Source organism: Stackebrandtia soli (genome assembly GCF_965137155.1).
Taxonomy (GTDB): domain Bacteria; phylum Actinomycetota; class Actinomycetes; order Mycobacteriales; family Micromonosporaceae; genus Stackebrandtia; species Stackebrandtia soli.
Window position 1 is genome coordinate 56,807 of the sequence record NZ_CBCRZX010000008.1, and the last position, 57,056, is coordinate 113,862.

Annotated in this window: 53 protein-coding genes (1 of these 53 cut by a window edge); 33 read left to right on the plus strand and 20 right to left on the minus strand. The window is 67.7% G+C overall.

What is annotated here, in order from left to right:
- Positions 1-54: 54 nt before the first annotated feature.
- The 5 genes from ACM9NP_RS07310 to ACM9NP_RS07330 all read left to right on the plus strand — a co-directional run bounded on the left by ACM9NP_RS07310 (position 55) and on the right by ACM9NP_RS07330 (position 7,556).
- Positions 55-2,688 carry a putative bifunctional diguanylate cyclase/phosphodiesterase gene (locus ACM9NP_RS07310; protein WP_415645842.1) on the plus strand — a complete coding sequence of 878 codons (2,634 nt, stop codon included), beginning with the start codon at positions 55-57 and terminating at the stop codon, positions 2,686-2,688.
- A gap of 309 nt (positions 2,689-2,997) precedes the next feature.
- Positions 2,998-4,788, plus strand: a complete 1,791-nt coding sequence (locus tag ACM9NP_RS07315) for an acetolactate synthase large subunit (protein ID WP_415645843.1) — start codon at positions 2,998-3,000, stop codon at positions 4,786-4,788.
- Positions 4,789-4,793: 5 nt separating this feature from the next.
- On the plus strand, positions 4,794-5,312 hold the full coding sequence (gene ilvN, locus ACM9NP_RS07320) for an acetolactate synthase small subunit (RefSeq protein WP_415645925.1): 519 nt from the start codon (positions 4,794-4,796) through the stop codon (positions 5,310-5,312).
- A gap of 8 nt (positions 5,313-5,320) precedes the next feature.
- Positions 5,321-6,343: a ketol-acid reductoisomerase gene (gene ilvC / locus ACM9NP_RS07325; RefSeq protein ID WP_415645844.1), complete on the plus strand. Its 1,023-nt coding sequence runs from the start codon at positions 5,321-5,323 to the stop codon at positions 6,341-6,343.
- Positions 6,344-6,806: 463 nt separating this feature from the next.
- Positions 6,807-7,556: a hypothetical protein gene (locus ACM9NP_RS07330; protein WP_415645845.1), complete on the plus strand. Its 750-nt coding sequence runs from the start codon at positions 6,807-6,809 to the stop codon at positions 7,554-7,556.
- Positions 7,557-7,569: 13 nt separating this feature from the next.
- On the opposite strand, the gene ACM9NP_RS07335 is transcribed toward ACM9NP_RS07330, so the two are convergent.
- Positions 7,570-8,223: a hypothetical protein gene (locus ACM9NP_RS07335; protein ID WP_415645846.1), complete on the minus strand. Its 654-nt coding sequence runs from the start codon at positions 8,221-8,223 to the stop codon at positions 7,570-7,572.
- 603 nt (positions 8,224-8,826) lie between these two features.
- On the opposite strand from ACM9NP_RS07335, the gene ACM9NP_RS07340 reads away from it, so the two are divergent.
- Positions 8,827-9,198, plus strand: a complete 372-nt coding sequence (locus ACM9NP_RS07340) for a DoxX family protein (RefSeq protein ID WP_415645847.1) — start codon at positions 8,827-8,829, stop codon at positions 9,196-9,198.
- A gap of 40 nt (positions 9,199-9,238) precedes the next feature.
- On the opposite strand, the gene ACM9NP_RS07345 is transcribed toward ACM9NP_RS07340, so the two are convergent.
- From ACM9NP_RS07345 to ACM9NP_RS07355, 3 genes are all read right to left on the minus strand, one after another.
- Positions 9,239-10,144, minus strand: coding sequence for a trypsin-like serine peptidase (locus ACM9NP_RS07345; protein ID WP_415645848.1), 906 nt, complete (start codon positions 10,142-10,144; stop codon positions 9,239-9,241).
- A gap of 314 nt (positions 10,145-10,458) precedes the next feature.
- On the minus strand, positions 10,459-11,022 hold the full coding sequence (locus ACM9NP_RS07350; RefSeq protein WP_415645849.1) for a hypothetical protein: 564 nt from the start codon (positions 11,020-11,022) through the stop codon (positions 10,459-10,461).
- Between the two features lie 16 nt (positions 11,023-11,038).
- Positions 11,039-12,178, minus strand: coding sequence for a hypothetical protein (locus ACM9NP_RS07355; protein WP_415645850.1), 1,140 nt, complete (start codon positions 12,176-12,178; stop codon positions 11,039-11,041).
- A 209-nt stretch (positions 12,179-12,387) separates the two neighbouring features.
- Between ACM9NP_RS07355 and ACM9NP_RS07360 the strand changes: the two genes are divergently transcribed.
- The 5 genes from ACM9NP_RS07360 (at position 12,388) to ACM9NP_RS07380 (ending at position 18,887) form a co-directional block, all read left to right on the plus strand.
- Entirely contained in the window at positions 12,388-13,131 is a 744-nt protein-coding gene (locus ACM9NP_RS07360; protein WP_415645851.1) for a TetR/AcrR family transcriptional regulator, read from the plus strand.
- Between the two features lie 52 nt (positions 13,132-13,183).
- The gene (locus ACM9NP_RS07365) at positions 13,184-14,734 is read left to right on the plus strand and encodes an MFS transporter (protein WP_415645852.1); all 1,551 of its coding nucleotides are present in this window, start codon (positions 13,184-13,186) and stop codon (positions 14,732-14,734) included.
- Positions 14,735-15,068: 334 nt separating this feature from the next.
- Positions 15,069-16,670 carry a phosphoglycerate dehydrogenase gene (gene serA / locus ACM9NP_RS07370; RefSeq protein WP_415645853.1) on the plus strand — a complete coding sequence of 534 codons (1,602 nt, stop codon included), beginning with the start codon at positions 15,069-15,071 and terminating at the stop codon, positions 16,668-16,670.
- Between the two features lie 368 nt (positions 16,671-17,038).
- Complete coding sequence (locus ACM9NP_RS07375) at positions 17,039-17,755, plus strand: hypothetical protein (RefSeq protein WP_415645854.1); 717 nt, start codon at positions 17,039-17,041, stop codon at positions 17,753-17,755.
- A 154-nt stretch (positions 17,756-17,909) separates the two neighbouring features.
- Positions 17,910-18,887, plus strand: a complete 978-nt coding sequence (locus tag ACM9NP_RS07380; RefSeq protein WP_415645855.1) for a glutathione S-transferase family protein — start codon at positions 17,910-17,912, stop codon at positions 18,885-18,887.
- An 8-nt stretch (positions 18,888-18,895) separates the two neighbouring features.
- Here the strand turns inward: ACM9NP_RS07380 and ACM9NP_RS07385 are convergent, their stop codons facing one another.
- On the minus strand, positions 18,896-19,900 hold the full coding sequence (locus ACM9NP_RS07385) for a hypothetical protein (protein ID WP_415645856.1): 1,005 nt from the start codon (positions 19,898-19,900) through the stop codon (positions 18,896-18,898).
- A 147-nt stretch (positions 19,901-20,047) separates the two neighbouring features.
- Between ACM9NP_RS07385 and ACM9NP_RS07390 the strand changes: the two genes are divergently transcribed.
- Positions 20,048-21,088 (plus strand): 3-isopropylmalate dehydrogenase, encoded by a 1,041-nt coding sequence (locus ACM9NP_RS07390; protein WP_415645857.1) that lies wholly within the window; start codon positions 20,048-20,050, stop codon positions 21,086-21,088.
- A 166-nt stretch (positions 21,089-21,254) separates the two neighbouring features.
- Complete coding sequence (locus tag ACM9NP_RS07395) at positions 21,255-22,355, plus strand: branched-chain amino acid aminotransferase (RefSeq protein WP_415645858.1); 1,101 nt, start codon at positions 21,255-21,257, stop codon at positions 22,353-22,355.
- A gap of 58 nt (positions 22,356-22,413) precedes the next feature.
- On the opposite strand, the gene ACM9NP_RS07400 is transcribed toward ACM9NP_RS07395, so the two are convergent.
- Entirely contained in the window at positions 22,414-23,667 is a 1,254-nt protein-coding gene (locus tag ACM9NP_RS07400) for an MFS transporter (RefSeq protein ID WP_415645859.1), read from the minus strand.
- Positions 23,664-24,998, minus strand: coding sequence for a GH1 family beta-glucosidase (locus ACM9NP_RS07405; protein ID WP_415645860.1), 1,335 nt, complete (start codon positions 24,996-24,998; stop codon positions 23,664-23,666). Before ACM9NP_RS07405 ends, ACM9NP_RS07400 begins: the two co-directional genes overlap by 4 nt.
- Positions 24,999-25,229: 231 nt before the next feature.
- Here ACM9NP_RS07405 and ACM9NP_RS07410 point away from each other — a divergent pair, with 231 nt between their 5' ends.
- The 6 genes from ACM9NP_RS07410 (at position 25,230) to ACM9NP_RS07435 (ending at position 29,636) form a co-directional block, all read left to right on the plus strand.
- On the plus strand, positions 25,230-25,826 hold the full coding sequence (locus ACM9NP_RS07410; RefSeq protein ID WP_415645861.1) for a hypothetical protein: 597 nt from the start codon (positions 25,230-25,232) through the stop codon (positions 25,824-25,826).
- The gene (locus ACM9NP_RS07415; RefSeq protein ID WP_415645862.1) at positions 25,827-27,023 is read left to right on the plus strand and encodes a PrsW family intramembrane metalloprotease; all 1,197 of its coding nucleotides are present in this window, start codon (positions 25,827-25,829) and stop codon (positions 27,021-27,023) included. It begins immediately after the preceding gene.
- Positions 27,020-27,331 (plus strand): MGMT family protein, encoded by a 312-nt coding sequence (locus ACM9NP_RS07420; protein WP_415645863.1) that lies wholly within the window; start codon positions 27,020-27,022, stop codon positions 27,329-27,331. Before ACM9NP_RS07415 ends, ACM9NP_RS07420 begins: the two co-directional genes overlap by 4 nt.
- A 40-nt stretch (positions 27,332-27,371) precedes the next feature.
- Positions 27,372-28,121 (plus strand): class I SAM-dependent methyltransferase, encoded by a 750-nt coding sequence (locus tag ACM9NP_RS07425; RefSeq protein ID WP_415645864.1) that lies wholly within the window; start codon positions 27,372-27,374, stop codon positions 28,119-28,121.
- A gap of 76 nt (positions 28,122-28,197) precedes the next feature.
- Positions 28,198-28,845, plus strand: coding sequence for an NADPH-dependent FMN reductase (locus ACM9NP_RS07430; RefSeq protein ID WP_415645865.1), 648 nt, complete (start codon positions 28,198-28,200; stop codon positions 28,843-28,845).
- 173 nt (positions 28,846-29,018) lie between these two features.
- The gene (locus tag ACM9NP_RS07435; RefSeq protein ID WP_415645866.1) at positions 29,019-29,636 is read left to right on the plus strand and encodes a protein kinase domain-containing protein; all 618 of its coding nucleotides are present in this window, start codon (positions 29,019-29,021) and stop codon (positions 29,634-29,636) included.
- A gap of 58 nt (positions 29,637-29,694) precedes the next feature.
- On the opposite strand, the gene ACM9NP_RS07440 is transcribed toward ACM9NP_RS07435, so the two are convergent.
- Positions 29,695-30,354, minus strand: coding sequence for an MgtC/SapB family protein (locus tag ACM9NP_RS07440; RefSeq protein ID WP_415645867.1), 660 nt, complete (start codon positions 30,352-30,354; stop codon positions 29,695-29,697).
- A gap of 19 nt (positions 30,355-30,373) precedes the next feature.
- Positions 30,374-31,162 (minus strand): tyrosine-protein phosphatase, encoded by a 789-nt coding sequence (locus tag ACM9NP_RS07445; RefSeq protein ID WP_415645868.1) that lies wholly within the window; start codon positions 31,160-31,162, stop codon positions 30,374-30,376.
- 132 nt (positions 31,163-31,294) lie between these two features.
- Between ACM9NP_RS07445 and ACM9NP_RS07450 the strand changes: the two genes are divergently transcribed.
- A complete protein-coding gene (locus ACM9NP_RS07450) occupies positions 31,295-31,813 on the plus strand; it encodes a mycothiol transferase (RefSeq protein ID WP_415645869.1) in 519 nt (172 codons plus the stop codon).
- Positions 31,814-31,926: 113 nt separating this feature from the next.
- Here the strand turns inward: ACM9NP_RS07450 and ACM9NP_RS07455 are convergent, their stop codons facing one another.
- The 3 genes from ACM9NP_RS07455 to ACM9NP_RS07465 all read right to left on the minus strand — a co-directional run bounded on the left by ACM9NP_RS07455 (position 31,927) and on the right by ACM9NP_RS07465 (position 35,819).
- Positions 31,927-32,145, minus strand: coding sequence for a hypothetical protein (locus tag ACM9NP_RS07455; protein ID WP_415645870.1), 219 nt, complete (start codon positions 32,143-32,145; stop codon positions 31,927-31,929).
- A 99-nt stretch (positions 32,146-32,244) separates the two neighbouring features.
- Positions 32,245-33,174, minus strand: a complete 930-nt coding sequence (locus ACM9NP_RS07460; RefSeq protein WP_415645871.1) for an aminoglycoside phosphotransferase family protein — start codon at positions 33,172-33,174, stop codon at positions 32,245-32,247.
- A gap of 587 nt (positions 33,175-33,761) precedes the next feature.
- Entirely contained in the window at positions 33,762-35,819 is a 2,058-nt protein-coding gene (locus ACM9NP_RS07465) for a M3 family metallopeptidase (protein WP_415645872.1), read from the minus strand.
- A gap of 227 nt (positions 35,820-36,046) precedes the next feature.
- On the opposite strand from ACM9NP_RS07465, the gene ACM9NP_RS07470 reads away from it, so the two are divergent.
- The 10 genes from ACM9NP_RS07470 (at position 36,047) to ACM9NP_RS07515 (ending at position 46,154) form a co-directional block, all read left to right on the plus strand.
- Positions 36,047-38,110, plus strand: coding sequence for a hypothetical protein (locus ACM9NP_RS07470; RefSeq protein ID WP_415645873.1), 2,064 nt, complete (start codon positions 36,047-36,049; stop codon positions 38,108-38,110).
- Between the two features lie 65 nt (positions 38,111-38,175).
- Positions 38,176-38,862, plus strand: coding sequence for a glycosyltransferase family 2 protein (locus ACM9NP_RS07475; protein WP_415645874.1), 687 nt, complete (start codon positions 38,176-38,178; stop codon positions 38,860-38,862).
- A 29-nt stretch (positions 38,863-38,891) separates the two neighbouring features.
- Positions 38,892-39,713: an ABC transporter ATP-binding protein gene (locus ACM9NP_RS07480; protein ID WP_415645926.1), complete on the plus strand. Its 822-nt coding sequence runs from the start codon at positions 38,892-38,894 to the stop codon at positions 39,711-39,713.
- 167 nt (positions 39,714-39,880) lie between these two features.
- Positions 39,881-41,284 (plus strand): alpha/beta hydrolase, encoded by a 1,404-nt coding sequence (locus ACM9NP_RS07485; RefSeq protein ID WP_415645875.1) that lies wholly within the window; start codon positions 39,881-39,883, stop codon positions 41,282-41,284.
- Positions 41,285-41,425: 141 nt separating this feature from the next.
- On the plus strand, positions 41,426-42,202 hold the full coding sequence (locus tag ACM9NP_RS07490; RefSeq protein WP_415645876.1) for an SGNH/GDSL hydrolase family protein: 777 nt from the start codon (positions 41,426-41,428) through the stop codon (positions 42,200-42,202).
- 57 nt (positions 42,203-42,259) lie between these two features.
- Positions 42,260-43,033 carry an enoyl-CoA hydratase/isomerase family protein gene (locus ACM9NP_RS07495; protein ID WP_415645877.1) on the plus strand — a complete coding sequence of 258 codons (774 nt, stop codon included), beginning with the start codon at positions 42,260-42,262 and terminating at the stop codon, positions 43,031-43,033.
- Positions 43,030-43,959, plus strand: coding sequence for a class I SAM-dependent methyltransferase (locus ACM9NP_RS07500; RefSeq protein WP_415645878.1), 930 nt, complete (start codon positions 43,030-43,032; stop codon positions 43,957-43,959). Before ACM9NP_RS07495 ends, ACM9NP_RS07500 begins: the two co-directional genes overlap by 4 nt.
- Positions 43,956-44,504, plus strand: a complete 549-nt coding sequence (locus ACM9NP_RS07505; protein WP_415645879.1) for an acyltransferase — start codon at positions 43,956-43,958, stop codon at positions 44,502-44,504. Before ACM9NP_RS07500 ends, ACM9NP_RS07505 begins: the two co-directional genes overlap by 4 nt.
- A 94-nt stretch (positions 44,505-44,598) precedes the next feature.
- Positions 44,599-45,267, plus strand: a complete 669-nt coding sequence (locus tag ACM9NP_RS07510) for a GAP family protein (RefSeq protein WP_415645880.1) — start codon at positions 44,599-44,601, stop codon at positions 45,265-45,267.
- A 155-nt stretch (positions 45,268-45,422) separates the two neighbouring features.
- Positions 45,423-46,154, plus strand: a complete 732-nt coding sequence (locus ACM9NP_RS07515) for a phosphotransferase (RefSeq protein WP_415645881.1) — start codon at positions 45,423-45,425, stop codon at positions 46,152-46,154.
- Between the two features lie 122 nt (positions 46,155-46,276).
- Here ACM9NP_RS07515 and ACM9NP_RS07520 read toward each other — a convergent pair whose 3' ends face one another.
- Positions 46,277-47,491 carry a sensor histidine kinase gene (locus ACM9NP_RS07520; RefSeq protein ID WP_415645882.1) on the minus strand — a complete coding sequence of 405 codons (1,215 nt, stop codon included), beginning with the start codon at positions 47,489-47,491 and terminating at the stop codon, positions 46,277-46,279.
- Entirely contained in the window at positions 47,488-48,162 is a 675-nt protein-coding gene (locus tag ACM9NP_RS07525) for a response regulator transcription factor (protein ID WP_415645883.1), read from the minus strand. The genes ACM9NP_RS07520 and ACM9NP_RS07525 overlap by 4 nt, the downstream gene beginning before the upstream one ends.
- A 116-nt stretch (positions 48,163-48,278) precedes the next feature.
- Here ACM9NP_RS07525 and ACM9NP_RS07530 point away from each other — a divergent pair, with 116 nt between their 5' ends.
- A complete protein-coding gene (locus ACM9NP_RS07530) occupies positions 48,279-49,280 on the plus strand; it encodes a LolA family protein (protein WP_415645884.1) in 1,002 nt (333 codons plus the stop codon).
- 45 nt (positions 49,281-49,325) lie between these two features.
- On the opposite strand, the gene ACM9NP_RS07535 is transcribed toward ACM9NP_RS07530, so the two are convergent.
- The 3 genes from ACM9NP_RS07535 to ACM9NP_RS07545 all read right to left on the minus strand — a co-directional run bounded on the left by ACM9NP_RS07535 (position 49,326) and on the right by ACM9NP_RS07545 (position 52,539).
- Entirely contained in the window at positions 49,326-50,417 is a 1,092-nt protein-coding gene (locus tag ACM9NP_RS07535; RefSeq protein ID WP_415645885.1) for an acyltransferase family protein, read from the minus strand.
- Between the two features lie 320 nt (positions 50,418-50,737).
- On the minus strand, positions 50,738-51,364 hold the full coding sequence (locus ACM9NP_RS07540) for a response regulator (RefSeq protein WP_415645886.1): 627 nt from the start codon (positions 51,362-51,364) through the stop codon (positions 50,738-50,740).
- The gene (locus tag ACM9NP_RS07545; protein WP_415645887.1) at positions 51,361-52,539 is read right to left on the minus strand and encodes a sensor histidine kinase; all 1,179 of its coding nucleotides are present in this window, start codon (positions 52,537-52,539) and stop codon (positions 51,361-51,363) included. Before ACM9NP_RS07545 ends, ACM9NP_RS07540 begins: the two co-directional genes overlap by 4 nt.
- 159 nt (positions 52,540-52,698) lie before the next feature.
- Between ACM9NP_RS07545 and ACM9NP_RS07550 the strand changes: the two genes are divergently transcribed.
- Both ACM9NP_RS07550 and ACM9NP_RS07555 read left to right on the plus strand, forming a co-directional pair.
- Positions 52,699-53,295: a hypothetical protein gene (locus ACM9NP_RS07550; RefSeq protein WP_415645888.1), complete on the plus strand. Its 597-nt coding sequence runs from the start codon at positions 52,699-52,701 to the stop codon at positions 53,293-53,295.
- Positions 53,296-53,307: 12 nt separating this feature from the next.
- On the plus strand, positions 53,308-54,141 hold the full coding sequence (locus tag ACM9NP_RS07555; RefSeq protein ID WP_415645889.1) for a phosphoribosylaminoimidazolesuccinocarboxamide synthase: 834 nt from the start codon (positions 53,308-53,310) through the stop codon (positions 54,139-54,141).
- 7 nt (positions 54,142-54,148) lie between these two features.
- Here ACM9NP_RS07555 and ACM9NP_RS07560 read toward each other — a convergent pair whose 3' ends face one another.
- The 3 genes from ACM9NP_RS07560 to ACM9NP_RS07570 all read right to left on the minus strand — a co-directional run.
- Entirely contained in the window at positions 54,149-55,402 is a 1,254-nt protein-coding gene (locus ACM9NP_RS07560; protein WP_415645890.1) for a Gfo/Idh/MocA family protein, read from the minus strand.
- Between the two features lie 467 nt (positions 55,403-55,869).
- Positions 55,870-56,910 carry a glucose 1-dehydrogenase gene (locus ACM9NP_RS07565; protein ID WP_415645891.1) on the minus strand — a complete coding sequence of 347 codons (1,041 nt, stop codon included), beginning with the start codon at positions 56,908-56,910 and terminating at the stop codon, positions 55,870-55,872.
- Positions 56,911-56,999: 89 nt separating this feature from the next.
- On the minus strand, positions 57,000-57,056 hold the 3' portion of the coding sequence (locus ACM9NP_RS07570; protein ID WP_415645892.1) for a hypothetical protein. It continues 216 nt past the right edge of the window; only the last 57 of its 273 coding nucleotides appear in the window; its start codon lies off the right edge, out of view; the stop codon is at positions 57,000-57,002.

Consider the following 57,056-nt stretch of genomic DNA (forward strand, 5'->3'; position numbering starts at 1 on the left):
CGGAAACCCCTGGGACCCTTACGGTCACAGATTCGTCAATGGCACTCTTGAGTCGTGATACCCCTCATCCGGTTGCCCCGGCGGCTCGTCACTTTACTGCCGGTGGTGCTGCTTTCGACGCTTCTGGCGTCGGCTTTGACGGTCTCGGTTTGGCCGGGACCGCCGGACGCGACCGGTATAGCCACAGCGGTCGCGGCGTGCGTCGCGAGCGTCTCCAGCGTGCTCGTTTGGCGGATCAGCACCCCGTTGCCGTCCGCGGCCGAACGGGCACCTTATCGCCGTCTGTCGATCGCCTTGGGCGTGGGGTCGGTCGGTGTCGCGGTGTCCCTGCTCGTGGGTGAGGGTGCTCGCGTCGGCGTCATCACGGGGACCGGGGTGGTCATGGTCGCCCTGTTCGCCGTCGCGATGATGCGGCTGCCGCATGACGTGGTGACCCCGGCGGCGCGACTTCGGCGCACCCTTGACGGTCTGTTCATCGCCGGGTGTGTCCTGTTCAGCGTGTGGGTCGCCGTCGCGACGAGCGCCCCGGTCGGCTTCGTGACGGGCAACGTCCCGGTGACGGCCATGATCTCCTGCGCGGCGGGCATGTGCGGGGTGGGCATCGTCGCGATGATCCGGGCCGCGGCGCATCGCCGCCGGTATCTGTTGCTGGTCACGAGCCTGACGATCATGGCGATGGCGCATGTCGGTGTCGTCGTGGCGGTGGCCTCGCCGCAACCTGAGCGCGCGCGTCTGGTCATGATCGTGGTGTGGGCGGTCGGCTGTCTCATCGCGGCGGGTGTCGCGTGTCTGGCGCAGCGGCATCCGGGACCCGCGGCGGCTGTGCCGATGCCCCGCGTCGATTCGGCGATGTCGATCGTTCCGGCGGTGACGGCTTCGGTCGCGACGGTCTATCACGGTTTCGTCAACGGTTCGCTGGGTGTCGACGCCGTCGTGTTGGCGATGATCGTGGTGTGGGTCTTGTCGGCCCGACAGGTGTTGGCGCGCAAGGATGTCCGCAGGTCCGTCGAGAAGCTGGCGGAACGCGAGTCGTACTTCCGGTCGATCATCACGGGTTCGTCGGACATCACGACCGTGCTCGACGGCAACCGCCGGGTGCGTTGGCAGGCGGCGTCGACGACGTGGCGCCTGCGTCCTGAATCGACGATGGGCATGCCGTTCACGGAGCTCGTTCATCCCGATGACGCGGCCGCCGTCGATCGCAAGTTGATCGAGTTGCTGAAGAGCGAACCGGGCAGTCGGATCCGCGTCGACGCTCGCATCCGGCACCGCGACGGCAAGTGGCGCGACACGGAATCGGCGGTCACGGATCAGCGCAACGTCAAGCACGTGCGCGGTCTCGTCGTGCACACTCGGGACGTCACGGACCGGCGCGGGCTCGAACGGGAACTGGCGAAACTCGCCTACACGGACACGCTCACGTCGTTGTCGAACCGTAGGGCGCTGCTGCGGACCTTGCATTCCGACGTGGCCGGCGGTTCGATGCCGTGCTCGCTGTTGGCGATCGACCTCGACGGCTTCAAGAACGTCAACGACACGCAGGGCCACGACATCGGGGACGCGGTGTTGGTCGAGGTCGCACGTCGACTCGCCGAGAGTCTGCGCCCGACGGACGTGGCGGCTCGGCTCGGCGGTGACGAGTTCGCGATCCTGTTGTGGTGCTCTCCGCATCAGAGCTACGAGATCGCCGAGCGCCTGTTGGAGACCCTGTCCCACCCGTATCCGATCGGGCCGGCGACGGTGTACCTGTCGGCGAGCATCGGCGTCGCGGCCTGCGGTACCGCGACCGATGTGGAGACGCTGCTTCGCAACGCGGACTTGGCGTTGCGCTCGGCCAAGCAGTCCGGGAAGAACCGGATCGAGACCTTCGACGCGAGATTCGAACGTCGGGTCCGACGTAAGACCACGTTGGAGCAGGAGCTGCGCGGGGCGATCGATCGCGGCGAGCTGAGTCTGGTGTATCAGCCGGTGTTCTCGTTGCCGGAGCGGCGCATCGTCGGCGCGGAGGCGCTGATGCGCTGGCAGCACCACACGCTCGGCGCGGTGTCTCCGGCGGAGTTCATCCCGATCATGGAGGAGGCCGCGCTCTCCACGAGTGTCACGTCGTGGACGTTGCGCATGGTGGCGGAGCGGCTGGCGACGTGGCGTGATCTCGGTTTGTCGACGTGGGTGTCGATCAACCTGTCGGTGCGGCAGTTGCATTCGCCGTTGTTCGCGACGAATCTCGCTCAGGCGCTCATCGAGCGCGGTGTCCCACCGGCCCGGCTCGTCGTCGAGGTGACGGAGCACGACGTCGCCCAGGACATGGACGTGCTCGTCGCGCAGCTCGGTGCGTTGCGCGGCGCGGGCGTGCGGATCGCGTTGGACGACTTCGGGGCGGGTTACTCATCGCTCGGTCAGCTCCATCGGTTGCCAGTGGACATCCTCAAGTTGGATCGGGATCTCGTCGCGGGAAGTGATCACGGGGCGGCGCCGCTCGCCGACGTCGTGGCCCGGTTGGGGGAGCGGCTCGGTCTCGCGGTCATCGCCGAGGGCGTGGAGACGCAGGCGCAGCTCGACGTCGTGGAGCAGTCGGGCTGTGGGATGGTCCAGGGCTACTATTTCGCGCGTCCGATGAGCGTCGATCAGATCGACGCGGCGCTGCGGAGGCAGGCCGCTCCGGTGTCTCCGCTGGCCATCGAGTCCTAGTACCATCCACAGTGCTCGAACGGAATGTGCGTCACGTCACGTGGTCGATGCGACACGCCCAGTGTCCCGATATGCGGGAATAGTTGACAATCTGCGGGACGGTAGGGCACTCTTGCTCACGTGCCGCAGCGAATTCTCATCCCGACCGCGAACATCGTTCGCGTGCTCGGGGCTGTAGTACTTATCTAGCGCACCGTCGCCACACCCGGCGGTGCGCTCGCCCCGTGCGTCTTTGCACGCGGGCTTTCTTTTTGCCCAAAAGGCATTCAAACCCACCAATGACCACCACGAGCGAACCGGATGAATGGGATGACTAGCTCAGGCAAGTTCGCAATACCCCGGCCGCCAGGCAGGCCGCACACGACACCGACCATGACGGGCGCGCAGGCGCTCATTCGCTCGCTCGAAGAGCTCGACGTCGACGTGGTATTCGGGATTCCGGGTGGTGCGATCCTGCCCGCCTACGACCCCATGATGGATTCCAAGCGGGTCAGGCACATCCTCGTCCGGCACGAGCAGGGCGCCGGGCACGCCGCGACGGGCTACGCGCAGGCCACCGGCAAGGTTGGCGTCTGCATGGCGACCTCGGGGCCGGGGGCGACGAACCTCGTCACCCCGCTGGCCGACGCCTACATGGACTCCGTTCCCATCGTGGCGATCACCGGCCAGGTCGGTCGTCCGCTGATCGGCACCGACGCGTTCCAGGAAGCCGACATCCACGGCGTGACCATGCCGGTCACCAAGCACGGCTACCTCGTCCAGGAGGCCGAGGACATTCCCCGCGTCCTCGCCGAGGCGTTCCACATCGCTCAGACCGGTCGTCCCGGTCCCGTCCTGGTGGACATTCCCAAGGACCTCCTGCAGGCCACGATGGAATTCGTGTGGCCACCGAAGCTGCGCCTGCCGGGCTACCGCCCGACCACCCAGCCGCACAACAAGCAGATTCGGCAGGCCGCCGAGCTGCTCGCCACCGCCGTCCGACCCGCGCTGTACGTCGGCGGCGGCGTCCTCAAGGCCAACGCCTGCGGCGAACTGTACGAACTCGCCGAGGCCTGCGGCGCCCCCGTCGTCACGACGCTGATGGCACGCGGCGCGTTCCCCGACTCGCACCGACAGCACGTCGGAATGCCCGGCATGCACGGCGCCGTCTCCGCCGTCTACGCGCTGCAACGCTCCGACCTGATCATCGCGCTGGGGGCGCGGTTCGACGACCGGGTGACGGGCAAGATCGACACCTTCGCGCCCGACGCGAAGATCGTCCACGTCGACATCGACCCCGCCGAGATCGGCAAGAACCGCCACGCCGACGTTCCGATCGTCGGGGACGCGAAGGCGGCCATCCGGCAGCTCGTCGACGCCTACGGCGCCGCCGATCCCTCCCGTATGGACAAGTGGTGGTCCGATCTGGACGACATCCGTCGGCGCTACCCGCTCGGCTACGACAAACACGCCGACGGCACCATCGCGCCGCAGCAGGTCATCGAACGCATCGGCGCGCTCGCCGACGCCGACACGATCTTCACCACCGGCGTCGGCCAGCACCAGATGTGGGCCTCGCAGTTCATCGGCTTCGAACGCCCCAACACCTTCCTCAACTCGGGCGGCCTCGGCACGATGGGTTACGCGGTGCCCGCCGCGATGGGCGCCAAACACGGCCGACCCGACACGATGGTGTGGGCCATCGACGGTGACGGCTGCTTCCAGATGACCAATCAGGAACTGGCGACCTGCGCGCTGGAGGGCATCCCCATCAAGGTCGCCGTCATCAACAACGGCAACCTGGGCATGGTCCGTCAGTGGCAGACCCTGTTCTACGACAAGCGTTACTCCAACACGAATCTCGGCACGCACGGGCCGCGTGTCCCCGACTTCGTGAAGCTCGCCGAGGCCCTCGGCTGCGTCGGCCTGCGGTGCGAGTCCACCGACGAGATCGACGCGACGATCCGCAAGGCCAACGAGATCAACGACCGTCCCGTCGTCGTCGACTTCATCGTCGGGCAGGACGCGATGGTCTGGCCGATGGTGCCGGCCGGAGTCGGCAACGACGAGATCCTGGCCGCCCGCGACGTCCGTCCGATGTTCGATGAGGATGACTGCTGATGACACTGCGACGCAAACACACGCTGTCGGTGTTGGTGGAGAACAAACCCGGCGTCTTGAGCCGCGTCACGGCCCTGTTCTCCCGGCGCGGCTTTAACATCGACTCGCTGGCGGTCGGGGAGACCGAGCAACCCGACATCTCACGTATCACCATTGTGGTCGACGCCGCGGAGCATCCGCTGGAACAGGTCACGAAGCAGTTGAACAAGCTGATCAACGTTCTCAAGATCGTTGAGCTGGAACAGGAGACGTCGGTTCGCCGACAGTTGCTGTTGGCGAAGGTCCGCGCCGACTCGGTGACCCGGAGCCAGGTCGTCGAGGCCGCGCGACTGTTCCGGGCGAAGGTCGTCGACGTCACGCCGGACACGGTGATGATCGAGGCGACCGGTTCCAGCGGGAAGATCGAGGCGCTCCTCCAGGTGATCGAGCCGTTCGGGATCGTGGAGTTGGCGCAGTCGGGCCTGGTCGGGCTCGGCAGGGGAGCGAAATCGATGACGTCCATGGCACGGCAACGCGCCAACTGACAAGGAGAGTGGACAAGACAATGACCGCCGAGGTTTTTTACGACGACGACGCCGACCTGTCGATCATCGCCGATCGCAAGGTCGCCGTGCTCGGGTACGGCAGCCAGGGCCACGCGCACGCGCTCAGTCTTCGCGATTCCGGTGTGGATGTTCGCGTCGGACTGCAGGAGGGCTCGAAGTCGCGCCCCAAGGCCGAGGAGGAGGGCCTGACCGTCGCGACGCCCGCCGAGGCCGCCGCCTGGGCCGACGTCATCATGGTGCTCGTTCCGGACACCGTCCAAGCGGAACTGTACAAGAAGGACATCGAGCCGAACTTGAACCCGGGTGACGTGCTGATGTTCGGCCACGGTTTCAACATCCGGTACGGACTGATCACCCCTCCGGCCGGCGTCGACGTCGCGATGGTCGCCCCGAAGGGCCCCGGCCACGTGGTTCGCCGTCAGTTCGTCGACGGCAAGGGCGTGCCCTGTCTCATCGCGGTCGAGCAGGACGCCACCGGCACCGCCCAGCGGGTCGCCCTGTCGTACGCGCGCGCCATCGGCGGCACCCGCGCGGGCGTCCTGAAGACGACGTTCACCGAGGAGACCGAGACCGACCTCTTCGGGGAACAGGCCGTGCTGTGCGGAGGCGTCGCGGAGCTGATTCGCGCCGGCTTCGACACCCTCGTGGAGGCCGGCTACTCGCCCGAGGCGGCCTACTTCGAATGCCTGCACGAATTGAAGCTGATCGTCGACATGGTCAATGAGGGCGGTCTCTCCAATATGTGGTACTCGGTGTCGGACACCGCCGAGTACGGCGGAGTCACGCGAGGACCCCGGATCGTCAACGACGGCACCCGCGCCGAGATGCGCCGCATCCTCGACGAGATCCAAAGTGGTGCCTTCGCCAAGGAGTGGGTCGCCGAATCGAAGACCTACGACAACTTCGACAAGCTCCGCGCCGAGCAGCGCGAGCACAAGATCGAGGAAGTCGGTTCGAAGCTTCGCGACATGATGCCCTGGGTCAAGCGCACCATCACCGAAACCGCGTAATGGTTCCGCACCATCGCATTGCGGTTCCGGTCGTTTGACACGGCTCGATCGGAAAGGGGTCTCGCCGTCGCGGCGGGACCCCTTTCCGACGTCGGTGGCGCCGTTACACCGATCCGACATGGATTCCGGTTTGGGGGCGAGGCGCCGCGCGAATCTCGCCGTCGTCGAGACCGAGGTTCCCCGCGTACCGGCGTCCTCGGATCCCCGGACCCCGGGCGGTCCGGTGTCATCGAAACGCGTCAGCGGTGGCCGCTCCCGGCGCTCGCGACGCGACCTCGGTCGATCGTGACGGTCGTCGGCTCGCTCAGCGCGTCCGACGAGCCGTCGACGACACGGACATCAGTGAACGTCGACGCGGCCGACCGGCGACGGATCCGAACGGCGCCAACACGATCGTGGCGACGCCCCATTCGCAGGGCGAAACGACGATGCGCATTGCCTCGTGACCGTCGTAGATTTACGTGTGCTCGTACTGGGAATCGACGTCGACGACGAACTGATCGACCGCTGGCGCGGCTGGCTGATGCCGAAGCGGCAGCCCTACCTGATCGGTCCCGGCCTCGCCGGTGAACTCGGCCTGACCGACCGGATCGGACCGCTGACACCGGAGACCCGCGACAGCTTCGAGCTGTACGACCTCGGTGCGGACGTCGTGGTCTGGTTGACCGGAACCGAGGCGCGGGCCCTGCCCGCCGAGGTCCGTGCCGCGCAGCCCGGCGCACACCGTCGAGCCTCCCGCGATCCGGCCCAGACCAGGCGGCGGGTCGTGCGCTACGTGGAGGACGGGCGCAGACCGAGCCGCCACACGGAGGTCGACGTCAAGACCTGGAGCGAGCTCGCGGAACTGCTCCCAAAAGCGGCGTCCCTCGCGGGGACCTTCCCCGACGGCAGCGGACCGAACTGCTTCGGAACGGTGATGGCCGCGTCGGGCGTCGGAGGAGCGGAGCGGACGTGGATGCAACGTGAACCCTTCGAGGAATGGCTCGCCGAGCGCACCGTTCCCGGAGGTCGTGACGACGAAGCCGGGACCGTCCTCGTCTGGCGCGGCGCGGACGGCCTGGTCCAACACGCCGCGGTGACGCTGGGCGGCGGCTGGGCGCTGCACAAACCCTCGCAAGGCTGGATGTCGCCGACGAAGGTGCTGCGGGTCGGCGACGTCAAGTTGAGCTCACGGACGCCCGGACGATATCTACATCGGAATCGCATGCGGTGACCGCCGCCGAGTCTTACGCGCGATCCGGCCCATTCGGACGGCCACTCGGCAGCAGGATCACCGACGCCGCGAAGAAGCACACCGACCCGACGAAGGTGGCGATGTTCGACAGTGGAGCGTACTGGAACGCCCCGCCCGGCGACGCGATCGACGCGGCGGACGAGCCGACGAACGCCATCGAACCGGCCAAGTTCAACCAGATGCTCCACCAGGTCCGATCGGACGGCGCCCACCCCCGCCGTCCCCTCACCATCGCGAGGACCGCCAGCCCGGCGCTGATCAGGAACGCCACCGAACCGTCCGCGCTCGGGCCCCACACGAACTCGCCCTCTCCAGACGGTGTGCGCAGGCGGAGCGCCTCGCCGGTGCTCACGTTGAACAGGATCGCGCCGAGCAGTTGCACGGCCGCCGCCAGCCACGCCGTTCGGACGGCCACGGATCCCCGCGCCGGCGTCGCCGGTCCGCTCAGCGCCAGCTGCACGAACGCGCCGGCCGTGAAGAACCACGATCCGGCGAAGAACGACACGTTCGCCACGGTTCGGTCGAGTACGTCCGTCAGGCTCGGCGCCGACCCGATGGCGAACAGCACGGACCCCACGACGAAACCCCACGCCTGCGTTCTCGCGCTGGGCCGGAGCACCGTCGTGTCGCCGTACGACTCGGTCATCGCGTCAACTTCCCGTGCGGGAGTGGGCGGATCGGGGCGCCCCTTCGGGTCGTGGTCCGGTCATGGCGGATTCCCTCCGGTCGCGCTCGCCGGGTGGACGCTCGGTCCCTTGACGGCCCTCCTCGATGGACCACTTGAGCGGGGACGACGGGCCTCCGACGTCCTGGACCGTCGTGAGTCCGCGCGGAAGCGTCTGGTCTGCGGCGCGCGGAGTGGCGTAGCGCGGATCGGACGGCGCCGAGTCCACCATGGAGATCGAGGCGTGTCCCGAATGCCGGTGCGCGTCGATCGGTCCCGGGGTGATGGTGTGACCGGACGCGTCCACGCCGCCCGCATTCGGCCGGAGACCTTCCGGTGCTCGCTATGTGACCCCGGTCGATCGTGACGGCCGTCGGTTCGTTCAGCGCGTCCGGCGTGCCGACGACGCGGACATCCGTGGATGTCGTCCTCATTCCACCAAGCTAGGGCCTCCGGGCGCTCGGCGGACACGGTTGCCGAAGCGGCGTGGCGGTTCACGGCGTGGCGGTTCTCGAATCGTTCGAACGATCGGCTTGACGGGCGGTACGGTCGAGCCGCGCCGTCCAGATAGAACGGGGACCTTCGATGAACGTGGCGTTGTGGATAGTTCAGGTCGTCTTGGCAGTCGTGTTCCTCGGGGCGGGGACGCTGAAGACCGTGAGACCCAAGGACCAGTTGCGTGACCAGATGGCGTGGGTCGAGGACTTCTCACAGGGCACGATCCGATTCATCGGAGTGACCCAGATTCTCGGCGCGATCGGTCTGGTCCTGCCCGGGTTGACGGGCATCGCGACCGTCCTGACGCCGCTGGCCGCCCTCGGTCTGGCCGTCACCATGGTTCTGGCGGCGATTGTCCATATTCGTCGATCGGAGTGGCGCGAGATCATCGTGAACGTGGTGCTGCTCGTCGCGGCGGCCTTCGTCGTCTGGGGCAGGTTCGGTCCGTACGCGTTCTGAGCCGGCGCCTCCGGTCGACCCCCGGAGGCGCCGAGCCTTGTCAGCTGTTCTGGGCGCCGTTCCAGACGCCGTGGGCGGCGTCGCCGAAGTAACTGCCGGCCGCCGCCGAGCCGTAGCTGCCGAAGTAGGTTCCGACCTGGTATCCGCCGTTGTTGCCGTTCCAGTTGATCAGCCAGGATCCGCCGCTGGCTCCGCCGGACAGTCCGTTGCAGTTGTTCAAGAGGTACTGATTGGATGGTCCAGTGTGGGCTTGGCCCTCGCAGGACGTGACGTTGTTCGTCGATGCCGGGATGCCGACGACCCGCATGTAGTGCCCGTGGCCGGCGTTGAACGCCAGGCCCCCGGAGCCGACGACGTCGGTGACGTACCGGCCGTTCTGGGTGTTGAGGACGACGAACGCGAAGTCGTACTCGATGCCGTCACCGCCGTTGACCCAGCCCGCTGATCGCCAGTCCCACCAGCCGTGTGGCGCGTTGTTGTTGTTGAAACTCGGCGCGAAGCGGTAGTTCGTTCCGCCGGAGCCGAAACCGCAGTGCCTGGCGGTGGCCAGCATGGACTTGTTGTTTCCGGCGATGACGGTGGCGGTGCAGACGTAGGTTCCGCCGTTCGAGGAGAAGAACAGGCGCCCGGTCGTCTCGACGATGCCCGTCGTGCCGACGTCGCCGGTCGGCGCGCTGCCGGGAACGAGGATCTCGTCGGCATCCGCTGTGGATGGAGGCGCGGGGGAGCCGAGTCGAGGTCCGGCGGGCGGCGCGTCGAGGGGCACCGCGTCTCGGATGCGTTCGGGCGTCCAGAACGCGTCGAGTTCGGCGGTGGTGGCGGTGTTGTGGGCCGTCTCGACGGATGGCTCGGTGTCGGTGGTCGGGGCCGCCGACGCCGGTGACGTGAGGAGCGCGGTCGTGATGAGTGAACCGGCGAGCAGGCTCGCCATGAGGGAGCGGCGCATGGCGCCTCCATTCACATTGATGAACGTGGATGGCTAGCTTACTGACTGCTCAGTAAGTAAGGCAAGGGAAATCGTCAACCTTCCTGACGGAAAGCGTTCGGGTGAAACGGAAGTCGAGGTCGCGTCGCGGTTCGACTGAGGCATGTCGATCGTGTGGTCAGTGTGGAGGTCCGACGCGCGGACCGACGGTTCCATCATGGAGCTGTTGGTGGTCCAACCTCCGGTGGTGTGGAGCCCGCGTGGCGCGACGGAATCGCATGACGTCCCTTGTGTACCGACTGTGATCGTGTCGGCGTTCCCGGTGCCGGGCGCGGTCAATCCTCGGCGACGGCCCGGAATGCCTCGATGATGTGTGCCAGTTCCTCCTCGACGCCGTGCCTGGCGAGGATCGGCGCGGTGAGTTCGGGCCAGATCGTGGCGAGGTCGTCGGCGACGAGCATCATCGTCAGCCGGACGGCGCGTTCGGGATGCGCGACCAGCGTGGTCGTCAGCTCGAGATAACGCGGGTCGAGAGGGGCGGGATCGTCGCGGTCGTGATGATGGGCGAGTTGGAGCCGGCGCAGCGCTCGGATCAGCTCGACCGGCTCGGTCTCGGGCGCCGTGAGCGTCGTGAGCAGGTCCTCGACGTCGATCGTGTCGACGGCGGATCTGATGTGGTCGGTCAGCGTGTCGAGCTCGGATCCCGCGTGGACGGTGATCAGCGGGACTCCGCCGGTGTGGTGGTCGACGCGGCGGACGATCGCGCCCGTCGGTGTCTCCCAGGCGGTCTGGGCGTAGTCGACGTGTCCGGCGGTCGTGACGTCGACGAGTCGCCAGCGTCCGTCCGTCGCGAGAGCGGTGAGGTCGGCGTCGCCGGTCAGGATGATGGTCCGGGGCATCGGGTTCTCCTGTTGCTCAGGTGGTGGCGGGGGCGGTGAGGTCGTCGTCGAACGGGTCGTGCCGGTCGGGGCGGGTGCCCTCGATGATGAGCGCCTCGAGCTCGATCCGCAGCTGGGGATCGGGTTCGTGGTGGGCGAGTTCGTCGAGGAGGAAGCGGTATCCGTACCAGGCGGCGGTTCCGGCGAGCGCCAGCCGGACACCGGGCTCCGGGTGGTCAACGTAGTCGCGGAGGCGGGTGGCCGAGGCGAGGTCGCCGCTGGCGAGCGCGGCGAGGATGCGCACGACGGTGGCGGTCTCCTCGGGGGTCGAGGTCTCGGCGTGTTCGAGGCCGCGTTTGGTGGTCAGGTCGAAGCCGGTGAGGGCTCCGACGACGTCGAGCGGGAGGTCGTGCGGGTGATCGCTGCCGGTGGCCTCGTTGAAGGCCGCGACGATCGGGTGCTGGTGGACGGGTGTGGGCCGGTATCTGACGGCGGCGCACACGATCTGTCTGTTGTGGATCTCGATGGACACGTAGGAGCGGGATTGCGCCGTGCGCCAGGTTCTGGAGGGGATGCGTCCGGGGCGGCCGGTGCGGTGGGCGGGGGTCGCGGTGGTGTGCGGGCCGTCGGGGTAGGGGTCGTCGAGGTGCGCGCTGCCCCAGGTGCCGAGGTCGACGTAGCCGACGCCGGCGAAGTACGCGATCAGCGCGATCTCGCTGAGCGGGACGAAGGTTCCGGACGTCGTGTCGGGCACGAGGACGTCGGGACGAAGTCCGATGAATCCACGGTGGATCGACGGCAGGTCGACCAGCGTCGGCAGTCGTGCGGGGATCGCGTCGAGCGCGGTGGTGATTCCGGTGGCGGTCGGTTCGACGTCGATCCACAGCCAGCCGTCGTAACGGGGGCCGAGGGCGCAGCGGAGGGTCCCATCCTGGAGGTACCACTCGACGTGGCTGCCGTCGGGTCTGCGGACCGGGGTGGCGGGGCCGGTGCCGACGCGCAGCGCGGTGCTTCTGTCGAGTTCGTCGCGTTCCCTGAGTCTCGGGGTGGACATGCAGCCGGACCAGGATTGCGGGACGGCGGGTTTCCAGTCGGACGGGTCATGCCAGTCGATGCCGTAGTGCCTGGTGATCGGGTCGGCGACCAATGCGTTCCACCATTGTGGGGGTTGAGTCATGGCGTCCTCGTGTCCGTCGGCGGCGCGGTGGGCGACTCGCTGGAATTGGGGCGGAAAATCGTACCATTCGCGACGGTCCGGTGGTCCGGTGTCATAACGGTCGTAAAACGACATCGCGACGGAGGTGGTGTGTTCCGTCACGGAGCCTCCGTGAGGCTGATACAAAGCTGTATCGTCTGAGACAGTTATGTCTCAATCGGGGGTTTCACATGCGGCGCGACAGCATCGCCCAGGCCGCCTTGCGGCTGCTCAACGTCGATCCTTCCGCGCCGATGGCGCGCATCGCGGCTTCGGCGGGAGTCAGTCGGGCGACCCTGCACAGGCACTTCGCCACCCGCGATGACCTGATAATCCATCTCGGACGAATGTCCATCGAGTCCTGGCGGGACGCCCTCGACGCGGCCGCCATCGACGAGGCGACCGAATCGGGCGACGTCGACCGTATCCGCACCGCCGTCGACGACCTCTTCGGGCACCTCCTGCGCGACGCGGAGGAATACGGATTTACCTGGCTCGAATACTCCCTGCTGTCCGACGAGGAGGTCGTCGCCGGCTCGGAAGTCCTGCGCGCCCGCGAACACGCCTTCTACGCCGCGGCGCAACGGACCGGTGTACTGCGCGCGGACCTGCCGGTCGCGTGGATCGGCCACACGATCTTCGGGGCACTCGTCGGCCTGCGTGAGGCGATTCGCTGCGGCGACATCCCCGTCCGCGACGCCGCCCGCCTGCTGCGCCAGACCGTACTGCACGGCATCACCGCCTCGGAGGCCGTCTCGTTACCCAGCAGTTCGGTTCCGGCGGCGTCGCGGTGTTCATGGTCGAACCGCGTCAGTGGTTCGACGGCCATCGGCCGCGTTCCAGCGCGCCAGACGACATGGCCGAAATCGGTGTGCGGGCGGTCCTCCGCCTCGCCGAGTGACGCCCCGCCGCTCGCCTCGCACGACCTGAGATGACGAGACAACCTCCAATCCCATTTCCCCATACCCGACAGCCTCAGGAAGCTCCATGTCTACAGTCGATTCCGTGCCCGACAGCGCCAGATCCGCCGTCCCCGCCGACCCCCGCCGCTGGGTCGGTCTGGCCGTCCTCTGCGCCAGCCTCCTGATCGTGGTCATGGACATGACCATCCTCAATGTCGCGATTCCCGCCATCGACGCGGACCTGCACCCGTCGTCCGTGGAACTGCTCTGGATCGTCGACGTCTACTCGCTCGTCGTCGCCGGTTTCCTCGTCGTCGCGGGCGGTCTCGCCGACCGCTTCGGTCGCCGCCGCATGCTCATCATCGGTTACGTCGCCTTCGGCGCGATTCCGCTCCTCGTCATCGTCGCCGACTCCCCGGTCGCGCTGATCGCGCTGCGCGCCCTCCTCGGGCTCGGCGGTGCGCTCATCATGCCGTCCACAATGTCGATGATCCGCAACCTCTTCACCGACGCCCGCGAACGCGCCGTCGCGCTGGGCATCTGGGGCGCGATGGCCGCCGTCGGCGCGGGCGTCGGGCCGATCGTCGGCGGCGCCCTGCTCGAGGTGTTCACCTGGCACGCGGCCTTCCTGTTCAACACACCCGTCATGATCGTCGCGATCGTCGCCAGCCTGCTGTTCCTGCCCGAGTCGTACGGCGCCAAGGTCCGCTGGGACGCACTCGGAGTCGTCCTGTCCATCGTCGGCATGGCCGGGGTCGTATACGCCATCAAGGCCTTCGGCAAGTACGGCATCGCCGACCCGACGGCGCTCACCGCGACCGTCATCGGCGTCGGCTGCCTCGTCTGGTTCGCGCGGCGGTGCCTCAACCGACCGGAACCCCTGCTCGACATTCGGCTCCTGCGCAGCCGCGAACTCACCGCTGGACTCCTGTGCGCGCTCGTCACGAGCGTCGCCATCGCCGCGATGATGTTGCTCATCGCGCAATGGATGCAACTCGTCGAGGGCTACACCCCGCTGGAGGCGGGGCTGCACCTGCTCCCGTCGGCGATCGTCTCCGGGATCCTCTCGCCCCTGGCGCCACGCATCGCCGACTGGATCGGCGCCCGCACCGTCATGGCCGGGGGCCTCTTCGTCGGCGGGCTCGGCTTCGCCCTGCTCTACGTCATCCCTCGGCCGTGGACGTACCCGCCCGTCGCGATCGCCCTCGTCCTCGTCGGTGCCGGAATGGCCTCCCTCGCGATCGGATCCGCCGTGATCATGTCGTCCGCGCCCGCCGAACGCGCGGGCAACGCCGCCGTCATGGAGGAGACCTCCTTCGAGGTCGGAAACACCCTCGGTGTCGCCGTCCTCGGTAGCATCGCCGCCGTCATGTTCGCGCGACTCGTCGCCCCGATCGACCTCGACGCCCTCGGCGTCAGCCGAGCCGACGCCGAGGCCGCCCGCGAATCCATCGGCGGCGCGATCACCGTCGCCGACGACCTCGGCCCCGCCGGAGCCGAACTCGCCGACGCGGCCCGAGCCGCGTTCACCGACGCGCTCGCCACGGTCGGTCTCGTCGGCGCCGCCCTCATGATCGCCACGGCCGTGATCGTGTGGTGGATGACCCCGCGCGGCATGTCCGTCGAAGGCCACTGAGCGCCCGCCCGGTCCTTCCCCGAGGCAACTTCGGGAAGGACTCCGCGAAGCCGAGCGATTCGCCCGAACGAGGTCCGCCGTTCCGCTGTCCCTCGATCGGGCGAATCGCTCGGCACGGCCCCGTCCCATCAAGCGGAACGATCAGCCGGCCAAGGGAAACGACGAGGAACCACGCCACAAACCGCCCACCCCGAGTGGAAACGGACGCGCGCCCGACATACGATGTGCGACGGCATTATCGCTGCTCACCCCTTGCGCAGCGCCACCGTCGAATGATGGCAGCGTGGCCATCCCCGCCGTATCGCACACACCGACGCGAGGAGCGTTCACCACCATGACCACGCCCGATCGACCCGTCATCGTCATCGGAGACAAACTCGCCGACTCCGCCCTCGCGGTCTTGTCCAACGACTTCGACGTCCGCACCATCGACGGCACCGACGTCCCCACCCTGCACGACGCGCTCACCGAGGCCGACGCGGTCATCGTCCGGAGCGCCACCCGCATCGACGCCGACGCGCTCGCCGCCGCACCCCGCCTGAAGGTCGTCGCCCGCGCCGGCGTCGGACTGGACAATGTGGATGTCTCGGCCGCGACGTCGCGCGGCGTCATGGTCGTCAACGCGCCCACGTCCAACATCGTCTCCGCCGCCGAACAGGCCGTCGCCCTGCTACTCGCGAGCGCCCGGCACACCGCGGTCGCCGACGCCTCGCTCAAACGCGGCGAGTGGAAGCGATCCCAGTTCACCGGCGTCGAGATTGCCGGGAAGACCGTCGGCGTCGTCGGGCTCGGACGCATCGGCCAGCTGTTCGCCGCCCGCATGGCCGCGTTCGACACGACGATCATCGCCTACGACCCGTACGTCCAGCCGGCGCGCGCCGCGCAACTCGGCATCACCCTCACCAGCCTCGACGACCTGCTGCTGAAGGCCGACTTCATCTCGATCCACCTGCCGAAGACGCCCGAGACGGTCGGTCTCATCGGCAAGGACGAACTCGACAAGGTCAAGCCCGGCGTTCGCATCGTCAACGCCGCGCGCGGCGGCCTCATCGACGAACAGGCGCTCGCCGACGCGCTCGCCGACGGTCGAGTGGCGGGGGCCGGCATCGACGTGTTCTCCAGCGAGCCGTGCACCGACTCGCCCCTGTTCGAGCTCTCGAACGTCGTCGTCACCCCGCACCTCGGGGCGTCCACACGGGAGGCACAGGACAACGCCGGTCTCGCCGTCGCGCGCAGCGTCAAACTCGCGCTCTCCGGCGAGTTCGTCCCCGACGCCGTGAACGTCCAAACCGGAGGGATCGTCGCGGAGGACGTTCGCCCGCTGCTGCCCTTGGCGGAGCGCCTCGGTCGTGTCTTCACGGCCGTCTCCGGCGGTGCGGCCCAGTCGATCACGGTCGAGGTCCGGGGCGAGATAGTCGACAACGACGTCACCGTCCTCCAGCTCGCCGCCACGAAGGGCCTGTTCGTGGACGTCGCCGAGAACGTCACCTACGTCAACGCGCCGCTGTTGGCGGCGGAGCGCGGGGTCGACGTCGGTCTGTTCACGTCCACCGAGAGCCGCGACTTCCACAACAAGATCACCGTGCGCGGTGCCCTCGTCGACGGTCGCGCCCTGACGGTCTCGGGCACGGTCACCCAGGGGCTCAAGGAGATCCGCAAACTCACCGAGATCGACGGATTCGACATCGAGATCGACGCCGAGGGTCCGCTGCTGATCCTGCGGTACGACGACCGCCCCGGTGTCGTCGGCGTCGTCGGTGGCGCGCTCGGCGACGCCGGTATCAACATCGCCGCGATGCAGGTCGCCCGTAAGGAAGCCGGCGGCGAGGCGCTGATGGTCGTCGGAGTGGACGCCATGGTCTCGTCGGATCTGTTGGCGCGCCTGAGTTCCGCCGTCGGGGCCTCGGCCGCGAGCACCGTCGTCCTGACGGACTAGAACGCCCGGCGGCTCGGTCGTGACGGTGACGCCGTCGCGGTCGAGCCGTCGTCATTCTCCCCGCCCGGGTCCGGACCCGCTGAACGCCAACGATATTCGGCTCGGTCTGCTGACGGTCCATGGTGGTGCGACGCGGGTTCGCAGGGATGGCCGGGCGAACGCGGTCGACGACGTTCGTGACATGGCCCGGATTCGTTGGGGCGGAGGCGATGCCGTTCGGAGGCGGGCACGACCACCGGCGCTCGTCGACGCGCGACGCACCGCAATGGAGGAATACTTCGGCGCGCGGCCGAGAGGCCGTCGGTGCCGATCGCTACAGTCGGCGTCGATGGCGACCGCCGGTCGCCCACGCCGGCGAGGTATCCACTGTGTCTGACCTGTATATCGTGTCCGTCGATGTCGTTGACCGCCAGACCCTACGCGGCCGAGTACACCTCGTGCACCCCGACGCTCCCTATGTGCCCCACGAGAAGCCGTTCGCGTTGGCGCTGTTGATGGACGCGTGGGGCCGACTGGAGCGCGGTTTCGCCTACACCGAGGACGAGGCGGACGACGGCCGTGGCGATCGGTGGCCGTTCTCCGCCGAGCGCGGGATCGAGATCGAACGCGCCATGCGTCTACGTGGAGACTTCGCGGCGCTCAGCGACCTCTACTTCGGGCGAAGAGTCCGCGTCACCGAGGACGGATATCTGCTCACCGACGACGGCGACATTGACGAACCTCGACGCCAGGCCTCCGAGGTGTACGCGCTCAGCGGTAATCACGGACGACGCGGCACCGACCATCATGTGTGGACGGTCAGTGACCTCGACGCCTTCGAACGTCGGGCCGAGGCGATCATCGAGCTCGTCGAGGTCGGCCCGCTACTCAACCTCCCCACACAGGGCGAGGTCGCCGCGTTGGACGGTGGGGAGTGCGACACGCCCGACGCCCCCGCCGACCTGACCGATGAGACGGTGTGGACACTGCTCGCCGACCTTCCCTTCTCGCGCGCCCCCTACGTCGACATGACCATTGTGGTGCGCGACGAGGGACACCTGGAACATCTCGCCGCCGGCGCGCGCTGGTCCACCGCCCACGGTTGAGGCGCCGAACGGAAGTTCCTCGCCCGGCTCCCGGCCGCGCCTCGCGTGATGGGTGACCATGAAAGGTCGCTCGTCACCCGGCTCGCTCGCGCCGCGCACGACCAGGCGCGTCTAGGCTTCAAGGACCGGACATCGCGATGAAAGGTCAATCGGCATGGTGGAGAACAATCACAGCACCGATGAGAGCGGCGAGTTCAAGCGGTCGCTCAGTCACTTCGACGATCGGATCACCTCCGACGGTTCCTCGGCGTGGCCCGTCGAGCCCGGCCGGTATCGACTCGTCGTGTCGAAGGCCTGCCCGTGGGCGAGCCGGATGCTCGTCGTCCGTCGCCTGCTCGGCCTGGAGGACGCGCTCTCCGTCGGAGTCACCGACCCGATCCAGGACGAGAAGAGCTGGCGGTTCACTCTGGACCCCGGTGACATCGATCCAGTGCTGGGGATTCACTACATCGCCGAGGCGTATCACAAGCGCGAGCCCGACTACGACGGCGGCATCAGCGTTCCCGCCATCGTGGACATTCCGTCGGGTGAGCTCGTCACCAACGACTACCTCCAGATGACGCTCGACCTGTCGACACAGTGGAAGCGGTACCACCGCAAGGGCGCCCCCGACCTGTATCCCGAGGACCTGCGTCCCGAGATGGACGCGGTGATCGACCGGATCTTCCGCCAATTCAACAACGGCGTCTACCGCGCCGGTTTCGCCACCTCCCAAGTCAAGTACGACCGCGCCTACACCGACGTCTTCGAATGCCTCGACTGGCTGGAGGAGCGACTGACCGGCCAGCGCTTCCTCATGGGGGACACGATCACCGAGGCCGACATCCGTTTGTTCGCGACACTCGTCCGTTTCGACCCGGTCTATCACGGTCACTTCAAGTGCAACCGCAACAAGATCACCGAGATGCCGGCGCTGTGGGGTTACACCCGCGACCTGTACCAGACCCCCGGTTTCACCGACACCGTGGACTTCGACCACATCAAGCGGCACTACTACGTCGTGCACTCCGACATCAACCCGACGGGAATCGTGCCCGACGGCCCCGACCTGTCGGTCTTCGCCACGGCGCACGGCCGGGAACGCCTCGGCGGCCGACCCTTCGGGGACGGCACGCCCCCGAGCGCTCGCTGACGTCTCGTTCAGCCCGCGCCGAGCAGCTCGACGCGGGCCCGCCACGACAGCCTGTCCCGCGCCTCGTACAGGACCCTCCACGTCCCGCTGTCCCGATCCAGGGACTGTCCCGCGAGCCCGATCACCGAATCGTCCCGGTGCGGGGTGCTCCACTCGAACACCGCGTCGTGCAGGTCCAACGCCGATTCTTCGGGGGAGTCGGTGGCGGTCAGGCCCACGGTGGTCCCGTTCGCCGTGTGCCACAGCACCTTGGCGAACGTCGCCAGCACCGCGCGCCGTCCGGCCCCATCCGTCTCCTCCAACCGGCTCCTCGCGGCGTCGTACAGCGCCGGGATGCCCAGGCCGAGCAGGCGACACCCGGCGTACGCCCACCGGTCGGTGCCGGTGCCGCCCCCGAAGGTCTCCCACCACGGGTCCCACAGGACCGTTTCGAAGCGTTCTCGATCCCCGAACGCCGCGATTCCGGCGAGGAGGCCGCCGTTGCAGTCCGTCGACGCCGACCGTCCCCAGTCGACGAGTCGTCGCGGCCAATCGTCATCGCCGGTCTTGACCGCCAACAGGGGTAGGAACTCCGCGAACAACGCCGACCCCTCGTCGCGTCGCAGCGCCGCGTCGATGTCGTCGCGGATCGTCGCGCACGACAGGTGGAACAGCCCCAGACACGCGTCCTCCATCGCCCCGTTCCGGGAGTCGACATGCTCCCACAGCAAACGCTCGGCCGGTTCGTAGCCGAGCCGCCCCACCGCCCACAGCGCCTCGGTCGGCGCGTCGTCTCGCAGTCGGTCTCCGTCGAGGACGGCCGCCAAGATGCTCTCGGCCATGTCGACGCGACCGTGGCGGGCGATGACGTCGAGCAGGTCCGCCCGGTCGTCGGGGGCCGCGAGGAAGGCGTCGAGCAGTGCCTCGGCGTCGGCGCTTCCACCGCGTCGAATGATCGCCTCGGTGAGGAGTTCGCGCCGGGTGCGGGTCATCGTGTCGTATCGGTCGATGAGGAGGGCGGTCAACGGGGTCATCGGTTCCTTTGGGGTGATCGGGCCGCGTCGGTAGGCGTATCGCGACTCGCCGATCCTGCCATTCGGGACGATCGAGCCGCTATTCGGGACACCCCGGTATGGTGGCGTTCGTCAGCGGAACGGAACTACGGAGAGGACGTGCGGGGGATGACCCGGATCGCGGTGATCGGCGGCGACGGTATCGGACCGGAGGTGACGGCGGAGGCTCGCAAGGTCCTCGACGTCGCGCTCCCCGGTTACGAGGCGACCGAATACGATCTCGGCGCGTCCCGGTACCACGCGACCGGCGAGACCCTGCCGGACTCGGTTCTCGACGAGTTGGACGGGCACGACGCGATCCTCCTGGGCGCCGTCGGGGACCCGAGCGTTCCGCCAGGCGTCCTCGAACGTGGCCTCCTGTTGCGCCTGCGGTTCGCCTTCGACCAGTACGTCAATCTCCGCCCGTCTCGACTGTGGCCCGGCACGAGTGGGCCGCTCGCCGACGTGAAACCCGGCGAGATCGACTTCGTCGTCGTTCGAGAGGGCGTCGAGGGACTCTACGCCGGGGCCGGCGGATCACTCCATAAGGGATCTTCGGCGGAGATCGCGACGGAGGAGAGCCTGAACACCCGGTACGGCACCGAACGGGTCATCCGTGACGCGTTCGAGCGGGCGTCGAGGCGCGACCGACGGCACGTCACGTGCGTGCACAAGGCGAACGTCCTCGTCCATGCCGGTGACCTGTGGCGCCGCACCTTCGCCGAGGTCGCGGCCGACTACCCGGACGTCGACACCGACTACCAGCACGTCGACGCGGCCGCGATGTTCCTCGTGAACCGGCCGCAGTCGTTCGACGTCATCGTCACCGACAACCTGTTCGGCGACATCCTGACCGACATCGCCGCCGCCGTCACCGGTGGCATCGGGCTGGCCGCGTCGGGTTGCGTCAATCCCGACGGCGCGCATCCGTCGATGTTCGAACCCGTTCACGGCTCCGCGCCCGACATCGCAGGGCAGGGCGTCGCCGATCCGATCGCGGCGATCCTGTCGGTGTCGTTGCTGTTGGAGAATCTCGGCCACAACGAGGCCGCCACCGCCGTCGGCACCGCCGTCGGCGACGAACTGTCCGGGCGAACCCCAGGACTTCCCCTGTCGACCTCCGACATCGGCGACAGGGTAGCGACGCGAGTATCCGACATTCTCGGATAGTCGCTCGCGTTTCCCACCAGCGCCGGGCGGCAGGCCCACTCGGCGCCATTCGTCGTGGTCGCAGGGGCCGCCAGCACGGCAACTGAACGAACGGTAAGTTTCAATGCATACAACCGTCGTCCGCAAGGCGACCCTTGCGACAAAGCCGACCACCGGAGGCCAGCAGATGAGTGGTAGCGCCGCCCTCGCCCAATTCGAAATCCTGCGCAACCCGCAGCCGCTGCCCGACGCGGAGCGTGCCGCCATCCTGGAGAATCCCGGTTTCGGCCGTTTCTTCACCGACCACATGGTGACCGTTCGGTACGCGGAGGGGAAGGGCTGGCACGACGCCCGAATCGAGCCCTTCGGTCCGCTGTCGCTGTCTCCGGCGACCGCCGTGCTGCACTACGCCCAGGAGATCTTCGAGGGAATGAAGGCGTACAGCCGTCCGGACGGCTCGGTCGGCCTGTTCCGACCGTGGGAGAACGCCCGCCGGTTCCAGCGTTCGGCCCAGCGGATGGCCATGCCGGAGTTGCCGGAGGAACTGTTCCTGGCGTCGCTCGAGGCGATTCTGTCCATCGATCGGGAGTGGATTCCCACCACCGAGGATTCGAGCCTTTACCTGCGTCCGTTCATGTTCGCGTCGGAGGCGTTCCTGGGCGTCCGTCCATCCCTTGAGTACATATACGGGGTCATCGCTTCCCCGGCCGGCGCCTACTTCAAGGCCGGTCCGAAGCCGGTCAACATGTGGGTGTCGCAGGAGTACACGCGTGCCGCCCCCGGTGGCACCGGCGCGGCCAAGTGCGGCGGCAACTACGCCACGTCGCTGCTCCCGCAGGCCGAGGCGGCAAAGCACGGCTGCGAGCAGGTCGTGTTCCTTGATGCCGTGCACCGCAAGTACGTCGACGAGCTCGGCGGCATGAACGTCTTCTTCGTCTACGGCGAGGAGAAGCGGGTCATCACGCCCGAGCTGGGCACGATCCTGCCCGGCATCACGCGGGACGCCGTGATCACGCTCGCCCAGGAAAAGGGCTACGAGGTGATCGAGCGGCGATACGGCATCGACGAATGGAAGGCCGACGCCGCCTCCGGGGCCCTCACGGAGGTATTCGCGTGCGGTACGGCGGCGGTCGTCACGCCCATCGGCAACGTCAGTGACCACACGGGGAGCTTCCCCGCGTCGGGCGGCGTGGCCGGGCCGCTGACCATGGATCTGCGGAGCGCGTTGTTGGCGATCCAGTACGGCGAGGCCGAGGACGTCCACGGTTGGACCACGACGGTCGGCTGATCGAGAAAAAGGGGGCGCCAGGTCCGCGCCCCCTCTTTCTCGTCCGTCGCGGATCGCGTCAGCGGACGCCTTTGATCTTCCACACCAGAACGCCGCCGAGGATCGTCAGCGCGGCCGTCAATCCATATAGGCCTGTGTAGCCGCCGAGGCCCGCGACGACGGGGGCCGCCAGCGCCGGTCCGAGCACCTGCGGCGCCGAGTTCGCGATGTTGATGACCCCGAGGTCCTTTCCGCGATCGGCCGCGGTCGGCAGCACCTGCGTGATGAGCGCCTGGTCGACCGCCAGGTATACGCCGAACCCCGCGCCCAGGACGAATGCCGCCGCGATCGCCACGGGCCAGGTGTGCCAGAGCATCAGCATGATCGCCGCCACCGTCATGACCACACAGGACACCATGACGAGCAGGCGGCGCCGCCCGGATCGGTCCGACACCACGCCGCCCACGACAGCCGTCGCGATCACGCCGACGGTGTAGACGACCGTCAGGATCAGGACCCCTTCGTCGGCGCTGTGCCCCGGGAATAGTCGCTCGTAACCGACCGCGTCGTCCAGGAAGTACAGCAGGTAGAGCGTCCCGGTCGAGTTGCCGAGCATGACGAGGAAGCGGGTCAGCCACGCCCAACCGAAGTCCGGGTGGCGGCGCGGATTGATCCACAGGCCCCGGAGGATGCTCCCGATCGCCAGTGGTTGGCGGGCAGTGCGCGGAAGGGGCGCGTCCCGGCTGGCCAGGACGAAGGGGAGCGCTCCCACGACGACGGCGACCGCGACGAGCCCGTATCCCGCGGCGGTCGTCGTCACGAGGAGCGTCACGAGCAGGGCGCCGACGACGAGTCCGAGGGGTTGTGGGATACCGATCCACCCCGACACGGCGGCGCGTTGGCGCACCGGAACGCGGTCCGGGACGGCGGCGTTGAGCGAGGCGTACGCGGCGTTGAGTCCCGCCTGCGCCAGACACCATCCGATGAGGACTCCTATCGTGGTGGACTGGAATCCGGTGAACACCAGCCCCGCCGCGCCGAGCGCGACACCCGCGACCGTCCAGGGGTGTCGCCTGCCGAATCGTCCGGTCGTCCGGTCGGACAGGGCGCCGGCGAGCGGGTTGACGACGACGGCGACGAGCGCCCCGACGCCGGTGACCCAGCCGAGCGCGGCGATCTTCCCGGACGGATCGACGTCGGCCAGTTGCATGGGGAGCAGGATCTGGATCGGCGTCATGAACGCGATGTAGATCCCGAGGATCGCGGTGCTCAGCCCGGCGGTCCATGCGCCGCGAACGCGCGCGGTCGGTTCCGCGAGTGCGTCGACGCTCATTGTCGTTGGTCCGCGATGAGGTCGCGGTAGTACGCGAAGGAGTCCTTGGGGGTGCGTTCGCCGGAGTCGACGTCGAAGTGGACGAGGCCGAAGCGCTGATGGTATCCCTCGGCCCACTCGAAGTTGTCGGTGAGTGTCCACACCAGATATCCCCGGACGTCGACGCCCGCGTCGATCGCGGTGGCGACGGCGCGGATGTGCGCGTCCAGGTAGTCGATCCGCTCGATGTCGGCCACTCGGCCGGACGCGTCGGGGCCGGTGCCGTACGAGCAGCCGTTCTCGGTGATCCATAGTGGTGGTAGCTGGTCGCCGTAGGTGTCGCGCAGTCCGACGAGCGTCCTGGTCAGGCCATCGGGGATGACGGGCCAGTCGAAGTCGGTGTGCGGGACGCCGTCGATCGGGACCATCTCGAAGGGCAGTGGAGCGTCTTCGGGCGCGGCGGCGAGTCGCGTCGGGTTGTAGTAGTTGACGCCGAGACCGTCGAGGGGCGCGGAGATGAGGGCCAGATCGCCGTCGTGGACGAAGTCCGTATCGACGCCGAAGGCGCTGAGATCGGGGTATCGGCCGAGGAGCACCGGGTCCGTGAACAGGCGACGGTGGAGCGTGTCGTAGATCGCCGCGGCCATCTGGTCGGCCTCGCCGTCCGTGGCCGGTTCGGCGGGCGAGTAGGAGTTCGTGAGCAACACGGCGGGAGCCCCGGCGGCGCGCAGCGCGGACACCGCGAGGCCGTGCGCGAGCAGTTGGTGGTGTGCGACGGGCAATGCGTCGAGCATCAGTGTCTCGCCGGGGGCGTGCAGGCCGAGCGCGTGTCCGAGGGCCATGTGTTCGAAGGGTTCGTTGAGGGTGATCCAGGTGTCGACGCGGTCGCCGATCCGGTCGACGGCGGCGGCCGTGTAGTCGGCGAATCGCGAGGCGGTGTCCCGGTTTCGCCACCCGCCCGCGTCCTGGAGGGATTGCGGCAGGTCCCAGTGGAACAGGGTCGGCATGGGGGCGATGTCGGCGGCGGTCAACGCGTCGACGAGCCGGTCGTAGAAGTCGAGCCCACTCGAATTGACCTGGCCGTTCGCGGAGATGACGCGCGGCCAGGCGATCGAGAAACGGTAGGTGTCGACGCCGAGTCGACTCAGCAGCTCCACGTCCTCGCCGTAGCGTCGATAGTGGTCGCAGGTGACGTCGGCGGTGTGTCCGTCGCGGATCGCGCCTGGTCGCGCCGTGAATGAATCCCAAATAGACGGTTGACGGCCGTCGGCGCCGGTGGAGCCCTCGATCTGGAACGCCGAGGTGGCGACGCCCCAATGGAAGTCGGAGGGGAAGCGGGGAAAATCGGACACGAGTCCTCCGGAGGCTAACGTGAATAAGTCTCACGAACCTAGCAGTCCTGATCGCGTTTGTCAGTCACCGAACGGCCGGAGCGTGCTGACCGACGCGGCCATGAGTCGCAGACGCGCGGGGGTCGCCCGGTGGGGTGGATTACGGCGCGCGGAGTGTGACGGCCGTGACGCCGGTGTCGTTCTCGTTAAGCTGTCGCACGACGGGACGAGCGGCGCGGAAGGGGACGGATCGTGGTCGACGGCGCGGTGCGGCTTAATCGCCTCGGGCTGGAACGCGGGCGTACCTGGTCGGCGGTCGTCATGGCGATCCTGGTCTTCGCCCCCGCCGTCATCTGGTCACATTGGAACAACTCGGTGTCCGGCGAGCGTGAGCTATCGGCCGGGGATCGTTTCGTGTTGACAGCCGTCGGCACGCCCGACGCGCCCGGCACTGGCACGGTCGTGGTCACCGTTCCCGACGACGACGGGTGGACGACCGACACCGGGAACAACCGAGCCTCCCGGATCGACCTGGTGCACGGTCCGGCCGTGGTGGAGGTGACGGCCGTCGCGGGCGTCAACGACATGTCCGTCCTGTTCGATCGACAACGCCGCGATCAGTCCAATGCGGACCCGGCGATGTTCACGACGGGGAAGCGCTCCTACGAATCGCCGACGGGGCTCACGGGCTACGCCGGGAACATGACCGGCGAGCGATACAGCGGCGTCCTCATCGTGGTCGGTCGAGGCGCGGTGGCCGCGGTCGTCGTCGCGTACGCGCCACTGGGGCGGCTCGACGGCGAGACCAAGGCGATCGAACAAATACTTGCCACTCTTGAGGTGTCGTGAATGGGTGACCTGGCGCGTGTCGTCGTGGAGGGGCAGGGCACCTTCGTTCGGGTGCGCCGCCCCGCGTACTGGCTGTACGTCCTCGTGGTCGGATTCGGTCTCGTCCACATCGGCGAGACGATGGCGGACGGCCTGCAACAGTTGTCGACGGCGCTGTGGATCGCGATAATCCTGAATGGAATATTGGCGGTCGGGTTCGTGTGGATCCTGGCGCGCATGGACCTGTTCGAACGTGAGCCCGCGGCGGTGCGCGCCGCCGCGTTCCTGTGGGGAGGCCTCGCCGCGACGTCCCTGGCCATCATCGCCAACAACAACCTGCTCGCGCTTCTGACGAAGGAGTACGGGGTCGCGTTCACGACGAAATGGGGGCCGGCGATCGCCGGCCCGCTGAACGAGGAGTGGTTGAAGACGCTCGGCGTGGTCCTGCTCGTGTTCATCGTCCGCGAGCACTTCAACGGCGCACTCGACGGTCTCATCTACGGCGCGCTGATCGGGCTCGGTTTCCAGGTCGTCGAGAACCTGACATACGCGATCAACTACGCGCTCAACAACCCCAACAGCGATCTCGCCGGATCCCTCTCGATCACCCTCACCCGGATCGTCGTCGCCGGCCCGTGGAGCCACCCCATCTACAGTGGAGTAGCGGGCCTCGGGATCGCCTTCGCCGTCACCAGCCGACGTTCGGCGACTCTGCGGTACGGCGCCGCCGTCGCGGGAACGATCGCCGCGTGGGCCGCTCACTTCCTGTGGAACTCGCCGATGCCGTCCTGGCTGCCCTCGGCGCTGACGGTGTTCCTGTCGTTTGGCAAGGGCGTCCTCATTCTCGTGTTCTTCGTGGTGCTGTACCGCTACGCCGTCCGGCGCGAATGGCACTGGTTCGGCGAGATCATGAAGGGTCAACCCGCCGCCGTCATCACCGCCGACGAACTCGACCAGATGCGCACCCTCGGCACCCGCAAGAAGGCCCGCAACGCGGCCGTCGGTGTATACGGTCCCAATGGAAAGCGACTCGTCGGACGTCTTCAGCGCGCGCAGGTCGAACTCGGCGAGGCACTCGCCCGCGCCAAACGCGCCAATGTGGACCCAGAGTTCGCGCTGGACGTCATAGTCGCCCGTACCAACGTCCTGTCCATCCGCGACGAGCTCGACGCCGCGTGGACGCCGGGCATCCGTGCCGTGAATAATGCGCCGGTGTGAGCGCCGAGATTCCCGAGTACGCCGAACGCGTCCTCGCCGCCGTCGACGAGATTCCACCTGGCCGCGTCCTGACCTACGGGTACATCGCCGAACTGATCGGCGAAGGCGGTCCGCGTCAAGTCGGCGCCGTGATGTCCCACTACGGCGGCAGCGTGAGCTGGTGGCGCGTCGTCCGCGCCGACGGCGGTCTCCTCGACGGACACCGAACCCGCGCGCTCGCGCACTACCGCGCCGAAGGGACACCCCTGCGGGGCAAGGGGGACGCCGCCCGAATCGACATGCGGGCGGCACGCTGGGAACCCGCCTAAGACCGTTGCGGTCCATCGTGGCGGGCACGTACGGTACGGCATGGAATTCGACAAACTCATCGACGACGCGGAACAGACCGATTTCGAAGGATGGGACTTCTCGGTGTTCGGCGAACGGTTCCACGACTCGTCACCCTCCTGGGACTACACCGACGTCGTCGCCCGACACCTGAACACCGCGGACAGCCTCCTCGACATGGGGACCGGCGGCGGCGAGTTCCTCGCGGACCTACCCGGCATCCCCGCCAAGACCGTCGCCACCGAAGGCTGGGAGCCCAACGTGGCGGTCGCGCGTCACCGGCTCGAACCCCTCGGCATCGAGGTGGTCCAGACCTATGACGACGACAACGCCGAACTTCCCTTCCCCGACGAGGCGTTCTCCCTCGTCATCAACCGCCACGAGGCTTACACCCCCGCAGAACTGCGCCGCGTGCTGCGACCGGGCGGAGTGTTCGTCACCCAGCAGGTCGGTGGGACGGACCTCGCCGAACTGAACGAGGCGTTCGGAGAGGACGGCCAGACATTCGACTGGGACCTGTCGATCGCGGTCGCCGGTCTCGAATCCGCCGCCTTCGAGATCGTGGACGCCCGCGAGGAACGCCAACTCGGTCACTTCACCGACATCGGAGCCGTCGCGCTGTACCTGCGCGTCATTCCATGGCAGATCCCCGGATTCACCGTCGAGAACCGCCGCGAGCAACTCCGCGCACTTCACGAACGCATTCGCGACAAGGGACCGTTCGAAGTGAACAGCCACCGGTTCCTCATCGTCGCGCGCGTCCCGGACTGACGACACACCGCGCGGCTTCCGCCACCGGAGCCGGAAGTCGGTGATACTCGTCGCGACGGTCGACGAGACGGGGGACATGGCCACACGTGACACGCGCGTGCGCGCGCTGATCTTCTCGGTCAGCCTGCGCACCGGTTCGTACAACAACCGCCTCGCCGAACTCGCCGCCCGCTGCTCCGCTCGCGCCGGAGCCGACGTCGACCTCGCGCACATCTCGGACTGGCCCGTGCCCATGTACGACGCCGACACCGAGCGCGCCGACGGCCCGCCACCCGGCCTGCTCGGCTTCACGGACCGGCTCGCCGCCGCCCACGCGCTCGTCATCGCCAGTCCCGAGTACAACGCCTCCTTCCCTGCCAACATCAAGAACCTCATCGACTGGGCGTCCCGCCTTCGCCCACAACCGTTGGCGCGCAAGCAGGTTCTGCTGATGTCCGCGTCCCCGTCGATGAGCGGGGGCAACCGAGGACTGTGGGCGCTGCGGGTACCGTTGGAACACCTGGGCGCCCGCGTCTATCCCGAGATGTTCTCCCTCGCGCAGGCACATCAGGCGTTCGAACAGGACGGCGACCTCAAGGTCGAGGCACTCGCGACACGGTTCTCCTCCACCATCACCGAGTTCCTGAGCCTCGTCGAGGCGAGCGTCCACTACCCGTGCGCGAAGCAGCATTGGATCGAGTTCCTCGGCGAGGTCCCCGACCCGGCGATCGACCGAGTCGAATGACCTTCCCACGACCACAGTGGCGTGACCTCGATGGCCTGCCCCGGCGGCGAACCCGGTCGAGACGGGGAGATAGCACGCGACAACGCGGGCGCACTTCATCCACCGAAACGCTGGTATCGCTCGGATACCCATCTCCACAAAGAATGGACGTCGCTCGATCGTGGAGAAGGCCTGTGCATCCCGGATACCGACTCGCCGACCGTCACCAGCTCATCGAACGCATCGGGGGCGGAGGCATGGGGGACGTCTGGACCGCGACCGACACCAGGCTCGGCCGGGTCGTTTGCGCCAAAGTCCTGCGTCCCGGCTTGATCGCCGATGCCGAGTCGTCGAAGAGGTTCATCGCCGAGGCTCGGATTCTCGCCGGGCTCAAGCATTCCGGGATCGTCGCGATCCACGACTACGGCGAGCACGCCGAGCCCGGCGGTGAACCGTTCGCCTTCCTGGTGATGGACCACCTGCGCGGGAAGTCCCTCGCGACGGTCCTGGCCACGTCCGACGCACTGAGCGCCCACGAGGTCACACCCATAGTGGAGCGGGTCGCGACGCACTCCAATCTGTGCATTCGAACTGACGACGATCGATACATCTACCAGGTCGAATGCGTCGACTCGCTGGGCTGGGAGATGGAACTCGCCGAGGTAGACGACGGTCGGTACTTGTGGAACCTCGTCAGCGTGGACACCGGCCTCTGCCTCGACACCGCCGACCAGGTCGACCGCTCGTCACAACACCTGCGCGGCAACGAGTGCGCGTTCGACGACACGGGGCAGCGCTGGATGACCGAGTGACCGTTCGAATTCGTCCACACGCGACGACCAGATGTCATGAATGGACGACGGGTGTCGATCAGAGCTCGTCCAGCTCGACGCCGAGCATGTGCGGCTGATCGGCCAGATCGGCGGTGAGTCTCGCGACGGATCCCCTGCCGCGCAACGTGAGCCGGGTCGTGCGGGAACCTTCGATCGAGCGCTCCGTACTGACCTCGGTGACCGTGAATCCACGCGAGGTGCATACCGCCAGCGCCTCGGCGAGCGCGGCGCCGGAGGTGTAAGTCAAGAGCAACTTCCCGGAGCGCTTCCCGATGCGCGCGATGACCCGTTCCAGCGGAGTGAGACCGGTGACGACGACCAGGTGCATGACCGTGACTCCGGCGGCCATCAGCGGCAGTCCCGCCGCGCAGGCCATGGCGATGGCCGTCGTGACCCAGATGGAAGCCGCCGTGGTCATTCCGAACACGAGGTTTCGTTGGAAGAAGATGACGCCCGCGCCCAGGAAGCCGATGCCCGAGACGACCTGGGCGGCGATCCGGGCGGGGTCGGCGCCGACCGCGTCGCTGGCGATGTCGAAGCCGTAGCGGCCCGCCATCACGAACAACGCGGAGCCCAGCGCGATGAGGGCGTGGGTGCGCATACCCGCCGCTTTGCCCTCGTACTCGCGTTCGGCTCCGATGAGCGTACCGAGGAGCAGCGCGAGCCCGAGGAGCCCGATCTGGTTGAGAGACTCCATCGCGGGGGTTCCTTATCCGTCAGTCCAGCATCGATTGCCGGAGGCGGCTCACCAGGTCGTCCTCTATGTTCAGGCCGTCCTGGACGAAGCCGGTGAAGGATCCGAAGATGCTGTCGGCCTCGTCGAAGGCGGCCTTCAGGTATTCGGGTCGCTGCTCCAGGAGCGGGCGGATCAGCCTGCCGTCGAGGCCGGCGAACTCGGCGGCCGCGAGAAGTCCCTCTGTCGCCTTCGCGAAGTACTCGTTGGACAGGACGTAGTCCTCGACGATCGTCTCCATCGGAACGTCGAGCAGCCGTAGCACGATCGCCGTCATCCAGCCGGTCCGGTCCTTGCCCGCCGTGCAGTGGTACAGCAACGGAACCCGGCGTTGATCGGTGATCGCCCGAAGCGCCGTCGCGAACTGCTCGCGTTGCACCTCGTCGGAGACGAAGCCGCGCGTGATGTCGAGCATGGTCTGTTCGCCGCGACCGGCGGCGAGCGCCTTCCCGATCTCCTGTGGGTCATCGGCGGTGGCGGCGGCCTGTAGCTGCTGGAAGGTTCCTCCGCCGACCGGCAGATTCGTCACGGTTATGCCGTCGGGGAGTCGGTCCGGGCCGTCCCCGACGATCTCGGCCGACACTCGGAAGTCGATGACGGTGTGCAGCCCCAGACGGTCGATGACCTTCACGTCGTCATCGGTGAGTTTCGTCAGAGAGCCCGAGCGAAACAATCGACCCTTGACGAGGGCTCGCCCCTTCTCCGTGCGATAGCCACCGATGTCCCGCAGATTCAGCCCGCCTTCCAGCGGAATGTGTCGGGTGTAGGCCATCGTGTCTCCTTGGCGCGGCTGGTACCGATGTGTGCCACTCTTCCACATCCTTCGCACGCCGACCGCGCACGTGGACGCGGCGCGCGGACGGTGACCGGTGGCGCGTTCGGTCAACCTGGCAGGATCGCCCACATGACCTGGACCGCGCCCGAAGCCCCGACCGTGACCGGCTCCTTCACCGCACCCGAACGCGAGATGGTGACGACGTACGTCGCCGCGCACCGCGCGTCCCTGCTGAGGCTCTGCGCGGGCTTGACGGGGGAGCAGTTGGCGCTGCGTTCGGTGGAGCCGTCGCGCCTGTCGCTACTGGGATTGTTGCGGCACATGGCGAAGGTGGAGCGGACGTGGTTCCGCCTCCGATTCGCCGGGCAGGGCGTGGAACCACTGCACGCCCCGAGCGAGGTCGGGAAGGACACCGACTTCGAGAAGCTCGACCCGGCGTCGGCCCCCGCCGACTACGAGACGTTCGTGGAAGAGTGCCGGTTGGCCGACGAGGCGGTTGAGAACGCCTCCCTCGACGACACCTTCGTCCATAATGGCGAATTGATGTCGCTGCGGTTGATCTACAACCACATGATCTCGGAGTACTCCCGCCATCTCGGCCACGCGGATCTCCTGCGCGAGCGGGTCGACGGCGCCACGGGGCTGTAGTCCCCGACTTCCCGGCCGGCTCATACAGCACCGACGTCGGCGTCGACCGATGTGGGACTGGACGACCCGCGGGCGTGAGCCGGGCACGGCAACGGCGGACGAGCGCGATTGACTCAGGGACCGCCGGGCGCGGGCGCCGGGGTGCCCTCGTTGTCGTGCACCTGGATCTCGATGTGCGAGCTGTGCGCCCTCGGGTGATACAGCTCGTCGAACACGCCCAACACGGGCCCGCTGACGCCTCGCCGACGGGCGAGCACCGCGAAGCCCACCAGTCCACCGAGCACCGCGACGATCACGGCAACGACCGACACGACACCTATGAACTCGTCCATCTGCCCGAGTTTAGGGCGTTATCGCCGTCTCGGAAAGGCCGAGAACGGACGCCCGAAGGCCGCTGGACGCGAGTGGCGACCGCGCCGGTCGGCCTGGCCTCAGCTGACGAGCCGTTCGGCGGAATCCAGGTAACCTCTGCCTTCCTTCTGGTGGCCGTACCGCAGCAGGTACAGGCCGGACGAGACGCGCTCGACGAAACCCCAGTCCCAGACGGCGTCCGCGTCGATGCCCGTCGCCCGAGCCAACCGATGGCAGTACCCCCGGAGCAGGGCGCGCGGCTCGGTGGACGCGAGCACCTCATCCGTCCAACCGCGCAGGGCGACGCCCAGGTCGTACGCGGGCTCGGCGAGCAGGCCGTCCGGATCCACGAAGACGTACCCGGACTCCGCTCCCGGTCTCGGCCTGGGCACCGCCAAGGCGTTCGCCGGATGCGGATCACCATGGCACACAACACAAGCCTCGACGTCGAACGCGGCGACCCGGCGCCTGCCCGCGTCAAGCGCGGCATCGATCAGCCGACGTGAACACGGTTCCCCGAGCTCGGTCCATAGTGTCAATATGAGCTCGATGAGCTGTGTGGCCTTGTCTTCGCCATCATCCACAATCGCGTCATCGGGTCTCGGCACCGACCACGTCTGACGGAGGGTTCGGGCCAGCACATCGAGCTTCCGCTCCACCGGTATGGGAGCGTCCTCGAGGGTGGGGCCGAGCGCTTCCATCAGGGCCGCGCCTTGCTCGAAGTCGTGGGCGTGGAGACGGACGTAACCGTTTCCGTCCGCGGCGGCGATCGTGCGGATCTGCTCGGCGAACCCGGACCACTCGGGGGCGATCTTCAGGACGGCGTCCCCGTCAACGCCGCGCACTCGAACCACCAACGCGGACGTACCGCCGTCAAGGACCTCGCCCAGCGTCAGCGACCAGTCGGACCGCAACCGCTCCAGCCGCCCCTCCAGGCCCGACAACCAGGCCCGGCCTTCCTCGCCTCGGCTCTCCGCCGTCCGGCGCACCTTGTCAGGCAACACGATCACGACCTGAACCATGCCACCCGACCGTCGACGGCGAAGCGTCGGCCAGCTGGACCGGCGGCGATACGACCGTTGGGACTGGGCCACGATTTCGGCGGCGTCATGCTGTGTGTTCGCGGAATGGCACGAATAGCCGTAGTAGACCTTGTGCGGCCGAGGAGGAGGCGACTTGTTGTTCGACGCCCTCTACACGGTCATCATGGTTCGGAGGCGGAAGGCCCTCTGCGCCAGGAACGTCTCGATGCGCGAGAGAAGAGTCAGGCCGCCCTATTCAACACCTCAGCCTGGAGACGACCGTCACTGAGCAGCGACACAAGGCCAGGATCGAGGAACTTGTCAAGCTGCGCAAGGAGAGTCAGGACGCGCTCCTCTTGGAACTCGCCGCCGAAGCCAAGATCAATGCTCGGCGATGGGCTCTGTTCTGTTTGCTCGGCGGCATTCCGGTTGGTGTACTCGGGTCATGGCCGGCCTTCATCCTGGGCTGGTCGTGATTAAGACAATGAGCGGCGCACCATCTTCTCTTCGCATTGGACGCGACCAGCGGTCCAGCCCGAATGATCGGGCTGGACCGCTGTTAGGAGTTCGCGTGGCTAGATCGCGGCGTCCAGGCCACGGGCCTTCAGTAGCGGGACGATGTCCGGGTCGGCGCCGGTGAAGTCGCGGAACTGCCGCATCGGGTCGACACTGCCCCCTCTGGACAACAGCGTCGTCCGGAAGTGATCGCCGTTGGCGCGCGACAGCCCGCCGTTGTCGGCGAACCACTGTTCGGAGTGCTTCCCGAGGACCTCGCTCCAGATGTAGGAGTAGTAACCGGCCGAGTAACCGCCACCGAAGATGTGTCCGAAGTAGGTGCTGCGGTAGCGCGGCGCGACCTCCGTGACGGCCACGCCCGCGTCGGCGAGCGCGGCGGCCTCGAACGCGGCCACGGACGCGCGGGCGTCGTCCGCGCTCGGTACCCCGTCGGCGTCGACGCGGTGCCAGGCCAGGTCCAGGAGCGCCGCCGCGAGGTACTCCGTCGTGGCGAAGCCCTCGTTGTACTGCTGGGACGCCAGCAGCTTGTCCACCATGTCCTGTGGCATCGGCTCCTTCGTCTCGTAGTGCACGGCGTAGTTCGCGAGCACCTCCGGCCACAGTGCCCACATCTCGTTGACCTGTGACGGGAACTCGACGAAGTCGCGAGGCACGCTGGTGCCGCTGAACCGGGGGTACGTGACATTCGAGAACAGCCCGTGCAGGGCGTGTCCGAACTCGTGGAACATCGTCGTGACCTCGGCCATCGTCATCAGCGTGGGCCCATCGGCGGGCTTGGAGATGTTGAGGTTGTTGACGATGACGGGTTGACGAGCGAGCAACCCGGACTGTGGGACGACCGCGTTCATCCACGCGCCCCCGTTCTTCGAGTCGCGCGTGTAGTAGTCCGCCAGGAACAGACCCAGGGGCGAACCATCCTCATTGAACACTTCGAAGACGCGAACCTGTGGGTGGTAGGCGGGCAGGTCGAAGCGCTCGGTGAAGCTGAGTCCATAGAGCTTCGAGGCCGCGTAGAAGACCCCGTCGATGAGGACCTTCTCCAGTTCGAAGTACGGGCGCATCGCGGCGGCGTCGAAGTCGTAGCGCTGCTTGCGCAGCTTCTCCGTGGCCAGTGACCAGTCCTGCGGGGCGATCGACTCCTGCGCGAGGACGGCGGCCCGATCGGCGGCCTCGACGGTGACGTTGGCGACGGCGGCGGGCGCGAGCTTCGCGAGCATCGCGAGGGCCGCCTGGGTCGAACCGGCCGTCTGGTCGGCGATCGCGTAGTCGGCGTGGTCGGCGAAGCCGAGAAGCTTGGCCCGTTCGGCGCGCAGGCGGACGATCTTGAGGATGATCTCCGAGTTGTCGGACGCAGAACCGTTGCCGCCGCGGTTGATCGACGCGGTGTAGAGACGGGCGCGGGTCTCGGGGTCGGTCAGCGCCGCCAATTGGGGCTGGTTGGTGAAGTTGCTCAAGGTGAGGAGGTACTTGCCGTCCTCGCCGCGTTCAGTGGCCGCGGCCGCCGCGGCGGTGATCGCGTCGGGGGACAGTCCGTCCAGGGCCGCGACGTCGTCGAAGAGCACGGCCGCCTCGTTGGTCCCCTCCAACTGATTCTGTCCGAAGGTGGTCGACAGGGACGACAGTTCCTCGTTGAAGGCCCGCAACCGGTCCTTGTCCTCTGGGGACAATTGGGCTCCGGCGCGGACGAAGTCCAGGCGATACCGGTGCAGGAGCCACGCCGATTCGGCGTCCAGGTCCAACTCCTCCCGCGTGTTCCACAGTGTTTCGATGCGTTGGAACAGCGCGTCGTTGAGGCGGATGGCGTCGGTGTAGGCGGCCAGCTTCGGTGCCAGCTCGGCCTGGATCGTCCTCAATGTTGGGTTGGTGTCGGCGGAGACCTTGTTGTAGAAGACGATTCCCGCGCGCTGGGCCAGTTCGCCGGAACGCTCCAGGGCGACGATCGTGTTGTCGAAAGTGGGCGGTTCGACGTCCTCGGCGATCGCCGCGACCTCCGCGAGGTGTCGCCGGATGCCCTCCTCGATGGCGGGCTGGTAGTGCTCGTCGGCGATCGCGTCGAACGGCGGAATCTGGTACGGAAGAGTACTCACTGAGAGTAGTGGATTGATCGATGCAGTCATTCGATCCAGGTTACCCGTGGGTTGACGGTCGGGCGGTCCCGTTCGATTCGGCCTCGGTCGGGCGTGTGAGGTGGCGCGACGTCGGCGGATCGCGCCGCTCGTCGGTGTACGAGTGCCGTCGTCGCTGTTCGGACGTCCGGTGCGGTCCGACCGTCGCGGCCGATCCGCTGCCTAACGGGACGACCCTTAGGATTGGGCACACGTGAGAGAGGAAGAAGCTTCAATCGGTGCGCACACTTTTTGACATTGAGGAACAAGACGACTACGACGCGGTTCGTCAGCTGCTGGTTCGACGTTGCGCACGGTGGGCGCGCGAACACGATCTATTCGTCGACGAGACCTTGTTGTCCGCGCTGTTGGACTTTCGGCACTTCTCCTCCGACGGGCGGTTGACGTACTGGACGCCGTCGATCGTCAGGCGCTTCCTGTTGGAGTGGATGCCGCGCTTCTTCGATCACGCCGAGGAGACGCCGCTGGACCGCGTCCACGAGGTCGTGCGCGCGTGGTTGAGATTCATCGACGCCGAACAGTTGCGCGACCCGAGAGGCGGCACGCTCATCGAGAACGAGGCGGCCCTGGACGAGTCGTCTCCGAAGCTCGCCGAGGCGATGGACGACGTGGAACGCTTCGGCGTCGCCAAGACCTGGATGCGGATAGCCGCCGTCTACGGCTATGACCCGCGCCAACCCGATTCCATGCGGCAGTTCCACGTCGATCTGCGGGCCAATCGGGTCACGGTGTCGGAGGAGCACGCCGAGCAGATGCTGACGTCGGAGCTTCGGTTCCCGTCGCTCGGGGCGGAACGACGGGCGCCCCAGTTGCCCGTGGAGCTGCCGTCTCCCGAGCGATTGGCCACCGACGCCGCCGAGAGCGTCCTCATTCAGAGATTGATCGTTCTCGTCGAGTGGCTGGCGGCGCCGGGCCGGGTCATCGACAAGGCGGGCGCGCTCGGTCGGGAGGACACGATCGAGGCGGCCGCCGAGATCGACCTGGAGATCGACGCGGACCATCCGCCGTGGTCCAGCGACGACCTCGCCGATCTTCGTCTGCTGCTGTCACTGGCGTACGAACTGCGGCTCGTCCGTCGCTATCGGGGCCGTCTCGTCCGGGTCGCCGTGCAGGCCCATCGCCTGAAGGACCCCTTCGGCCTGTGGAACGACGTGCTCAGTCACATCGATTACCGCGCCCGCGAGCTCTTCGACGTCGCCATCCCCGGCTGGTACGGAACCTCAGGGCAGTCCATTTTGGGCCGATATTTCCACCTGCTGTTCCCGCGCCTGTGCAATTCGCTGTACAGCCTCCCCGAGGCGACGCCCGTCGCGCGGCTCGTCGAGACGGCGTGGCGAATGGGCGCGGACATCGAATGGGGCCCCGACCCGGACGCGATCAGCGCGGCCGACAACCGCGTCGAACTGGCTCGCGTCGTCGACGACCTGCGCCGCCTCGGTGATGTCCTGGAACAGCTCGGGGCGATCGAACGGGAACTGGACATCCCGCATCCGATGTTCCGGGAGGACCTGTTGCCCGATGCCGAGGGCGACCTGTCGCGCAGTCCGTTCGATCCCGACACCTCGTTGCGACTCGCGCAGGACCTCTCCGGTCCCAGCGAACTCGTGCGCCTGACGGACCTGACGACGGCGGCCATCCGGGAGCGCATGCTCGAGGAGGGCCGCGAGGCCGGTCTCGTCGGCGAACTGGTGGACGCGTCGGCCGCGGAGATGCTCGGTGTCGTCGCGCAGCACTATTCGGCCTCGACCGCCGCCTCCGAGATCGAGGCGTGGTTGCTCGCCAACGACGCCGACGTGGAGGACCTCATCGAGGCCGCTCGCACCACGTCCTTCCGGAGCCGTGCCGCCGCGATCCTCGAACTGCTGTACACGATAGACCCGGCCGCGGATAAACTGTTGCGCCGCTTGCGTTCTGACCCGTTGCTGGCGCCGACGGCGCTCGTGTGCCTCGTCGAGGCCCGCACGCTCGATCTGCTCGATCTGACCGAACCGGAGCGCCAGTTGTTGACGGCCGAGTCCTCGTTGCGGTTGATGGAGATGGACGGCCCACCTTCCATCATGGATGGATTGCGTGGATTGAGCGACTCCGACGCCCGCTCCGTCATCGGTCGCGTGCTGAAATCCGGACATCCCGACGCCATCGCCCTCGAGGAGTTCCGCGTGCTCGTCGCCGAACCGCTCGCCGCCCGTGTGCCGTCCCGGCGGCGTCCACCCGCGGTCGACCCGGCCAGGCTCGGTTCGACCCGACGGGCTCGATCCCGGCGTAGACGCGACGAATCGTGACGGTGAAGAATCGACGGGCAACCAGCGATGGCACCCGGCATCCATCGCCCGGCCGTGGAGAATCCATGAAACTGTCGATACTCGTTCCCGTGTACAACGAGCAGGAACGCGTCGCGGAGGCGGTCAAACGCGTTCTCGGCGTTGACTACCCGTGCCCAGTCGAGGTCGTCGTCGTCAACGACGGCAGCCGCGACGGCACCGCGAACATCCTGGGTCGGATCGACGACCCGCGAGTCCGGATCCACCACCACCGCCGCAACCTCGGCAAGGGCGCCGCGATCCGCACGGGGGCGGCCAACGCGACGGGCGACTACCTCGTCATCTTCGACGCCGACCTCGAATACGACCCCGAGGACATCCCGACGCTCCTCGAACCCGTCCTCGCCGACCGCGCCGAGGTCGTCTACGGCAACCGCACCTTCGGCAGCCACTCCTCCTACTCGTTCTGGTACGTCATGGGCAACAAGACGATCACGCTCGCCGCGAACGTCATGTACAACTCCTACATCAGCGACCTGGAGACGTGCTTCAAGCTCATGCCGACCGCGCTGTTCCGGCGACTGCGCGTCCGTTCCCACGGTTTCGGCATCGAGGCCGAGATCACCGCGAAGCTGCTGCGGCAGGGCATTCGGCCCTACGAGGTCCCGATCTCCTACTCGGCGCGCACCCGCGACCAGGGAAAGAAGATCACCTGGCGCGACGGAGTCGAAGCACTGTGGATACTCGGGCGGGAACGAATCCGACGCCACTGATCCGCCCGGCCCGCGCCAGGGCCCACGCGATGCCGCGTCCGTGGCACTATTCAGACGTGTCCGACTCAAGCGATCTCGTCATTGACGCAGCAGGAATCGTCGTCCGTCGTGGCCCCGCCACGCTCCTCGCCGGAGTCGACTGGCAGGTCGAGCTCGACGAACGGTGGGTGATCCTCGGCCCCAACGGAGCGGGCAAGACGACCCTCCTCAAGCTGGCGGCCGGTCGTCTTCACCCCAGCGCCGGCGTCATGCGAGTCCTCGACGAGCGACTCGGCCGCGTCGACGTCTTCGAACTGCGACCCCGCATCGGATTGAGCACCGCCGCTCTCGCCGAGGAGATTCCCGCCGACGAGAAGGTCATCGACGTCGTCCGGACCGCCGCGTGGGGCCTCGTCGGGAGTTGGCACGAACGCTACGACGACATCGACGACGCCCGCGCCCGCGACCTGCTCGCCCGCTTCGGGGTCGACGGTCTCGCGGAGCGCACCTACCGCACTCTGTCCGAAGGGGAGCGTAAGCGGGTGCAGATCGCTCGGGCGCTGATGACGGACCCGGAGTTGCTGCTGTTGGACGAACCGGCCGCGGGGCTCGACCTCGGCGCGCGCGAGATCCTCGTCGGCATGCTCGCGGAACTCGCCGCGGACGCCGACGCGCCCGCGCTCGTGATGGTCACCCATCACGTGGAGGAGATCCCGCCCGGTTTCACGCACGCGATGGTGATGTCCGGTGGCGGCGTGGTCGCGGCCGGCCTCATCGACGACGTGCTCACCTCCGACAACCTGTCACGGGCGTTCGGCATTCCGCTCATCCTGGAGCGCCGGGGCGACCGGTTCACGGCCCGCGCCGCTTGACGTCCGTCGCGTTCGCCACCCCTGCCGTCCGCCACTGCCGGTCGATCCGCCTCGAACGGCGCGTCGACCGAGAGCGAAGGCGCCCGGTCACTCGATCGTGGCCCCTAAGTTCCGCCACGCTGACTTTGTGGACTATTCCGGGCGTAGTCGCTGGGTAGGCTTGCCGGGTGGGCACCGGGCGGGTAGGACGCGATTGGCGGCGGATCGGGGTGACGATGCTCGCGGCCGCGATCCTGATCGCGCCCGGCATCACGGTGCGGCCCGAACCGGTCGTGCCGGCCAGCCCCGCCTCTCTCACGGCCGCAACCGAAGCCGTCGCGTCCGGCTCACCCGCTCGGATCGCCGCCGAGAACCTGCCTCCGTCGATCGCCGCGTCCATTCCGCTGGTGGCCGCGGGGGCCGTCGGCAACGATCCGTCGCTCGCGGTCGAACGGGTGGCCGCGCTGCCCGACCCCGCCTCGGACGATCCGTGGGAGGCGGGTGTCGCCGCCCTGTTCGCGGGTGCGTGGCCCGACCCCGACGGCGCCGTCCTGGCGGATCAACTATCCCGTTTGGATCGTTCGGACGTCGAATGGCTCGCCGCGATCTACCCCGAACTGGTGGGAAACCGGCCCGGGGTTCCCTACGACATCCGCATCGCGGCCAATCACATCCGGGTCGTCGCCGCGGCCGAGTCGTCGACCCGCTGGCCTCAACCCGACCGGCCGTGGACTGAACCTCCACGAAGGGAACGCGTCGAACTCACCGAGATCGCCAACCTCGACCAGCAGCTCATCTACTTCGACGCCTTCGGCAACGAAGGTGAGGGCTCATGGGCGGAGCTCGTCGGGGACCTGTCCACCGCGACCGAGGTCGGGGTCCTGGTCCCTGGCGGCAGCGCGTTCCTCACCTCCGACAACTTCACCCGCTATACGGGCCGTGCCAGCACCTTCGTCGACGCCGCCGACGGTCTCGCGATGATCATCTGGGCGGCGGCGCCGTTCCCGTCGGGATGGATCCAGGAGGCCAGCGGTGCGTGGGCCGCCTCCGCTGCCGGGCCGCTCGCGGCCTTCACGCGCGACCTGCGGCGCCAGGTCGGTCCCGATGTCGGCCTGACTCTCGTCGGACATTCCTACGGCGGCGCGATGGTCGGCCTCGCCGAGCTGTATCCGATGGACGTCGACCGAATCCTGCACGTCGCGTCGGCGGGCGCGGGTTTCGGCGTCGACTCACCCGCCGACTACCTGGAGCCCTGCCGCCCCCGGTTCGTCGTCATGGCACCAGGCGACCCGATCAGCTACGTCCAGAACATCCCGCGCGGCACCGGCCTGGGGCACGGTGTGTCGACCGCCGAACTGGACGGCGTCGTCATCGTCACCACGGGACACCTGCCGGACGACCCGGACGCGCTCGACGACGTCGGGCGGACGCTCGGATCGCAGGGCATCGTCGGCAAACGCATCGGCGGTCTCCACGCCCACAGTGAAGTGTTCATTCCGGACTCGGACGCGTGGGACAACATGCTCGCGGTCCTCACCTTCGAGGAACCCACCATTGAGGAACGGCAACCGCCGCCGCAGCCCGATTGCTGATCTGCCGCGCCTTTCGCACGTCGTCGTTGTGCCCGGTTTGCGTCCCGTGCGGGGGTTTGGCAGAATAGACGGTCAACTCCGGGCCTTATACGCCCAGCGACAACTGTTGTCAATCAGACGAAGGTTGTGTTCTCTCGCGACATGAGAAGATTTGGCAGATTCTCCGCGATCCTGTCCACGTTGTTGGCCTTGCTGACCGCCTCGGTCGGCTACGTCCTGCAACCCGACGACCGCTCGGCCCTGCCTGCCGACGGCGACGCGCCGGACGTGCGCATCTTTCTTCTCGGTGACTCCATCACCGGCTCCACCGGATGTTGGCGAGCCCGGCTGTGGCATGAGCTTCAGGACGCCGACTACACCAACATCGACTTCGTGGGCAAACGCTCCGGCCCCGACGCCTGCGGTGACGGCTTCGACAACGATCACGCGGGTTTCAGCGGTTCGCGGGCGACCCGGCTCGCCGCGAGTCAGCGCCTCCCCGAATGGCTCGACGGCGACCCCGCCGACGTCGTCATGATGCACTTGGGCTCCAACGACATCCGGCACGACCGCGACGCCGACGAGATCCTCGCGGCGTACTCGGTCCTCGTCGATCAGATGCGTCAGCACAATCCCGACATCGTCATCCTCGTCGCGCAACCGATCCCGATGACGGACACACCGATGGGCAAGGACTGCGCGAGCTGCCCGGACCGGCTGGATCGGCTCGTCGAGGGCATCCCGTTCTGGGCCGCCGCGCAGAACACGATCGCGTCGCCGGTTATCGTCGTCGATCAGGCGGACGGCTTCGACGCCGAAGTCGACACCTACGACGGTCTGCATTCCAATGAGGCCGGTGGTGCGAAGATCGCGGATCACTGGTACACGGCCCTGTCCGGCGTCCTGTCTCGGGACGCCGTGACGCCCGCCGACGCGTGAGCCGCGCCGTCGTCCGACCGTCGTGACCGGTAGCGCCTGACGTGTAACCTGCCCGATGTGGCAGATTTTGTGAACCTCGAAGTATCCGATGGTGTTGGTGTCATCCGCCTGGCGCGGCCTCCGATGAACGCCTTGAGCACCCAAGTGCAGGAAGAGCTGCGCGCGGCGGCGGTCGCGGCCGACGCCGACGACACCGTCCACGCCGTGATCGTCTACGGCGGTGAGAAGGTCTTCGCGGCGGGCGCCGACATCAAGGAGATGGCCGACATGGGCTACGCCGACATGTCGACCCGCGCTCCCCAGTTGTCGTCCGCGTTCGACGCGGTGGCGCGGATCGGCAAACCCGTCATCGCCGCGATCACCGGGTTCGCGCTCGGCGGCGGTTGCGAGTTGGCGTTGGCGTGTGACATCCGCATCTGCGCCGCCGACGCGAAGCTCGGCCAGCCCGAGATCAAGTTGGGCATCATCCCCGGAGCCGGTGGGACGCAGCGACTTCCGCGACTGGTCGGGCCGTCGCGGGCCAAGGAGCTGATCTTCACGGGCCGCATGATCGACGCCGACGAGGCGCAGCGGATCGGGCTCGTCGACGACGTCGTGCCCGCCGCGGAGGTCTTCGAGGCGGCGCAGAAGTTCGCGCGGGTTTTTGTTGACGGCCCGGCCAGGGCCCTCCGCGCGGCGAAACAGGCCGTGGACAGCGGGTTGGAGATGGACCTGAACGCCGGTTTGGCCTGGGAGTCGCAGTTGTTCGCCGGGCTGTTCGCGACCGAGGACTCGCACGAGGGCATGAACGCGTTCGCCGCCAAGCGCAAGCCGGGGTTCCACGGCCGATGACGACCATTGAGGATGTCGAGGCGGCGCGCAGCGATCCCAAGCGCGCCAACGTCCTGTACCACGATTGGGAAGCCGAGACCTACGACGACAAGTGGTCGATCTCGTACGATCAGCGGTGCATCGACTACGCGCGCGAACGTTTCGTCCTGGCCGCCGGCGCGGACGGCTGGCCCTATGAGACGGCGCTCGAAGTCGGCAGCGGCACCGGTTTCTTTCTGCTGAATCTCATGCAGGCGGGCGTCGCCGAGCGCGGCGTCGTCACCGACATCTCCCCGAAGATGGTCGAGGTCGCCTGCCGGAACGGTGAACGCCTCGGTCTCGACGTGACCGGTCGGGTCGCCGACGCGGAGACGATTCCGTACCCCGACGAGTCGGTGGACCTCGTCGTCGGACATGCCGTCCTGCACCACATTCCGGACGTCGAGCAGGCGTTCCGGGAGGTCCTGCGCGTTCTCAAACCCGGTGGTCGCTTCGTCTTCGCGGGCGACCCGACCCGGATCGGCGACTTCTACGCGCGTCGGCTCGGCCGTTTGACATGGTGGGCGACGACGACGGCGACGAAGCTGCCGTTCCTCAACGATTGGCGTCGACCGCAGACCGAACTGGACGAGTCCTCTGCCGCCGCCGCGCTCGAAGCGGTCGTCGACCTGCACACCTTCGTGCCGTCGGAGCTCGCGGGAATGGCGGACCGCGCGGGGGCCGTGGATGTCGAGACGCACACCGAGGAACTGACGGCGGCGATTCTCGGCTGGCCGGTGCGGACCTTCGAATCGGCGGTACCTCCCGGCAAACTCGGGTTCGGTTGGGCCAACTTCGCGATGAACGCCTGGAAGACCCTGTCGACCGTCGATCGTGGTCTGTCGAAGGTGCTTCCGGCCGACCTGTTCTACAACGTGCTGATCACCGGGCGCAAATGTGGCGATTGAGTCCGCGCCTGTGGCCGGATTACCTGCGGTTCGCGTGGCTTCGGCTGCGCAGACCGCAGGTTCACTGCGCCGGGGTCGTCTACCTCGGCCGCCGCGTCGAGGTGGTCGCCCGGCGCGGCTACGGCCGCCTGCGGATCGGCGCCGACGCGCACATCGGCAGCGGCTCGGCGATCCGCGCCCACGAGGGAAACATCCATATCGGAGCGAAGTGTGTACTCGGCGCGCGAGTGACCGTCAACGCCTACCTGGACGTCCACATCGGTGACGCGACGCTGATCGCCGATGACGTGTACATCATCGACTTCGATCACCGCATCGCCGATCTCGCTCGGCCGATCATGGACCAGGGCATCATCAAGGCCCCCGTCCGCATCGGACGGGATTGTTGGCTCGGCACCAAGAGCGTCATCACCCGGGGCGTGCGCATCGGTGACGGCGCGGTCGTCGGCGCGGGCGCGGTCGTGACTCGCGACGTGCCTCCGCGCGCGATCGTCGCCGGGGTCCCCGCACGCGTCATCGGCACCCGCGACGACATGACGGCGTGACACGAGAACGCTTTTGTCCGAAAACGACCCGTTTGGTCGTGTCCGGCGGGAAGAATCGTTCTCGGTAACGGTCGGCGAGCGGCGGGGGGTCGCGATGGGAACCGTGTTGAACGACGTGTTGGGGCCCGCGATCGGTATCGCGCTGAGCCCGATCCCGATCATCGCGGCGATCCTCATGCTGCTGTCGGCGCGCGCGGTGAAGACCGCTCCCGCCTTCGCGCTGGGATGGCTCGCGGGCATCGTGTTGGTCGCGCTCGTGGTGATGCTGTTCGTGCCCCGGTCGGCGGCCAACGGCCACGACGGGGGCGGTGTCGTCGTCGGAATCATCAAACTCGTCCTCGGTGCGTTCTTCCTCGTCCTGGCCGTTCGGCAGTGGCGATCGCGGCCGCGACCGGGTGACAAACCGCAGCTTCCGAAGTGGATGTCGGGCGTCGACCGCATGTCGATCGCTCAGGCGATCGGGATCGGTGCCGCGCTCGCGGCGCTGAATCCGAAGAACCTGCCGCTGGCTTTGTCGGCCGGTCTGTCGCTGGCGGGCGCCAGCGCGGGCTCGGCGGTCACCGGCCTGATCGTCTTCAGTCTGCTCGCGGCGTCGACGGTGCTGGTGCCGGTGATCGGCTACTTCCTCTTCCGGGACAAGCTGTCGTCCTCGTTGGAGTCGATGAAGGACTGGCTGACCCGCAACAACGCGACGGTCATGTTCGTCGTACTGCTCGTCTTCGGCGTCGTCCTGATCGGCAACGGGCTCGGCCTGCTGTTCTAAGTGGACGGGTGCGGCCTTATCGGCTGGCGATCGTTCCGGCCGTCGGCGAGAATGCGGACATGGACCTGACACGGCGCGTATGCGATTCGCTCGGACAGCGCTGGGGGCGGCCGGTGGTAGTGGTCCGATCGCTTGTCGCGCACAAGGATCGAGTCGTGTTCACGACCGTCGACGACGTGGGTGTGACGGTCGTGATCAAGGGTGATGTCGATCGCCGTCGGCTCGCGCACGAGGTCCGCATGCTGCGCGAGTTCGCGCGTCGGGGCGTCCCGGTGCCCGCCGTCCTCGACTACGACCGCCACGGCTCCCCGTCCGTCTTGGTTCAATCGCTCGCCCAAGGGCGGGTGCTGTCGGCGTCCTCTGCGGACGCGGACTGGAAGGCCGCGGCACGGACGCTACGACGGATCCATGATCGAATTCGCCCCCGTGGCGCCCGCTTCTGGCCACAGATGTTCGACGTCGCGCGCGAGGTCGTCGACAAGGACGTCGCGACGGAGTTCGATGCCGAGCAACGGGCGTGGATGCGTGCCGCCATCGACGAGGTCGAACAGGCGACGCCGGGCTCGACCGTGACCCTGCACGGCGACGCGGCGCCGTATCACTTCTTCGTCACCGACGACAGGGCGACCGTCATCGACGTCGCCGACTCGGCGATCGGCGATCCCCTGTGGGACCTCACGGTGCTCACGCTGCGGCGTCCGGACGTGCTGCCGGACGTCCTCGACGCCTACGGTGCCGACGAGGCCTTGCGAGCGCATGTGCGGCGCGCGTACCGGGGAATGGTCGTCCTGAGGCTTCTGGCCGTCGCGGGTTGGCTCATCGAGTACGGCTTCGACTCAAGACCGGTCGTCCGGGAACTGAGGACCCTTCACGCCGAACAGTCCTGACACCGCATTCCAAACTTCGTCGAGCGGCTCCGTTCTTGGCGTGCGAGTCCGTCGCGCGGACCGTCGGAACCGGGCGATTCATGTGGTGCCCCACCGAGAGGCGGATACCTTTCGGCCTCCACTCACGACGTCAGACGGACGGTCGCCTTCAGGCCATGTGGTTCGTTGCCGGACAGTGTGATCGTTCCCCGATGCATCGCGACGAGCTCCGAGACGATCGCCAGCCCCAAACCGGTACCGCCGGAATCGCGGGCACGGGCGTCGTCGAGCCGAGTGAACCGGTCGAACACGCGCGCCCGGTCGCGCGCCGGAATCCCCGGACCGTCGTCGGTGACGGTGAACTCGATAGCCCCGGCGTTCCGCCGCGCGCCGATGATGACGCCGGTCTCCGCGTGTCGAACCGCGTTGTCGGTCAGGTTGGTGAGGATCCTGTGCAGCGCGTCCCGATCGGCGGACAGTTCGAGCGTCGGGTCCGTCAGATCGGCGACGACCCGGACGCGGGCCGTTCGGTGATCCGCGATGATTTCGCGAATGACCTCGGCGGCGTTGACCGACTCGGGCCGCCACACCCGGCGAGCGCCGTCCATGCGCGCCAGGAACAACAGGTCCTCCGTCATCCGCCCGAGTCGCTCCACGTCGGTGAGGAGATCGTCGATGAGCCCCTCCTGTGGCCCGATTCGCGCCGCGACCTCCAGTTCGGTGCGCATGTTCGCGAGTGGACTGCGCAGCTCGTGCGCCGCGTCGGCGACGAAGTCGCGTTGCTTGGCGCGGGCCGCTTCGACCGGTCGCAGCGTCCACCCGACCATCCACCACAGCGCCACCCCGACACCGACCGCGAGGATCCCCATCGTGATCGCCAGACCGAACGCGAACTTCGGCACTGCCGACAGTTCCGACTGCGAGACCCCGACGATGACGGTGTGCCCGTCGGCCTCGATCGCGGTGACGCGCAGCTTGCCCGCGAGGCTCGCACGCGAACCGTCGACCGTGAAGTGGGTGCCGTGCGCGAGCGCGGAGTCCAGTTGATCGGGCCGCAACAGCGGGACGAGAGGATCGGCGCCGATCGATCCCGATTCGAATCGGCCGTCGGCGTCGAAGACCTGCACGACGGTGGCGTCCTGATCGACGGGAACCGGATCGGGCAGCCCGTCGGCCGCGATGCTCTCGCCGATCTCCTGTGCCGTGGCCGTCGCCGCCGTGTCGACGGAGTGTCGCAACGTCAGGTGCAGGGCCCACACGAGACCGCAGCCGCCGATCGCGAAACCCGCGAGCAGCCCGACGACGCCGAGCGCGACGAGGCGCATCCGCAGCGGCAGCGTCGACCAACGCAAGGTCATGACGCGGCGGTCAACCGGTATCCGGCGCCGCGCACCGTCTGGAGGCTCTTGCGCCCGAACGGGGCGTCGATCTTCCTCCGCAGGTATCCGATGTAGACCTCGACGAGGTTGACGTGCGTGTCCTCGCTCGCCGACCACACGTGGTCGAGCAGCTTCACCTTCGTCACGACGTGCTCGGCGTGGTGCATGAGGTATTCGAGGAGCGAGAACTCCCGCCCGGAGAGGGCGATGTCGGTTTCGCCTCTGCTGACCTGCCGCTTCGCGGGATCGAGTGTCAGATCGCCGACGGTCAGGACGGTCGGACGTGCCGGTCGGCCCCGTCTCAGGAGCGCTCGCAGCCGGGCCAACAGGACCACGTAGGAGAACGGTTTGGTCAGGTAGTCGTCGGCTCCGAGATCGAGACCGTCGGACTGGTCGTATTCGCCGTCCTTCGCCGACAGCATGAGCACCGGAACCCAGTTGTTCTCCTTGCGGAGCGTCCGCACGACCTCGTAACCGGAGAGGCGGGGGAGCATCACGTCGAGGATGACCGCGTCGAACGATCCATGGCGTGCTTGGTCGAGCCCCGTCACGCCGTCGTGGGCGAGTTCGACGGCGAAACCGTCCGCGCGCAGACCACGGGCCAGGGCGGTCGCCATCCGCTGCTCGTCTTCGACAATGAGAAGCCTCATCCATACGACGGTAATGCGCTCCTGTGGAAACGTTCAGGTGGTCTCAGGCACTCCTCAGTGCAGGCCACGCATGATCGTCGTATCGAGTCACCGGCAACGCACGAACGGACGTGAGCATGCGCACTTCGCTGAAGGCAGTGGCCGGTGCCGGGGCGGTGGTGGTGGTCGTCGCGGGTACGGCGGCGGGGATCGTGTCCGCTCGTGGCGAGGCCCTGCCGAGCCCGGCGCAGGTGCTGGCGCTCCTCGAGGGCGCCGACGTCCCGGGAGTCTCGGGGACGATCGTGCAGAACGCGAACCTGGGTCTCCCCGGCGCCTTCGCGGCTCGCTTGGATCGCAGTCGCAGCGTGCGCGTGTGGTACGCGGCGCCGGGTCGGCTGCGACTCGCTGCGCTCGACGCGCTCGGTGAGACCGATCTCATCCGCAACGGTGGCGACCTGTGGGTGTGGGACAGCGACGAGGACACCGCGACGCATTACCGCCTGCCCTACGAAGCCGCGGCACTTCCGCTGTGGCCACCGTCGGAGGTGTCCGGGTTCGTCGCTTCCCCGTCGGAGGCGGCACGGCGGGCTCTGGCGTCGGTCGAACCGGCGACGACGGTCGCCGTCGAGCGCACGGTGGAGGTCGCAGGTCGGGCGGCCCACGAACTCGTGTTGACTCCGCGCGATGCCGCGTCGCTGGTCGACGAGGTCCGGCTCGCGGTCGACGCGGAGACGGGCGTCCCCCTGCGGACGCGCGTGTACGCGTCGGGGGAGACCGAGCCGGTGTTCGAGGTGGCCTTCTCCCGGGTCGAGTTCGCGGAGCCGGACGCCGAGAACTTCACCTTCGTCGCCCCGGCGGGCGTGACGGTGCGCGATGGGACTGCGGAGCGCGCGGGGGAGGGGAGGCGGGCCCGGTTGCTGGGTTCGGGGTGGTCGTCGGTCCTGGCCGTCGATGTCGACCCCGAGTGGTCTTCGGTGCTGACGGGCTATCTGGCCCGATCCCCGCAGGTGTCGGGATCGTGGGGGACGGGACGACTGCTCACGTCGTCGCTGTTCAGCGTGCTGGTGATGGACGACGGCCGACTGTACGTCGGCGCGGTGACGCCGGAGCGGTTGTACCGCGCCGCCGACGAGGGATGATCTGAAATGGAAGGTGGGACGGCCCACGGGCCGCCCCACCTGTCGTCAGCGAGCCGTGGTGGTGCTCGGTTGCTTCGTGAACATCCAGTCGAGTCTCGGTTCGACCAGCGGCCGGGTCACCCACCGCACCGGCGGCGACATGAGGAGCAGCGCGACGGTGATCGCGCCGACCGTTGTCGCGACGGCGCCGAGCGCGGTCTGGGTGGGCGGCCAGTCGTAGAGGCCGCTCGCTTCCACGCCCTTGATGACCAAACCGTGCAACAGGAACGTGTACATCGTCAGGTCGCCGAATCGTGAGATCGGCAACTGACGATCCGGTACCCAGGCGAAGAACGTCGCGACGAGGATCACCGAGGTGGCGAGCAGCACGAGTTTCAGGCCCAGGCCCATCGCGATCCCGACGTCCATCTGCGGGGCGCCCTCGTTGAAGTAGATCCAGTTGCGGTTGAGGGACCGGTTGAACATGATCGCGGCGACCGTCAGCCCGATCGTCAGGACGAGCCCTCCGTACCGGAACACCGGGCGCTTGAGCATCGTGAAGTGCTCACGCGTCAGGAACATGCCGGCGACGAAGAACGGCAGGAACTGAAGGATCCGGCCGAAGTCGAACTCGGTGGGAAGGTTGAGGACGATCGCGGCGACGCCGATGATCGTGGCGACGGCCACCGGGTACTTGATGCGGCGCCACAGTGGAGCAGTTAGTCGCCAGACGAACAGCGCGACGAGGAACCACAGCAGATAGTACGGGTGGAACAGGCTCAGTTTGAACTCGCCGCCGGTCCAGATTCGCTGTGTTCCATAGAGGATCGAGAAGATGAGGTACGGCGCGAGGACGCCCGCGATGAGGCGCTGCATTTGATCCGGACGTGCCGTGAAGCTCTTCGAGAAGTACCCGCAGATGAGGATGAACGCGGGCATGTGGAAGTCGTACAGTGTGTAGTAGAGCCCGCGTACGATGTCGTTGTCGCCCATGACGAGCGCCCAGGCGTGTCCACAGACGACAAGGACGATGAGGATGAATTTCGCGTTCGAGAAGTACGGGTCCTTCGGTTTCCCGCCTGCTGAGGGTGCCGGCTGATGCCGGGCAGACGGCACGATGGGTGGCTCCGCACGTCGTATCTGCGTATCGGTTGCCATGACTTAAGCGCGTCTCCTGCCGAGGTTTCGCTGCCGCCGCCCGGTTGCCGCCGTCTGGGGGTTCGCCGACGCACCTGGTCGGGCGAAACGGCGGCACCTGCGTCACGGTATGCCGTGATGGTTTTGTCCCGCAACGCTTTCGCGAGGGTTGTCGCGTCACGAATGGGGGTCGCGACGCTCGGAGCCACTAATCGATAAATCGAGATGAATTTCTCTTGTGGTCCGATCGCGAAATGGTAACAACGACGCCTGGGAGCTTTCTGGCAATTCGCTGGGTACCGGCACAAAACAGGCACGCGGTGCCGTGGACGGAGTGCCCGTCACGATTCGACTCCGCCCGCCGCGATCGCGGCCTGGACCCTTGATCGCAGGCCCAGTTTCGACAGGACGCGGCTGACGTGAGTCTTGACGGTGCCCTCGGCCATGTCGAGTTCCGAGGCGATCTGCGCGTTCGTCAGGCCCCGTCCGATGAGGAGCCACACCTGCCGTTCTCTCGGTGTCAACGTCGAGTCGTCGACGGTGGGTGCGGTCGGCCGGAGACGGCTGAATTCCGCGATGAGGGTGCGTGTCATGGCTGGTGAGATCAGGCCGTCCCCGGCCGCGACGAGCCGCAGCGCGCTGAGGAGCGTCTCGGCGTCGGTGTCCTTGAGCAGAAAGCCGGCGGCACCGGCCGCGAGTGCTTCGAACAGGTGCTGTGGGCTTCCGTAGGTCGTGAGGATGACGACGTCGCACTCGCCCGCGAGGGCTCGGGTCGCGGCGATCCCGTCCATCCGGGGCATGCGGATGTCCATGAGGACGACGTCGGGAGCGAGTCGCCGCGCCTCATCCACAGTGGTCTGACCGTCGCCGGTCTCGCCGACCACCGTGATGTCCGCCGCGCCTTCGCAGATCAGCCGCAGCCCCGACCTGACGGCGGCGTGATCATCGGCGATCAAGACTCGGATCAACGGGTCCCCTCCTCCATGATGGGCAGCACCGCGCGGACCCGCCAGCCATTGTCGCCCCGCCGCCCGGCCGCGAAGAACCCGCCCAGACTGTGCGCCCTCTCGCGCATTCCGAGGAGCCCGCTTCCCGTACCCGGTGCCGGATCGCCGTCGTCGTCGCAGATGTTGTCGACGACGAGCGTCACGCCGCTGTCGTCGATCGCGACCCTGGCGTCGGCGTCCCTCCCGTGCTTGAGCGCGTTCGTCAACGCCTCCTGGGCGATGCGGTAGGCCGCGAATCCGACGGCGATGGGATGCGGACGTTCGGCGCCCGTGAGGCTGTACGTCACGCCGAGGCCGTCGGCGCGAACTCGATCGACGACCTCGTCGATGTCCCCGATGCCGTGCTGCACCACGTCCTCGGGCTCGCCGGTGCGCAGGAAGTCGATGGTGCGCCTCACCTCACCTAGACCATCCAAACTCGACTGTCTCATGTCCGCGACGATGTCGCGTACGGCCGCCGCGTCCATGTCGGTTCGCGACATGACGGCGGACGCCCGGATCGCGATCGCCGAGAAATGGTTGGCGATCGTGTCGTGCAACTCCCGGGCCATGCGATTGCGCTCCGCCGCCAGCACCGCCTCCCGATCGGCCTCCGCCAACCGCGCGATCGTCTCCGCCCGTTGGGTTTCGGCCTCGGCACGCCGCGCCTCCGCCTCAGCCCTCGTCCGGCTCTCCCGGATGATCATCGCCGTCGCCACCGGCGACAGCAGCAGCATCGCCAGCACGGCCGCGATGACGACGGCGCCCGGCAACCCGCTGAAGTGATACGCGACCGCGGCATCGGCCACCGTCAGCACCACCCCGACGACGAGCATCACCCTGCCCGCCCGGCGCGGTCCGTGCGCGGCGGCGGCGTACAGGTTGTCGCTGTACGCCAGCGCCGTACCGAGCGAGACCCCCATGACGAGTTCGGCGGCGAAACCGATCGTCCCGATGCCGAGCCCCAGCATCGGCGCGCGTCGCCGCAGGAACATCGCCCCGCAGACCACGCCGAGGGTGACGTACCGCAGCCACGGCGGCGGTGCCATTCCCGTGTTGGAGTGGGCGCCGACCGCGAGCAACGCCGCCCCCGCGAGGTACACGGCGATCACCACGACGAGCCGCGCTCGTGTGCCCCCGTCCAGGTCGATCCGCATGGAGTCCATCGAACCACCGACCCGAGGCGTCGATACCGCCGCCGTTGACGAAACCGGGGTAAACCAAAGTCGTACACCGATGTCGCCACGCACGCCGATGCCCGACCGCCCGATCGAGGCCATGATGGACGAGTCGTCGGTCGGACAGGGGAGTACTTCATGTTGGTGTGGGTCATCATCGGTTGCGAGGTCGGCTTCTGGGTGCTGCTCGGGATCGGATTGCTCGTCCGGTACGGCTTGCGGATGCGTCGCCTGTCGACCGCGCTGCTCGTCAGCGTTCCGCTCCTGGACGTCGTGCTGCTGGTCGCGTCCGTCATCGACATGCAGAACGGCGCGACCGCCGGCCCGAGGCACGCGCTCGCCGCGATCTACCTCGGATACTCCGTCGTGTTCGGGCATCAGACGATTCGTTGGGTCGACTCGCGCATCGCGCACCGTTTCGCGAACGGACCGAAGCCGACGAAACCACCGAAGGACGGCTTCGCGCGCCTCCGTCACGAGATCGTCATCTGGGTCAAGATCGTCGCCGCCTACGCGATCGCCTGGGCCGTCGGTGGACTGCTCATCGTCCTCGTGGACGAACCCGAGCGCACCCGACCACTCGTTGAGCTGTTGGCCGGGGCCGGCAACTTCGTCGTGATCGCGGCCATCTGGCCGATCAGCTACCTCTACTCGGCGGTCAAGGGGCATCTCACCGGCGAAGAGTCGGAACCGACACGAGAGAAGGCCGAATCGGTTCCCGCACGTCGCTCATGATCCAATGACCGCGTGAAGCTGCTGCACTCCGGGAAAGTTCGCGACCTCTACGCGGACGGCGACGACATCATCCTCGTCGCCTCCGACCGTGTCTCCGTTTACGACATCGTTCTGCCGACACCGATCCCCGACAAGGGACGGTTGCTGACCGCGCTCAGCCTGTGGTGGTTCGAGCAACTCACCGAGATCGTCCCGCACCACGTCATCTCCGCGACCGACGTGCCCGAGGAGTTCGCCGGGCGTGCCGTCCGCTGCCGCAAACTGTCCATGATCGATGTCGAGTGCGTCGCTCGCGGCTACTTGACCGGTTCCGGGCTGAAGGACTACGACCGCGACGGCACCGTCTCCGGCATCGATCTGCCCGACGGCCTCGTCGACGGTTCTCGACTGCCCGAACCGATCTTCACCCCGTCGACGAAGGCACCTCTCGGCCAGCACGATGAGCCGATCTCCTACGCCGACGTGGTCGCCGAGCACGGCGAGACGCTCGCTGCCCGACTGCGAGACGTCACGCTCGCGGTGTACCGGCGCGGTAGCGCCATCGCCGCGGAGCGCGGCATCATCATTGCCGACACCAAGATCGAGCTCGGCTTCGACGACGACGGTGAGCTCCGGCTCGGCGACGAGGTGCTGACCTCGGACTCGTCGCGCTTCTGGCCGGCGGACGAGTGGAAACCCGGCCGCCCACAGCCGTCCTTCGACAAGCAGTACGTGCGCGACTGGGCGGCGTCAACGGGCTGGGACAGGAGCGAACCGGCGCCCGAGATTCCCGCCGAGGTCGTCGCCGCGACCCGCGCGAAATACGTCGAGGCCTACGAGCGCCTCACCGGCGAACGCTGGGACTGACACCCTGTCACGAGCCCGTCTCGACTCGCTCCACTGTGTCGTTCATGCGGGCTCGCTCGGCCGCGAACACGGCCAGGTGCGTCTCGAGCGATTCGTCGGGCCCGGACAGCACGAGGGACTGGTCCCCGTCGGCGACCGCGCGCACGAACGCCTCGATGAGTCCGGCGTCTCCACCGCCATGCCCGGCACCGGCACCGACCCCGTAGCGGGTGCGGATCTTCGTCATCACGGTCTTCTCGGTGTTGAAGTCGAAGACGCGGATCTCCTCGCCGTCGCCTTCGATCATGCCCTGTGAACCGAAGATTCGGGTCTTGCGGTCTTCCATCGGGGTGAACGCCGTGACGGTGAACGTGCCCGTCGCGCCGCCGCCGAACTCCATGTTGACGACCTGGTGATCGACGACGTCGTTGTCCGTGCGGTAGACGCACTTGCCGTACGGACCGTCCTGCATGGCCTTGTCGAGGTGCGGTTCGTCGATCACCTCGAGGACGTGGCGGAGCGCGAAGGTCGGCTGCTCGAGGCTCTTGCCGTAGATCTTCGTCGCCGAGTAGGCGCAACCCGGCTCGGCGGCGCAGCTGACGCAGCGTTCCGTCGACCCCTCTGGCGCGTTCTCGGTTCGGAAGTGCCGCAGGTTCCCGAAGCTGGAGACCTTTGTCAGCGGCTTCCCCACGATGTGCCGCAACCAGTCCAGGTCGTGGCAGGACTTCGCCAGGAGCATCGGGGAGGACTCGGCCTCGTTGCGCCACGGACCACGCACGTAGGAGTGCGCGAAGTGCCAGTAGCCGACCGGTTCGAGGTGCTGCACCGTGATGATGTCGCCGATCGTTCCTGAATCGAGGATTCCCTTGAGCGCCTTCGTGTACGGCGTGTACCGCAGAACATGGCAGACGGCGAAGATCCCGCCGCCGGATCGGGCGGCTGCGACGATCCGCTCGCACTCCTCGGCGGTGGGCGCCATGGGCTTCTCAAGCAGGACATGCCAACCCGCGCCGGCGAAGGCCATCGCGGGTTCGGTGTGCATGCGATCCTGCGTGCAGATCAGAACGGCGTCGGCGATCCGGCCCGCGTCCGCCATCTCCTCCCATGAGGTGAAGCAATGTTCGTCGGGGATGCCGTGGCGCTTCGCGAATTCCTTGCGGACGCGGTCGCGTGGCTCCGCGATGGCGACCACTCGGGCGAGCTCGGGGTGTTCGAGCACCCAGTTCGTGTAATGGGTGCCTCGGCCTCCGGCTCCGGCTAGAGCTAGGCGAACTACAGACATGACGGGTCCTTCCGCTTGGCCTGAACGGCAGCGTAGCCGCCACACCGCGAAATGAAAAGACGAAAGGCAGCGCCATCCATAAAGGATTTCTGTCGTGGTTCGAGTCCGGATCGCGCCGTGACGCTCGGGCAGCGGGCCGTTCCGAACGCGATCGCGTGGGTAGCGTCGACGAGTCGGCTTTCCGGCTCGGGAGCATGGGGTGGTGAGACATCACAACACCAGCCGAGGATGAACGATCCTCGTGTGGTCTCTTCGTCGTGCTTCGCGTCGATGACGGTCGCCGCGGTCCCTCGCCGTTGTGGAACCATCGTCACCGCGACCTGCCGCGATCCGTCTTTCGACCCCCCTCGGGGCGGCCGTCACGACCGCGCTCGTCCGCTGATGACCGGCGCGACGTCAGCGCTCGTCAGCGAACCGCTCTGATCGTCGGCGTGGCCGTGCGACTGCGGCCGTGATCTCGGCGGTCGTCATGCCTGGAGGTCAATGACCACCTTGATGTCGTCGTGATCGCGACGCAGGGCTTCCCGGTAGTTCGCTATCGGAACCCTGCGGGTGATGAGGCGCGACAACCAACCCTGGTCCGCCCGCGCCAGGGACCTCGCCGCCTGTTCGAAGTGTCGACGGGCGGCGCTGACCGTGCCGAAGACGACGATGTTGCCGAGCACCATCGTGTTGTTGACCGAGTCGGAATCGATCGTCGTCTTTCCTCCGGTGGCGGAGATTCCCGCCAGGCACACCACCCCGTCGGGTCCCACCACCGTGGGCAGGTCGAAGGCCAAGGGCGCGAAGCCCGTGCACTCGATGGCCACATCCGGCGTGAAGCCGAGTTCGGAGAGGTCCCCGGTGTGGAACGTGGCGCCGAGCTCATACGCCAGTTCGGCCTTCCGCGTGTCGGAGACCCGGTCGAGGATGTGGACGTCGAGCCCGCGTTGCGCGCCCATCAGCCCCGCGAACAACCCGATCGGTCCCGCCCCGGTGATCAGCACCGATTCGGGGCGCCACGACGACCGTTCGACGAAGCGGTCGATCTGCTCCCATGCCTTCGCGGTTACAGAAGCGGGTTCGAGCAGTACACCCCGGTCCCCGAGAGCGGGGTCGAGCTTGACGGCGTACTCCGGTTCGACACGCCATCTCTGCGAGCCGTAGCCGTCGAGGCCCTTGATTCCGCGTTCGGTGTAACGACCGTTGCGGCAGTAGTCCCATTCACCGTGCGCGCAGGGTCCACAGGGAACCGGGTCGGGTCGACGGACGATGCCGACGACGAGGTCGCCCGGTGTGAAATCGGAGTCGGACGGCGCCTCCAGCACCGAACCGAGGGATTCGTGTCCGACGATGAGCCGCTGGTGTTCCGGAGGCACCTCGCCGTAGCCGTGCATGATGATGTCGACGTCCGTGCCGCACACACCGAGGAGCAGGCCCTCGACGAGCAGGCCGTCGCCGTCCGGGTCGTCGACGTCGCCGACGCGCACCGCGTCGGGCTCACCGGGCACCACCGTGATCGCCTTCATCGCCCGCCCCCTTCCTCCGGTCGCGCCGAGCGCGCGAAGCCCCGTACAGCAGCGTGCCACGGCAACGGGGGAGAGGTGCGGGGTTCGGGTCAGCCGGGTTCGGTGCCCTCGAGGCGGATCAGTTCGGCCTTCTCGGTGCCTGGCAC

Excerpts from the sequence above, each read along its gene's own strand:
- ACM9NP_RS07455 (WP_415645870.1), bottom strand. The coding sequence starts at position 32,145 with ATGGACGAGTTCATAGGTGTCGTGTCGGTCGTTGCCGTGATCGTCGCG.
- ACM9NP_RS07560 (WP_415645890.1), bottom strand. The coding sequence starts at position 55,402 with ATGTCTGTAGTTCGCCTAGCTCTAGCCGGAGCCGGAGGCCGAGGCACC.
- ACM9NP_RS07360 (WP_415645851.1), top strand. The coding sequence starts at position 12,388 with ATGCGGCGCGACAGCATCGCCCAGGCCGCCTTGCGGCTGCTCAACGTC.
- ACM9NP_RS07345 (WP_415645848.1), bottom strand. The coding sequence starts at position 10,144 with ATGCGCCGCTCCCTCATGGCGAGCCTGCTCGCCGGTTCACTCATCACG.
- serA (WP_415645853.1), top strand. The coding sequence starts at position 15,069 with ATGACCACGCCCGATCGACCCGTCATCGTCATCGGAGACAAACTCGCC.
- ACM9NP_RS07340 (WP_415645847.1), top strand. The coding sequence starts at position 8,827 with ATGAACGTGGCGTTGTGGATAGTTCAGGTCGTCTTGGCAGTCGTGTTC.
- ACM9NP_RS07315 (WP_415645843.1), top strand. The coding sequence starts at position 2,998 with ATGACTAGCTCAGGCAAGTTCGCAATACCCCGGCCGCCAGGCAGGCCG.
- ACM9NP_RS07545 (WP_415645887.1), bottom strand. The coding sequence starts at position 52,539 with ATGCGGATCGACCTGGACGGGGGCACACGAGCGCGGCTCGTCGTGGTG.
- ACM9NP_RS07550 (WP_415645888.1), top strand. The coding sequence starts at position 52,699 with ATGTTGGTGTGGGTCATCATCGGTTGCGAGGTCGGCTTCTGGGTGCTG.
- ACM9NP_RS07445 (WP_415645868.1), bottom strand. The coding sequence starts at position 31,162 with ATGGCCTACACCCGACACATTCCGCTGGAAGGCGGGCTGAATCTGCGG.
- ACM9NP_RS07525 (WP_415645883.1), bottom strand. The coding sequence starts at position 48,162 with ATGAGGCTTCTCATTGTCGAAGACGAGCAGCGGATGGCGACCGCCCTG.
- ACM9NP_RS07440 (WP_415645867.1), bottom strand. The coding sequence starts at position 30,354 with ATGGAGTCTCTCAACCAGATCGGGCTCCTCGGGCTCGCGCTGCTCCTC.
- ACM9NP_RS07490 (WP_415645876.1), top strand. The coding sequence starts at position 41,426 with ATGAGAAGATTTGGCAGATTCTCCGCGATCCTGTCCACGTTGTTGGCC.
- ACM9NP_RS07385 (WP_415645856.1), bottom strand. The coding sequence starts at position 19,900 with ATGACCCCGTTGACCGCCCTCCTCATCGACCGATACGACACGATGACC.
- ACM9NP_RS07350 (WP_415645849.1), bottom strand. The coding sequence starts at position 11,022 with ATGCCCCGGACCATCATCCTGACCGGCGACGCCGACCTCACCGCTCTC.
- ACM9NP_RS07400 (WP_415645859.1), bottom strand. The coding sequence starts at position 23,667 with ATGAGCGTCGACGCACTCGCGGAACCGACCGCGCGCGTTCGCGGCGCA.
- ACM9NP_RS07565 (WP_415645891.1), bottom strand. The coding sequence starts at position 56,910 with ATGAAGGCGATCACGGTGGTGCCCGGTGAGCCCGACGCGGTGCGCGTC.
- ACM9NP_RS07535 (WP_415645885.1), bottom strand. The coding sequence starts at position 50,417 with ATGGCAACCGATACGCAGATACGACGTGCGGAGCCACCCATCGTGCCG.
- ACM9NP_RS07530 (WP_415645884.1), top strand. The coding sequence starts at position 48,279 with ATGCGCACTTCGCTGAAGGCAGTGGCCGGTGCCGGGGCGGTGGTGGTG.
- ACM9NP_RS07395 (WP_415645858.1), top strand. The coding sequence starts at position 21,255 with ATGAGTGGTAGCGCCGCCCTCGCCCAATTCGAAATCCTGCGCAACCCG.
- ACM9NP_RS07450 (WP_415645869.1), top strand. The coding sequence starts at position 31,295 with ATGACCTGGACCGCGCCCGAAGCCCCGACCGTGACCGGCTCCTTCACC.
- ACM9NP_RS07390 (WP_415645857.1), top strand. The coding sequence starts at position 20,048 with ATGACCCGGATCGCGGTGATCGGCGGCGACGGTATCGGACCGGAGGTG.
- ACM9NP_RS07335 (WP_415645846.1), bottom strand. The coding sequence starts at position 8,223 with ATGACCGAGTCGTACGGCGACACGACGGTGCTCCGGCCCAGCGCGAGA.
- ACM9NP_RS07365 (WP_415645852.1), top strand. The coding sequence starts at position 13,184 with ATGTCTACAGTCGATTCCGTGCCCGACAGCGCCAGATCCGCCGTCCCC.
- ACM9NP_RS07465 (WP_415645872.1), bottom strand. The coding sequence starts at position 35,819 with ATGACTGCATCGATCAATCCACTACTCTCAGTGAGTACTCTTCCGTAC.
- ACM9NP_RS07475 (WP_415645874.1), top strand. The coding sequence starts at position 38,176 with ATGAAACTGTCGATACTCGTTCCCGTGTACAACGAGCAGGAACGCGTC.
- ACM9NP_RS07380 (WP_415645855.1), top strand. The coding sequence starts at position 17,910 with ATGGTGGAGAACAATCACAGCACCGATGAGAGCGGCGAGTTCAAGCGG.
- ACM9NP_RS07355 (WP_415645850.1), bottom strand. The coding sequence starts at position 12,178 with ATGACTCAACCCCCACAATGGTGGAACGCATTGGTCGCCGACCCGATC.
- ACM9NP_RS07510 (WP_415645880.1), top strand. The coding sequence starts at position 44,599 with ATGGGAACCGTGTTGAACGACGTGTTGGGGCCCGCGATCGGTATCGCG.
- ACM9NP_RS07415 (WP_415645862.1), top strand. The coding sequence starts at position 25,827 with ATGGGTGACCTGGCGCGTGTCGTCGTGGAGGGGCAGGGCACCTTCGTT.
- ACM9NP_RS07520 (WP_415645882.1), bottom strand. The coding sequence starts at position 47,491 with ATGACCTTGCGTTGGTCGACGCTGCCGCTGCGGATGCGCCTCGTCGCG.
- ACM9NP_RS07480 (WP_415645926.1), top strand. The coding sequence starts at position 38,892 with ATGCCGCGTCCGTGGCACTATTCAGACGTGTCCGACTCAAGCGATCTC.
- ACM9NP_RS07500 (WP_415645878.1), top strand. The coding sequence starts at position 43,030 with ATGACGACCATTGAGGATGTCGAGGCGGCGCGCAGCGATCCCAAGCGC.
- ACM9NP_RS07425 (WP_415645864.1), top strand. The coding sequence starts at position 27,372 with ATGGAATTCGACAAACTCATCGACGACGCGGAACAGACCGATTTCGAA.
- ACM9NP_RS07430 (WP_415645865.1), top strand. The coding sequence starts at position 28,198 with ATGGCCACACGTGACACGCGCGTGCGCGCGCTGATCTTCTCGGTCAGC.